51 protein-coding genes and 1 other annotated feature (2 of these 52 cut by a window edge) are annotated in these 57,671 nt (G+C 49.2%); of the genes, 14 read left to right on the top strand and 37 right to left on the bottom strand.

What is annotated here, in order from left to right:
* From carA to murJ, 8 genes are all read right to left on the bottom strand, one after another.
* Positions 1–922, bottom strand: the 5' portion of a protein-coding gene (gene carA / locus QL223_RS19255) for a glutamine-hydrolyzing carbamoyl-phosphate synthase small subunit (RefSeq protein WP_281545658.1). It extends 218 nt beyond the left edge of the window; only the first 922 of its 1,140 coding nucleotides appear in the window; its start codon is at positions 920–922; its stop codon lies beyond the left edge, outside the window.
* A 515-nt stretch (positions 923–1,437) separates the two neighbouring features.
* Positions 1,438–2,244, bottom strand: a complete 807-nt coding sequence (gene dapB, locus QL223_RS19250) for a 4-hydroxy-tetrahydrodipicolinate reductase (RefSeq protein WP_165017017.1) — start codon at positions 2,242–2,244, stop codon at positions 1,438–1,440.
* Between the two features lie 170 nt (positions 2,245–2,414).
* A complete protein-coding gene (ispH, locus tag QL223_RS19245) occupies positions 2,415–3,359 on the bottom strand; it encodes a 4-hydroxy-3-methylbut-2-enyl diphosphate reductase (protein ID WP_002540347.1) in 945 nt (314 codons plus the stop codon).
* 12 nt (positions 3,360–3,371) lie between these two features.
* Positions 3,372–3,803 (bottom strand): FKBP-type peptidyl-prolyl cis-trans isomerase, encoded by a 432-nt coding sequence (fkpB, locus tag QL223_RS19240; protein ID WP_046304412.1) that lies wholly within the window; start codon positions 3,801–3,803, stop codon positions 3,372–3,374.
* Between the two features lie 154 nt (positions 3,804–3,957).
* On the bottom strand, positions 3,958–4,470 hold the full coding sequence (gene lspA, locus QL223_RS19235) for a signal peptidase II (protein WP_002540350.1): 513 nt from the start codon (positions 4,468–4,470) through the stop codon (positions 3,958–3,960).
* A gap of 22 nt (positions 4,471–4,492) precedes the next feature.
* Positions 4,493–7,321 carry an isoleucine--tRNA ligase gene (gene ileS, locus QL223_RS19230; RefSeq protein WP_281545657.1) on the bottom strand — a complete coding sequence of 943 codons (2,829 nt, stop codon included), beginning with the start codon at positions 7,319–7,321 and terminating at the stop codon, positions 4,493–4,495.
* A 33-nt stretch (positions 7,322–7,354) separates the two neighbouring features.
* Complete coding sequence (gene ribF / locus QL223_RS19225; RefSeq protein ID WP_002540353.1) at positions 7,355–8,296, bottom strand: bifunctional riboflavin kinase/FAD synthetase; 942 nt, start codon at positions 8,294–8,296, stop codon at positions 7,355–7,357.
* A 61-nt stretch (positions 8,297–8,357) separates the two neighbouring features.
* Positions 8,358–9,917: a murein biosynthesis integral membrane protein MurJ gene (gene murJ, locus QL223_RS19220; protein WP_281545656.1), complete on the bottom strand. Its 1,560-nt coding sequence runs from the start codon at positions 9,915–9,917 to the stop codon at positions 8,358–8,360.
* 296 nt (positions 9,918–10,213) lie between these two features.
* Between murJ and rpsT the strand changes: the two genes are divergently transcribed.
* Positions 10,214–10,474: a 30S ribosomal protein S20 gene (rpsT, locus tag QL223_RS19215; protein ID WP_002540356.1), complete on the top strand. Its 261-nt coding sequence runs from the start codon at positions 10,214–10,216 to the stop codon at positions 10,472–10,474.
* 62 nt (positions 10,475–10,536) lie between these two features.
* Here rpsT and QL223_RS19210 read toward each other — a convergent pair whose 3' ends face one another.
* The 4 genes from QL223_RS19210 to nhaA form a co-directional block, all read right to left on the bottom strand.
* The gene (locus QL223_RS19210) at positions 10,537–10,833 is read right to left on the bottom strand and encodes a metalloregulator ArsR/SmtB family transcription factor (protein ID WP_039850263.1); all 297 of its coding nucleotides are present in this window, start codon (positions 10,831–10,833) and stop codon (positions 10,537–10,539) included.
* A 115-nt stretch (positions 10,834–10,948) separates the two neighbouring features.
* Positions 10,949–11,836, bottom strand: coding sequence for a transcriptional activator NhaR (gene nhaR / locus QL223_RS19205; protein ID WP_002540359.1), 888 nt, complete (start codon positions 11,834–11,836; stop codon positions 10,949–10,951).
* 60 nt (positions 11,837–11,896) lie between these two features.
* Entirely contained in the window at positions 11,897–12,166 is a 270-nt protein-coding gene (locus QL223_RS19200) for a hypothetical protein (protein ID WP_039850264.1), read from the bottom strand.
* On the bottom strand, positions 12,138–13,328 hold the full coding sequence (nhaA, locus tag QL223_RS19195; RefSeq protein ID WP_002540362.1) for a Na+/H+ antiporter NhaA: 1,191 nt from the start codon (positions 13,326–13,328) through the stop codon (positions 12,138–12,140). Before nhaA ends, QL223_RS19200 begins: the two co-directional genes overlap by 29 nt.
* 424 nt (positions 13,329–13,752) lie before the next feature.
* On the opposite strand from nhaA, the gene QL223_RS19190 reads away from it, so the two are divergent.
* Positions 13,753–14,898 carry a Na/Pi symporter gene (locus QL223_RS19190; protein WP_002540363.1) on the top strand — a complete coding sequence of 382 codons (1,146 nt, stop codon included), beginning with the start codon at positions 13,753–13,755 and terminating at the stop codon, positions 14,896–14,898.
* A 197-nt stretch (positions 14,899–15,095) separates the two neighbouring features.
* Here the strand turns inward: QL223_RS19190 and QL223_RS19185 are convergent, their stop codons facing one another.
* From QL223_RS19185 to rppH, 5 genes are all read right to left on the bottom strand, one after another.
* A complete protein-coding gene (locus tag QL223_RS19185; RefSeq protein WP_002540364.1) occupies positions 15,096–15,935 on the bottom strand; it encodes a thymidylate synthase in 840 nt (279 codons plus the stop codon).
* 92 nt (positions 15,936–16,027) lie between these two features.
* The gene (gene lgt / locus QL223_RS19180) at positions 16,028–16,828 is read right to left on the bottom strand and encodes a prolipoprotein diacylglyceryl transferase (RefSeq protein ID WP_002540365.1); all 801 of its coding nucleotides are present in this window, start codon (positions 16,826–16,828) and stop codon (positions 16,028–16,030) included.
* A 13-nt stretch (positions 16,829–16,841) separates the two neighbouring features.
* On the bottom strand, positions 16,842–17,648 hold the full coding sequence (locus tag QL223_RS19175) for a sulfite exporter TauE/SafE family protein (RefSeq protein ID WP_281545655.1): 807 nt from the start codon (positions 17,646–17,648) through the stop codon (positions 16,842–16,844).
* Positions 17,649–17,735: 87 nt separating this feature from the next.
* Entirely contained in the window at positions 17,736–19,994 is a 2,259-nt protein-coding gene (ptsP, locus tag QL223_RS19170; RefSeq protein WP_039850265.1) for a phosphoenolpyruvate--protein phosphotransferase, read from the bottom strand.
* A gap of 21 nt (positions 19,995–20,015) precedes the next feature.
* Positions 20,016–20,540 carry an RNA pyrophosphohydrolase gene (gene rppH, locus QL223_RS19165; RefSeq protein ID WP_002540369.1) on the bottom strand — a complete coding sequence of 175 codons (525 nt, stop codon included), beginning with the start codon at positions 20,538–20,540 and terminating at the stop codon, positions 20,016–20,018.
* Positions 20,541–21,141: 601 nt separating this feature from the next.
* On the opposite strand from rppH, the gene mutH reads away from it, so the two are divergent.
* Positions 21,142–21,825, top strand: a complete 684-nt coding sequence (gene mutH, locus QL223_RS19160) for a DNA mismatch repair endonuclease MutH (RefSeq protein ID WP_062706046.1) — start codon at positions 21,142–21,144, stop codon at positions 21,823–21,825.
* 18 nt (positions 21,826–21,843) lie between these two features.
* On the opposite strand, the gene QL223_RS19155 is transcribed toward mutH, so the two are convergent.
* Positions 21,844–22,143, bottom strand: coding sequence for a DUF6482 family protein (locus QL223_RS19155; RefSeq protein ID WP_002540372.1), 300 nt, complete (start codon positions 22,141–22,143; stop codon positions 21,844–21,846).
* A gap of 256 nt (positions 22,144–22,399) precedes the next feature.
* Here QL223_RS19155 and QL223_RS19150 point away from each other — a divergent pair, with 256 nt between their 5' ends.
* On the top strand, positions 22,400–23,434 hold the full coding sequence (locus QL223_RS19150) for an NADP(H)-dependent aldo-keto reductase (protein WP_281545654.1): 1,035 nt from the start codon (positions 22,400–22,402) through the stop codon (positions 23,432–23,434).
* A gap of 107 nt (positions 23,435–23,541) precedes the next feature.
* Here QL223_RS19150 and QL223_RS19145 read toward each other — a convergent pair whose 3' ends face one another.
* Positions 23,542–23,793, bottom strand: a complete 252-nt coding sequence (locus QL223_RS19145; RefSeq protein ID WP_002540375.1) for a hypothetical protein — start codon at positions 23,791–23,793, stop codon at positions 23,542–23,544.
* A 574-nt stretch (positions 23,794–24,367) separates the two neighbouring features.
* Here QL223_RS19145 and QL223_RS19140 point away from each other — a divergent pair.
* Positions 24,368–24,796, top strand: a complete 429-nt coding sequence (locus tag QL223_RS19140) for a PACE efflux transporter (RefSeq protein WP_002540377.1) — start codon at positions 24,368–24,370, stop codon at positions 24,794–24,796.
* A gap of 56 nt (positions 24,797–24,852) precedes the next feature.
* Here QL223_RS19140 and QL223_RS19135 read toward each other — a convergent pair whose 3' ends face one another.
* From QL223_RS19135 to xerD, 7 genes are all read right to left on the bottom strand, one after another.
* Positions 24,853–26,187 carry a sigma-54 dependent transcriptional regulator gene (locus QL223_RS19135; protein ID WP_002540379.1) on the bottom strand — a complete coding sequence of 445 codons (1,335 nt, stop codon included), beginning with the start codon at positions 26,185–26,187 and terminating at the stop codon, positions 24,853–24,855.
* 414 nt (positions 26,188–26,601) lie between these two features.
* Positions 26,602–28,008, bottom strand: a complete 1,407-nt coding sequence (locus tag QL223_RS19130) for an amidohydrolase (protein WP_002540381.1) — start codon at positions 28,006–28,008, stop codon at positions 26,602–26,604.
* A 199-nt stretch (positions 28,009–28,207) separates the two neighbouring features.
* Entirely contained in the window at positions 28,208–29,722 is a 1,515-nt protein-coding gene (gene lysS / locus QL223_RS19125) for a lysine--tRNA ligase (RefSeq protein ID WP_002540382.1), read from the bottom strand.
* Positions 29,723–29,749: 27 nt separating this feature from the next.
* A protein-coding gene (gene prfB, locus QL223_RS19120; protein WP_152442392.1) for a peptide chain release factor 2 occupies positions 29,750–30,848 on the bottom strand; the annotation gives its coding sequence in 2 pieces (ribosomal slippage) (positions 29,750–30,772 and positions 30,774–30,848; 1,098 coding nt in all).
* Positions 30,849–31,075: 227 nt separating this feature from the next.
* The gene (recJ, locus tag QL223_RS19115; RefSeq protein WP_281545653.1) at positions 31,076–32,803 is read right to left on the bottom strand and encodes a single-stranded-DNA-specific exonuclease RecJ; all 1,728 of its coding nucleotides are present in this window, start codon (positions 32,801–32,803) and stop codon (positions 31,076–31,078) included.
* 161 nt (positions 32,804–32,964) lie between these two features.
* Positions 32,965–33,705 carry a bifunctional protein-disulfide isomerase/oxidoreductase DsbC gene (dsbC, locus tag QL223_RS19110; RefSeq protein ID WP_281545652.1) on the bottom strand — a complete coding sequence of 247 codons (741 nt, stop codon included), beginning with the start codon at positions 33,703–33,705 and terminating at the stop codon, positions 32,965–32,967.
* A 107-nt stretch (positions 33,706–33,812) separates the two neighbouring features.
* The gene (gene xerD, locus QL223_RS19105; RefSeq protein WP_348651399.1) at positions 33,813–34,709 is read right to left on the bottom strand and encodes a site-specific tyrosine recombinase XerD; all 897 of its coding nucleotides are present in this window, start codon (positions 34,707–34,709) and stop codon (positions 33,813–33,815) included.
* 183 nt (positions 34,710–34,892) lie between these two features.
* Here xerD and fldB point away from each other — a divergent pair, with 183 nt between their 5' ends.
* A complete protein-coding gene (gene fldB, locus QL223_RS19100; RefSeq protein WP_062706061.1) occupies positions 34,893–35,411 on the top strand; it encodes a flavodoxin FldB in 519 nt (172 codons plus the stop codon).
* A gap of 79 nt (positions 35,412–35,490) precedes the next feature.
* Here fldB and brnQ read toward each other — a convergent pair whose 3' ends face one another.
* Positions 35,491–36,795 (bottom strand): branched-chain amino acid transport system II carrier protein, encoded by a 1,305-nt coding sequence (brnQ, locus tag QL223_RS19095; protein WP_281545651.1) that lies wholly within the window; start codon positions 36,793–36,795, stop codon positions 35,491–35,493.
* Between the two features lie 309 nt (positions 36,796–37,104).
* Here brnQ and QL223_RS19090 point away from each other — a divergent pair, with 309 nt between their 5' ends.
* The 3 genes from QL223_RS19090 (at position 37,105) to QL223_RS19080 (ending at position 40,900) form a co-directional block, all read left to right on the top strand.
* Positions 37,105–37,809 carry a methyltransferase gene (locus QL223_RS19090; RefSeq protein WP_281545650.1) on the top strand — a complete coding sequence of 235 codons (705 nt, stop codon included), beginning with the start codon at positions 37,105–37,107 and terminating at the stop codon, positions 37,807–37,809.
* 60 nt (positions 37,810–37,869) lie between these two features.
* On the top strand, positions 37,870–39,111 hold the full coding sequence (srmB, locus tag QL223_RS19085) for an ATP-dependent RNA helicase SrmB (RefSeq protein WP_281545649.1): 1,242 nt from the start codon (positions 37,870–37,872) through the stop codon (positions 39,109–39,111).
* A gap of 247 nt (positions 39,112–39,358) precedes the next feature.
* Positions 39,359–40,900, top strand: a complete 1,542-nt coding sequence (locus tag QL223_RS19080; protein ID WP_281545648.1) for an alanine/glycine:cation symporter family protein — start codon at positions 39,359–39,361, stop codon at positions 40,898–40,900.
* 70 nt (positions 40,901–40,970) lie between these two features.
* Here the strand turns inward: QL223_RS19080 and yaaA are convergent, their stop codons facing one another.
* Both yaaA and QL223_RS19070 read right to left on the bottom strand, forming a co-directional pair.
* Positions 40,971–41,744, bottom strand: coding sequence for a peroxide stress protein YaaA (yaaA, locus tag QL223_RS19075; protein ID WP_281545647.1), 774 nt, complete (start codon positions 41,742–41,744; stop codon positions 40,971–40,973).
* 113 nt (positions 41,745–41,857) lie between these two features.
* Positions 41,858–43,315 (bottom strand): sodium:alanine symporter family protein, encoded by a 1,458-nt coding sequence (locus tag QL223_RS19070; protein ID WP_039850268.1) that lies wholly within the window; start codon positions 43,313–43,315, stop codon positions 41,858–41,860.
* A gap of 613 nt (positions 43,316–43,928) precedes the next feature.
* On the opposite strand from QL223_RS19070, the gene QL223_RS19065 reads away from it, so the two are divergent.
* A complete protein-coding gene (locus QL223_RS19065; RefSeq protein ID WP_002540400.1) occupies positions 43,929–44,111 on the top strand; it encodes a DUF3545 family protein in 183 nt (60 codons plus the stop codon).
* 100 nt (positions 44,112–44,211) lie between these two features.
* Here QL223_RS19065 and QL223_RS19060 read toward each other — a convergent pair whose 3' ends face one another.
* The 3 genes from QL223_RS19060 to nfo form a co-directional block, all read right to left on the bottom strand.
* Positions 44,212–44,748, bottom strand: coding sequence for a hemerythrin domain-containing protein (locus QL223_RS19060; protein WP_281545646.1), 537 nt, complete (start codon positions 44,746–44,748; stop codon positions 44,212–44,214).
* A 161-nt stretch (positions 44,749–44,909) separates the two neighbouring features.
* Complete coding sequence (gene ung, locus QL223_RS19055; RefSeq protein ID WP_165017091.1) at positions 44,910–45,590, bottom strand: uracil-DNA glycosylase; 681 nt, start codon at positions 45,588–45,590, stop codon at positions 44,910–44,912.
* Positions 45,591–45,629: 39 nt separating this feature from the next.
* Entirely contained in the window at positions 45,630–46,496 is an 867-nt protein-coding gene (nfo, locus tag QL223_RS19050) for a deoxyribonuclease IV (protein ID WP_281545645.1), read from the bottom strand.
* Positions 46,497–46,900: 404 nt separating this feature from the next.
* On the opposite strand from nfo, the gene grcA reads away from it, so the two are divergent.
* Positions 46,901–47,278 carry an autonomous glycyl radical cofactor GrcA gene (gene grcA, locus QL223_RS19045; protein WP_002540405.1) on the top strand — a complete coding sequence of 126 codons (378 nt, stop codon included), beginning with the start codon at positions 46,901–46,903 and terminating at the stop codon, positions 47,276–47,278.
* Between the two features lie 71 nt (positions 47,279–47,349).
* Here grcA and thrC read toward each other — a convergent pair whose 3' ends face one another.
* From thrC to thrA, 3 genes are read right to left on the bottom strand one after another with little or no spacing between them, the layout of a single operon-like run.
* Positions 47,350–48,633 carry a threonine synthase gene (thrC, locus tag QL223_RS19040; RefSeq protein ID WP_002540406.1) on the bottom strand — a complete coding sequence of 428 codons (1,284 nt, stop codon included), beginning with the start codon at positions 48,631–48,633 and terminating at the stop codon, positions 47,350–47,352.
* Positions 48,630–49,589 (bottom strand): homoserine kinase, encoded by a 960-nt coding sequence (gene thrB, locus QL223_RS19035; RefSeq protein ID WP_002540407.1) that lies wholly within the window; start codon positions 49,587–49,589, stop codon positions 48,630–48,632. The genes thrC and thrB overlap by 4 nt, the downstream gene beginning before the upstream one ends.
* Position 49,590: 1 nt before the next feature.
* Complete coding sequence (gene thrA, locus QL223_RS19030) at positions 49,591–52,050, bottom strand: bifunctional aspartate kinase/homoserine dehydrogenase I (protein ID WP_046303910.1); 2,460 nt, start codon at positions 52,048–52,050, stop codon at positions 49,591–49,593.
* Positions 52,051–52,099: 49 nt separating this feature from the next.
* Positions 52,100–52,217, bottom strand: a sequence feature (Thr leader region).
* Between the two features lie 242 nt (positions 52,218–52,459).
* On the opposite strand from thrA, the gene aceK reads away from it, so the two are divergent.
* Together aceK and QL223_RS19020 are read left to right on the top strand one after the other, a co-directional pair.
* Entirely contained in the window at positions 52,460–54,175 is a 1,716-nt protein-coding gene (gene aceK, locus QL223_RS19025; RefSeq protein WP_002540409.1) for a bifunctional isocitrate dehydrogenase kinase/phosphatase, read from the top strand.
* Positions 54,176–54,423: 248 nt separating this feature from the next.
* Positions 54,424–54,897 carry a hypothetical protein gene (locus tag QL223_RS19020; protein ID WP_281545644.1) on the top strand — a complete coding sequence of 158 codons (474 nt, stop codon included), beginning with the start codon at positions 54,424–54,426 and terminating at the stop codon, positions 54,895–54,897.
* A gap of 66 nt (positions 54,898–54,963) precedes the next feature.
* Here QL223_RS19020 and QL223_RS19015 read toward each other — a convergent pair whose 3' ends face one another.
* Positions 54,964–55,458: a putative 4-hydroxy-4-methyl-2-oxoglutarate aldolase gene (locus tag QL223_RS19015; protein ID WP_281545643.1), complete on the bottom strand. Its 495-nt coding sequence runs from the start codon at positions 55,456–55,458 to the stop codon at positions 54,964–54,966.
* Positions 55,459–56,203: 745 nt separating this feature from the next.
* Here QL223_RS19015 and arcA point away from each other — a divergent pair.
* Entirely contained in the window at positions 56,204–56,923 is a 720-nt protein-coding gene (arcA, locus tag QL223_RS19010) for a two-component system response regulator ArcA (protein WP_281545642.1), read from the top strand.
* 118 nt (positions 56,924–57,041) lie between these two features.
* Here arcA and arcB read toward each other — a convergent pair whose 3' ends face one another.
* Positions 57,042–57,671: the 3' end of an aerobic respiration two-component sensor histidine kinase ArcB gene (gene arcB / locus QL223_RS19005; RefSeq protein ID WP_281545641.1), read on the bottom strand. It continues 1,722 nt past the right edge of the window; the window shows 630 of its 2,352 coding nt (coding positions 1,723–2,352); the start codon falls outside the window, past its right edge — the gene reads right to left on this strand; its stop codon occupies positions 57,042–57,044.

Genomic DNA, 57,671 nt, shown 5'->3' with positions numbered 1-57,671 from the left:
TGATCATCACCACATTGCGGTCCAAGTCTTTAACCGGGTGGTTTGCGCCGTGGTGACCAAACTTCATCTTCACGGTTTGTGCGCCTGATGCCAACGCCAGGATTTGGTGACCCAAACAGATGCCGAAAATTGGCAAGCCTTTCTCCAGGAACACTTTGGTCGCTTCAATCGCGTACTCACATGGTGCCGGGTCGCCAGGGCCGTTTGACAGAAACACACCGTCTGGGTTCATTGCTAGCACGTCTTCTGCTGAAGTCTGAGCTGGAACCACAGTCAAGCGGCAGCCACGGTCAACCAACATACGCAGAATGTTACGTTTCGCACCGAAATCGTAAGCCACTACGTGATAAGGCAGTTCGCTGTCATCTTTCGCTTCTGGCAGGCCGCCTTCCAGCGTCCATGAGCCTTGTTTCCACTCGTACGCTTCAGCTGTCGTCACTTCTTTCGCCAGATCCATGCCTTTCAGGCCAGGGAATTCTTTAGCTTTTGCCAGTGCCAGCGCTTCATCGATGTTGTCGCCCGCAACGATGCAACCATTCTGAGCGCCTTTTTCACGCAGCAAACGGGTCAGCTTACGGGTGTCGATATCAGCGATGCCAACGATGTTTTGGGATTTCAGATAATCAGAAAGGGATTGCTGATTACGGAAGTTAGAATCGATAAGAGGGAGGTCGCGGATTACCAGGCCTTGAGCATGGATTTTTGAGGATTCTTCGTCTTCGGTATTAGTACCGGTATTGCCAATGTGGGGATAAGTGAGAGTAACGATTTGCTGGGAATAGGAAGGGTCGGTGAGAATTTCTTGGTACCCCGTCATCGAGGTATTGAAAACAACTTCACCAACAGCGGTTCCATCAGCACCAATGGATTCACCGTGGAATACAGTCCCGTCTTCCAGGACTAAGAGCGCAGACTTGCTCAAGACAACCTCCAAATCAATAAAGATGCAGAAAAACTATATAATCTTGCATCAAAGCATTCCATACAAGTGCCAAAAATCACTAAAGCTGAATTTTGACAAATTGCGCGCATTCTAGAGATCGATTCACAAGCTGTCAATAAGTGGCAAAAAAAAGAATATTACTTATGGCCTGCAGCTGAGATTTTGCCTCTCAAACGGGCAAAAGTGAGTATTATCTGAGGATTCCATACGAAATTTCATCGTACAGGTTAACACTTTAAGGAAGGAAGGATGAGACGGGAAAGAAATACAGTCAGGTCATCACGCAACCGTTTTTATTGTCAGAGTTTAGTTTGGTTTTTGATGGCTTAACCATGAATCCCAAACCGATGACACTTAAAACACAGTTAAGTTGGAGGATTTTTGCAAATAGTGACTATTTAAATAAAATCGCCATTTATTGAGAAAAACTATGCAGCATACAGAAAGATACTGCATAGTTATATGAAAGCGTGTTAACTGGAAAAACGAGCGACTTACAGGGTGTCCAGTTCAAGCACGTCTTGCATGGTATAGAAGCCCGCATCTTTTGCAGCCAACCACACCGCAGCGCGAACAGCACCATTGGCAAAGGTCATACGGTTAGACGCTTTGTGGGTAATTTCCACGCGTTCACCAATGTCTGCAAACATAGCAGTATGCTCGCCGACGATATCGCCCGCTCGGATGGTCGCAAAACCAATCTCATCCCGGGTACGCTCACCAGTGATACCTTCACGAGCATATACAGCAACATCACTCAACTTGTTACCCATAGCACCGGCAATTGCCTCACCCATGCCAATTGCTGTGCCTGATGGTGCATCCACTTTATGTCTGTGGTGCGCTTCAACGATTTCAATGTCACAGTAGCCGCCCATCACCTTGGCAGCTTTTTCGAGCAGTTTGAAAACGAGGTTCACACCGACGCTGTAGTTTGGCGCCATGACGATACCAACATCGGTCGCCGCATCAATCTGTGCGCGCTGCTCTTCGCTAAAGCCAGTCGTACCGATCACCAGTCGCTTACCATGAGCACGGCAAAGCTCAATGTTTGCCAGTGTCGCTACTGGTGCAGTGAAATCGATGATGACATCAAATTGATCGGCCACTTTCGCCAAATCATCAACGATTGCTACATCGCGCTTACCAATACCTGCCAGTTCACCTGCGTCGGTACCAATCAAGCTCGACTCAGGACGCTCACTTGCTGCAGCCAGAACCGCGCCTTCCATCGCGTCAGTCGCCTGAATAAGCTGTCGGCCCATGCGTCCGGCAGCGCCCGCAATTGCAATGCGAACCATCTATTTCCCCTTTTAACTTCCTGTCATCACGCCACTTTGTGCGCGTTATATTCGTAACTGGATAACCACTCTACCCTTTTCGCCGCGTGATGTGAATCAACCTCTGCGCGTTCAATCGCGGGAATGGCGGCGTAAAAAAGGGAGCCTTCGCTCCCTTTCGGTTTTATCGATCAATGCACTTCTTTTACTTGAAGCTCTCGTGGCACTTCAAAGAACATGTTCTCTTCACGACCTTTCAGCTCTTCCACCGCAGTACCGCCCAACTCTTCAATACGGGCGATAATGAGGTTCACCAACTCTTCCGGCGCAGAAGCACCAGCCGTAATTCCGACTTTGGATTTGCCGTCAAACCATTCAGCTTTCACGTCTTCAGCGCAATCGGTCAGATAACCGGGAGTCCCCAGTTTCTCACTCAGTTCACGCAGACGGTTTGAGTTCGAGCTGTTCTTCGAGCCCACAACTACCAAAACGTCACATTGGGTCGCGAGATCGCGAACGGCATCCTGGCGGTTTTGGGTCGCATAGCAAATGTCGTCTTTGCGTGGGCCCTGAATGTCCGGGAAGACTTTGCGCAGCGTCTCAATCACTTCTGCCGTCTCATCCACAGACAAGGTCGTTTGGCTGACGAAATGAAGGTTTGAAGGATCTTTCACGTCCAGCTTGTAGACATCTTCCGGTTTCTCTACCAGATACATGCCACCGGTTTCGCTGGCATATTGCCCCATGGTGCCTTCCACCTCTGGATGACCGGCATGGCCAATCAACACTACTTCCATATTACGACGGCTAGCACGTGCCACTTCCATATGAACTTTGGTCACCAATGGGCAAGTAGCATCAAACACGGTCAACGCACGGGCTTTCGCTTCATTGCGTACTGCTTGAGAAACACCGTGCGCAGAGAAAATCACAATGCTGTCGTCTGGCACTTCACTGAGTTCTTCAACAAATACCGCGCCGCGTGCTTTCAAGCCTTCCACGACAAAGCGGTTATGTACCACTTCGTGACGCACATAAATCGGTGGCTGGTAGAGTTCCAGAGCACGTTCAACGATGCTGATCGCTCGATCAACACCGGCACAAAAACCACGAGGGTTAGCTAGCATGACTTTCATGGAATAGCCTTTTTAAGCAACACTGACAATTTCAACGTCAAAGATAACACGGTGTCCCGCCAGCGGGTGATTGAAATCCACTGTCACAGACTCGCCCGCCACTTCTGTGATTAAGCCTGGGATCTCCTGACCGCCTGGGCCTGAGAAGGCGATGATGGTGCCTTCTTCTGCTGGAGCATCACCCGCAAACAAGCTTCTGTCCATGTGCTGGACGTTGTCTGGGTTTGGTTGACCAAAGGCATCTTCAGGTTCAAGCGTGAAGCTTGCGGATTCACCTTCAGTTAGGCCCAGCAGACATTTTTCGAAGTTCTCCGTCAGACTACCATCGCCCATCACCAGTTTGGCTGGCTTACCAGAGGTTTTGGTGCTGTCGGCCACAGAGCCATCTTCGAGTTTGATAGTGAAGTGCATGATGACTTCGCTGTTTGCAATAATTTGCGCCATTAACTCACATCCTTTGTTGGCGGGCAATTTACCAAAAGCAACAGAGCCCTTAAATCCCCAATTTAACTTGGGTTATCAAGGTGTTTATACGACTTGGCGCCGACCACAGAGCAGTCAGCGCCAATGATTATCCCTTCGTCGCATAGCGCGAAGGTTATTCAGCTTCAGCTTGAGGCTTTTTTGATGCGATGATGCTATCCAGCACAATCAATACCGCACCAATCACAATCCCCGTATCAGCGAGGTTGAACGCTGGCCAGTGGTAGTTACCGACGTAGAAATCAAGAAAGTCGACCACATAGCCATGTACCAATCGGTCAAACAAGTTACCGATAGCGCCGCCAATGACCAAAGCATACGCAACATTCAGTATACGGTTCGTCGAGGGTGTTTGGCGCATCCAGTAAACCAACATGCCAGAAACACCCAGCGCGATGGCGGCAAAGAACCAACGTTGCCAGCCACCTGCATCGCTCAGAAAGCTGAACGCGGCGCCGTAGTTATGAACATAAAGCAGGTTAAAAAACGGCAGGACCTCAATGCGGTTCGACCAGCCGTAACCCATGGTATTCATCACCAGCAATTTGCTGCCGATATCCAGAACGAACACCAGAAGCGCTAGCCATAGCCAACGCAATCCTGATTGTTTCGCTGTCAGATCTTTCATCCAGCTTTCCTATCGTTGCCTGTTACGCGAACTGGCGCTTTTCGCCTTCGCCATCGATGTTGCTTACGCAACGGCCACAAATCGCTTCATGACCTTCGATGGTGCCAACATCCGCAACATGGTGCCAGCAACGATCGCACTTCTCTGCGTCAGACTTGGCAACAGCAACAGACAGACCTTCAACGTCAGTCGCTACCGCCGCTTCTGGTGCTGCATCAGTAGCAACGACCTCAGCTTTTGAAGTCAGCAGCACGAAGCGCAGTTCATCGCCCATTGCCTGCAGCTTGGCGGCAAACTCAGGTTTGGCATAAAGCGTTACTTCAGCTTCCAGAGAACCACCGATAGTTTTCTCGTTACGAGCAGCTTCCAGAACCTTGTTCACTGCACCGCGCACGCGAAGCAGTTCAGCCCAGAATGCGTTGTTCAGTTGCTCGTCTTCACCCAGACCGAACAGACCGTCATACCATACTTCGGTGAAAACGAACTTGTTACGGTTGCCTGGCATCTCGTTCCAGATTTCATCTGCAGTGAACGACATGATTGGCGCCATCCAGCGAACCAGTGCTTCCACAATGTGGAATAGCGCGGTTTGACAGCTACGGTGTGCGTGACCACCCGCTTTCGCGGTGTACTGACGGTCTTTAATGATGTCCAGATAGAATGAACCCATCTCAACCGAGCAGAACTGCATCAGACGTTGCGTAACAGCGTGGAAGTTACACTCTTCGAACGCTTTCACGATCTCTTCCTGAGCTTCTAGTGCTTTACCCACTGCCCAGCGGTCTGCAACTACCAGATCTTCCGCTGCAACCATATCAGTTTCAGGGTTGAAACCGTTCAGGTTCGCCAGCAGGAAGCGCGCGGTGTTACGAATACGACGGTATGCGTCTGCACTGCGTTTCAGGATTTCGTCAGAAACTGTCATCTCGCCGGTGTAGTCAGTCGATGCCACCCACAGACGCAGGATGTCGCCACCCAGCTTGTTCATCACGTCCTGAGGTGAAACCACGTTACCGATAGACTTCGACATCTTGCGGCCTTGGCCGTCAACAGTGAAGCCGTGCGTCAGAACCTGCTTGTAAGGGGCGTGGTTCTTGATCGCTACAGAGGTCATCAGGGAAGACTGGAACCAACCGCGGTGTTGGTCTGAACCTTCCAGATACATATCTGCTTCATTGCCAGCAAACTCTTCACGCTGGTTAACCACTGCATAGTGCGTTGCACCTGAATCGAACCATACGTCCAGAGTGTCCAGCACTTTCTCGTAGTTCGCCGCTTCTGTACCAAGCAACTCTTCAGCCTCTAGATCCCACCATGCCTGGATGCCAGACTGTTCAACTTTCTGAGCTACTTGCTCAATCAGCTCAACGGTGTTCGGGTGAAGCTCTGCCGTTTCTTTATGAACGAACAGGGCAATTGGCACACCCCAAGTACGCTGACGTGAAATACACCAGTCAGGACGACCTTCTACCATTGACTCAATACGGTTCTGGCCCCACTCAGGGATCCACTGTACGTTTTTGATTTCTTCCAGTGCTTTTGCACGCAGGCCCGCTTTCTCCATAGAGATAAACCACTGAGGCGTTGCACGGAAGATAATTGGCGTTTTGTGGCGCCAGCAATGTGGATAGCTGTGCTCGTAAGCGTGGTGATGCAGCAGCGCACCGTGCTCTTTAAGCACTTCAACCACGTTATCGTTCGCTTTCAATACGTGTTGACCTGCAAACAGCTCTGTGTCTGGCAAGTAAACACCGTTGCTACCTACTGGGTTTGCTACTTCAAGGTTGTACTTTTGACCAACCGCGAAGTCTTCCTGGCCGTGTCCAGGTGCCGTGTGAACAACACCGGTACCTGATTCAGTCGTTACGTGATCGCCCAGGATCACAGGAACATCGAAGCTGTAGAACGGGTGGTTAAAGCGCAGCAGTTCCAGCGCATCACCTTTACAGAAGCCCAGATTATGGAAGTGCTCGATACCGGCACGATCCATCACATCTTTCGCAAGCTCTGCTGCCATGATCAGACGACGTGGCGTTTCACCTTCCACCTGAACCAGCACGTATTCCAGCGCATCAGAAACCGCAACTGCACGGTTCGCTGGCAGAGTCCAAGGTGTGGTGGTCCAGATAACGATAGACACATCACCTTGACCTGCATGACCTTCGTTCAGGTTGAACTTAGACAGCACTGCTGCTTCATCGACAGCACCGAACATGACATCGATTGAAGGAGAAACTTTGTTGTAATACTCGACTTCAGCTTCTGCCAGTGCAGAACCACAGTCAGTACACCAGTGAACAGGTTTGAAACCTTTGTGCAGGTGACCGTTACCGGCGATTTTACCCAGTGCACGGATGATGTTTGCTTCAGTATCAAAATCCATGGTCAGGTATGGTTTGTCCCACTCACCCAACACGCCCAGACGTTTGAAATCAGCCTTCTGGCCTTCAACCTGCTTCGCGGCGTACTCACGACACTTCTGACGGAATTCAGCAGCAGACACTTTCTGGCCTGGCTTGCCGACTTTCTTCTCAACCATCAGTTCAATAGGCAGGCCGTGACAGTCCCAACCTGGTACGTAAGGTGCGTCGAAGTCCGAAAGGGTTTTGGACTTAATAATAATGTCTTTAAGAATTTTGTTTACGGAGTGACCAATGTGAATATTGCCGTTCGCATACGGAGGGCCGTCATGCAAAATGAAAGATTTTTTGCCTTTCTTAGCTTTACGGATTTCACCGTAAAGATCTTCGTCGTACCAGCGCTTGAGCATCTGTGGCTCGCGCTGTGCAAGATTACCTCGCATCGGAAACGCGGTTTCCGGCAGGTTTAAGGTATCTTTAAAGTCACTCATTGATTGTTCATTCCGTATATGGACGTTTAGACATTATTTCTCATCATGCTCAGCCAGCCACGCACGCGCTGTCTGGGCATCAATTCCGATTTGGGCTTTCAACTCATCGAGCGAGCCAAATTTCATCTCGTCACGCAGTTTATGTAAAAGCTGCACTTCGATTTGAAGACCATAGAGATCACGCTCCAGGTCAAAAAGGTGTACTTCCAGTTGTTGGCGCACACCGTTGACAGTAGGCCGTGTACCGACATTCGCTACACCACCCAGCCATTGTTCTTCTTCAATTCCACCAACACGCACCACATAGACACCGGAAACCGGAGATACACGACGCTTGAGCGGAACATTTGCGGTCGGGAAGCCGATGGTTCGACCCAATTTTTTACCGTGGGAAACACGACCGCTGATGCTGTAAGGGCGGCCAAGCATAGATTCTGCTTCACTTTGATGCCCTGCAGCCAATTCGTTACGAATGGCTGTACTGCTGACACGTTGCTCAGAGACAGTAAAGCTGTCAGTACTTACCACTTCAAAGCCAGCCGTTGTCGCTTCGTTTTGCAGATAACAAAAATCGCCCTGACGCTTAGCGCCAAAGCGAAAATCATCACCAACCACGAGAAACTTAACACCCAATTGTTCAGCCAACAAGCGATGAACGAAGTCATGCGGCGTGATAGAGGCGAATTTGGCGTTGAAGTTAACCATGACGAGACGCTCAACACCCAGTTTGGCCAGTTGAACATACTTATCGCGAAGTCGGGTGAGCCTTGCCGGGGCATTTTCTCCTGAAAATAGCTCTCGCGGCTGAGGCTCAAACAGCATTACCGTTGAAGGCAATCCAAGCTCACGCGCTTTTTCCACCACGCGGCGCAGCACTTCCTGATGACCCAAATGGACACCGTCAAAGTTACCGATTGTCAGCACGCAACCACGATGTCTGTCGCGGATGTTATGGATACCCCGAATTAATTCCATAGCGGTAAAACAGCTTTCCCCTTAAAAAACCGACGGATTATATACTAATCAGAAGCCGCAATCAGCCTTCCGCGCGAAGTTGATGCGGTCTCAGGCCCAAAATTACCAGCGAGACTACGTAAGTGATTGCGCCCGCAGCAATTAAGCCGGTCAGTGTATAAACTCTTTGCCACAAATCCATCACCAGCCACTGTTCAAATACTGGCATAAAGTGATAAACCACCGCCCCCATGAGCACCACACCCAAGATAAGGCGCAAGGTGAAAATCACCGTATCTTTGCTGACGCGGTAAACCTGTTGTTTGTGGAGACCACGATACAGCAAGCCTGCATTGACTAAAGCAGATAGCGCCGTCGCGATCGCCAAGCCTACATAACCGTAGAAATAGGCAAAAATCAGATTGAATACCATATTGCTTGCCATGGCGATAATGCCGTATCGCACGGGTGTTTTGGTGTCCTGCCGAGCGTAGTAGCCAGGTGCCAACACCTTTATCAACATAAAGTTAAGCAGGCCTGACGAATAAGCAATCAGTGACATGGCTGCTGCATTCACATCATCAGCGCCGAACTCGCCTCGCATGAAAAGCACCATCAACATAGGCTTGGCAAGCACAATCATACCCACCATCGCTGGAACACCAAGCAACAACACCATGCGCACCCCCCAATCCATGGTGGACGCAAATTGCCCTGAAGATTGCTCCACATGTTTTTTGGAGAGCGCAGGAAGAATCACTGTCGCGATGGCAATCCCGAACAAACCTAATGGAAACTCTAGCAAGCGATCAGAGTAGTAAAGCCAACTGATAGAACCTGTTGCCAGAAAACTCGCAATGAAGGTATCGAGCAAGAGGTTAATCTGACTAACTGAAACCCCAAACAATGCAGGAATCATCAGGGTACGAATTTTTGCCACGCCTGGGTGCGACCAGCCCCACTTAGGGCGAACCAGCATCCCTTCGCGATAAAGGAACGGGATTTGGAAACCGAACTGGATCAGGCCACCAAGAAAAACACCAATACCCAAACCTATCTCTGGCTGGTCTATGTTCGGTGATATCCAAATCGCTGCCGAAATCATGGCGATATTCAGGAATACCGGCGTAAAAGAGGAGACCGCAAACCGACCCAAGGTGTTCAGTATCGAGCCAGCCAGCGCCACAAAAGTGATAAACCAAAGGTATGGGAAGGTGATCTTGAGGATCAGAGAGGCCAATTCAAATTTGTGTGAAGATGGGCCATCGTTTACCCAATCGAGGAACCACCCCATCCCGAACAGTGCCGTGATAACCGGTGAGGCTATCACACCAATCAAGGTGACTATTGTCACCAACAGGCCCAGTGTGCCCGACACATACGCAATCAGTTCTCGGGTTTTGGTTTTATCATCACTGGCTTGATATTCTGCCAGCACTGGGACGAAAGCCTGTGAGAATGCACCTTCAGCGAAAAGACGTCGCAGGAAGTTAGGGATTTTGTTGGCAAAGAAGAAAACATCCGCCGCCGCGCCTGCCCCCATTAAATTCGCTATCACCACATCGCGTACAAGACCCATTACACGCGAAATCATGGTCATTGAACTGACAATCAATCCAGAGCGAAGTAATCGCTTTGACACCTATATCCCCTTAAAAAACAAAAGGAAGTAAACCTGCCTGCCTGTCGCCCGCGCCCCCTGTAGTTATAAAAAGAAAGGAGGCATCTTGAATAGCACGAAAAGCACAGATAAAAGGCTTACTTCAAGTAAAGAATGCTGGTAGAATCTGCCGCCATATTAACCGCGATGTTCGCAGCACGCCAATCTTAAGGTGAGTGCGGCGGATATTTGCACAAATGAATTGACAACTCGGGTAAAACGAGGCATATTCCTCGGCCTTAAATTGTCACCGAATATAAGATTTGGGAGTTAGACCCTTGGCGAATATCAAATCTGCTAAGAAGCGTGCAATCCAATCTGAGAAGCGTCGCCAGCACAATGCAAGCCGTCGCTCAATGATGCGCACTTACATGAAAAAAACTATCGCAGCTATCGCAGCAGGCGATAAAGAAGCGGCTACTAAAGCATTTGCTGAAGCGCAACCTATCCTGGACCGCATGGCTACTAAAGGCCTGATCCACAAGAACAAGGCTGCTCGTCATAAAGCTGCTCTGGCTGCTCAAATCAAAGCTCTGTAATAGCGCTCCGATTTGAAATAAAAAAACCGGCTCATGGCCGGTTTTTTTATTTGTTCAACGTTTTACTTCGCGCAATACAACTGGTGCAGCGTAGTCATGATGGTTTGCACTTCAACACTCTTCAGCGAATAGTAGACGGTCTGCGCTTCTTTCCTTGTTGCTACCAGACCATCGCGTCTCAACCAAGCCAAGTGCTGAGATAATGCAGACTGACTGAGCTGGAGCTTCTCACTCAGCGTACCAACAGACATTTCCCCTTCCAGCAGATAACAAAGTATGAAGAGTCTGCGCTCGTTTGCCATTGCTTTTAGCAACTGCACTGCCTTTGGCCCAGCTTCTTGCATTTTTTCTAGTTCCATACTTACTGCCTGCAAAAATTACATCTAAAGGTTTGTTTGTGTTTGACTTAAGTTTAACACTGTTCAGGTCAGTAACAACGGTTCGCAACTAAGAATGCTATAAAGAAGTTGAGAATTAGTGAAACAACTTGCTGAAATCAGCTTCACATATGCGTTTTACTGCAGGGTGCTGGATCATACGCTCAGCGAAAATCACGTAGTATTCCTCTTTAAGTGCTTCAACTTTCGCTACTTCCATCACATTCGGTAATTCCAGCACATCTGAAGAGTAAAATGTCGGCGCAACAAACATGGCTTTATGATTCGAGCCAAACGCTTTCATCAATGCCGCATCATCAAACTCTCCCAGAATGGTGGGCGTGATACCCTGGCTATCAAACCAATGCATTAACTTTCGCCCCATGGCCGTGCGTGTACTGGGGATTAACAATTTATGCTCTTCAATGACAGCAGGAAAACGCTTCTTGGAGATATCCCCTGAGCAGAAAAAGCTCATCATGCTCTCGCCTATCTTCACACTGAATAACCCAGGGCTTTGTGTTGAATCAACCGGGCAATCAGACAGGATCATATCCAGCTTATGCTGACTAAGCTGCTCCAACAGCAACTCATGGGTCGATTCAAAGCAACGTAGATGAATGCCATCATCTTCCGGCAATGCTTTCAGCAACACACGACTCACTAGGCTTTTCGAAAGTGCGTCTGCCACCCCAACATCAAACAGCTGATGCTCACGTTGACTGTAATTCACGATATCGAGCATTTCATAGCTCAGGCCAAACATCTTATCCGCATACTTAAATACGAGCTGTCCAAGCTCTGTGGGCTCAATGTTTCTTCCTGCACGTTTGGTCAGCTTACCTTTGAGCCGCTCTTCTAGCGCCCTGATTTGCCCTGTAACAGTCTGTGGCGTCAGAAACAAGGCATCAGCCGCCTTGGACACTGAACCTTGCTTACAGACCATCCAGAAGTAATAGAGGTGGTTATAATTTAAATGTGACATGTGTTCTCAACGAAAAAACGCCAGACACGTTATCCGCGGCTGGCGTTTTGAACTGGTAGCTTATCCTTTCTTGGCAATGGTGGAGGTCTTGTAGCGACCTCCGGCGCGCTGTTCCAGCGCTCTGCCTAATAAGGTGTCTTTGTCGACGCTTGGCGTTGTTGTCAGCGATGCTTTTTCTACAACCTCCGGTTGGGTTGTTTCCAGCCCGGCTAAGAACGCTTTACATACTTCTGTCGAATTATCATCGAAACAGTGCGAGTAATTGTTCGCAGCCAATGCCGGTGTAGCAAAAAGCACTCCGCTAATAATCAATGCTAACTTTTTTCTCATCGCTATCTTCCTCCACCTCACTCGATTTCGGCAATACAGCATTCAGCAAGGCGTAACCTGCCACAGCCGAGATAGTTGAACCAATCAAAATGCCCAGTCGTGAGAAGGTAATATAGCTTTCATCCACACCAACAAACGCCAGAGACGAAATGAAGATGGACATGGTAAAGCCGATACCACACAACAATGACACGGCAAAGATTTGCTTAAAGTTTACGTTTTCAGGTAGGCGAGCAATACCCAGTTTTACTGACGCCCAGCTCAGGGTAAAGATACCCAGAGGCTTACCAATCAACAGACCTAGTGCAATCCCCAATGGAAGTGTATTGGTCAGACTTTCTATTGATACGCCTTCCAGTGACACACCAGCATTTGCGAACGCAAAGATAGGCAGAATTAAGAAAGCAGCGTACGGGTGAATCGCATGTTCGAGCTCTTTCAGTGGTGACTTACCGTCCTTTCCACCTTCAAGCGGAATCACAAAGCCCAGCACCACACCCGCCAGTGTCGCGTGAACACCTGACTTCAAAACGCTGACCCAGAGAATCGCCCCCACGAGTAAGTACCACCGGGTCTGAGTGACACCTTTGGCATTCATCAGGAAGAGTGCTGCTGTAGCCAGGAAGGCAACTGTCAGTGCTGTAATGGAGAGATCACTACTATAGAACAAAGCAATAATCACGATAACGCCAAGGTCATCAATAATCGCCAACGCGAGCAGGAAGACTTTCAGTGCCAACGGAACGCGCTTGCCCAGCAGCGCCATCACACCCAGTGCGAATGCAATGTCCGTCGCGGCTGGAATTGCCCAACCCGCTTGGGTGACAGGGTCGCCAGCATTAAATGCCAAATATACCGCGGCAGGTGCTACCATACCGCCGACAGCAGCAATAGCAGGGAAGATGGCTTTTTCTTTGGTATTCAGAGCGCCTTCAATCAGCTCCCTTTTAACCTCAAGTCCAATCAGTAAGAAAAAGATGGCCATGAGGCCGTCATTAATCCAATGTGCAACAGACAAACCTGCTATGTAGCTATGAAGCGCACCGTCATACAGTGGTTGCAAAGGCGAGTTGGCAATAATGATCGCCAGAATCGCAGCAACGATCAGCACTAAACCACCAGCTGATTCCATCTTCATAAACTGACGAATCGCATCAGTCATTAAAAGCACTCCGTTAAATTAGTTAATCTCTACTAGTCTAGGCGCCGATCATCGATAAAGAAAAATCGGTTCTTCGGAGATTAAACATCGAAATATCCGAAGTATCCAATCAAAATTGTTACTTTTTTCGCAAAGAAAATCGGTGTCTTTGTAATAAACGCTCCGACCCAGCCTGCATCAAGCCTTAATACGGTTCAAGTGCCTATTTTTTATACTGCGATTTCACCCCTCACAAAAGTAACTTATCTTTATGTTTTTTATAGAAATACGGACACGTGACACAAAGTCTTTACACCCTTTCTTATCAATGGCTAATACACCACCTTATAACTGTCATATTAGTGAAATATTTCGTACCTAATATCCGCGCCAGATTCTTTCACTGACACAAATCTGACATTTAACTGTCACGGAGATTTCTCTTATGACCTCCCAAGCTTCTACTGCTGCACCGATTAACAGCTCTAAGAATTGGGTACGTTGGGCCAACCTGGCACTTATGCTTTATGTACTGCTTCTGGCAGTTTCCATGGTTGGAAGTGGTTTCAAATGGGCTGCGGGTGACGAGGCGAGAACCTTGTTTGAATTCGCATCTCATCCAGTTGCAGGTCTTATGATTGGTATCGTAGCGACAGCGCTCATCCAGTCTTCCAGTACTGTAACTTCTATTATTGTTGGTCTCGTCGCTGGCGGCCTGCCAGTTGAAACAGCCATTCCTATGGTGATGGGTGCAAACATCGGCACTACCGTGACCAACACACTGGTAAGCCTGGGTCACGCGCGTTGCAAAGATGAATTCCGCCGTGCATTCACCTGTGCAACTGTTCACGACTTCTTTAACCTGATTGCTGTAGCTATCTTCCTGCCGCTGGAAATGATGTTCGGCTTGCTGGACAAGATCTCAAGCTGGTTGGTAGCGCCTTTCATGTTTGAAGGCAGCCTGAGCATGAAAGGTCTGGACTTTATGGGTCCAATCACCAAGCCACTGGTTAATGGCACTAAAGATATGCTGTCTACACTGCCAGGTAGCTGGGGTGGCATCGTACTGGCTCTGCTGGGTATTGCACTGATCTTCGCTTCTATCACCATGATGGGCAAGCTGATGCGCTCTCTGATGGTAGGCCGTGCAAAAGAAATGCTGCACAAAGCGATTGGCCGCGGTCCTATCCACGGCATCATGTCAGGTACTTTGGTTACCATTCTGGTTCAGTCTTCTTCTACGACGACCAGCCTGATGGTTCCACTGGTAGGTACCAACGTACTGAAAGTACGTGACGTGTATCCGTTCACTTTGGGCGCGAACATCGGTACCTGTATCACTGCTCTGCTGGCAGCTACGGCAGTGACCGGTCCTAACGCAGTGTTTGCCCTGCAGATCGCTTTGGTACACCTGGCGTTCAACATCATGGCAACCCTGCTGATCTTCGGTACACCATTCCTGCGCGAAATCCCACTGAAGTGTGCGGAAATGCTGGGTGAAGCGGCAGCGAAGAACAAGATGGCTGTCGTGGCTTACTTAGGTCTGGTATTTATCGCGATTCCTTCGCTGGTGATGCTGGTAACCCAGTAAGCAATACTGACAAACTGATTTGAAAACGCCCGCTGATGCGGGCGTTTTTGTATTTAGGGTCCTGGAGCAATTATTCAAGAACATCGAGACATTAAAAAAGCGGCACTGGTGATCAGTTGCCGCTTTTTCTATTCCTAGGATCTGCTCTTGCTCTTTCTAGGACCTAGGATCTTCTTTTCCTAGAACCCTTAACCCTATTAAACCGCAATCGGCGCTTTAATCGATGGCAGCGCTTCGTAACCTTCAATCTCAAAGTCTTCTAGTTTGTAGTCGAAGATAGAGTCAGGCTTACGTTTGATTGTCAGGGTTGGTCGATTACCCGGCTCACGCTTGAGCTGCTCGTAAACGATATCATCGGTCAGGTGATTGTGATAAAGGTGAACATCACCGAAGGTATGAACGAAATCACCGACTTCCAAATCGCACTGCTGCGCAATCATATGGGTGAACAGCGCGTAACTCGCAATGTTGAACGGCACACCCAGGAAGTAATCGGCGCTACGCTGATAAAGCTGACAAGATAGCTTGCCATCAGCTACGTAGAACTGAAACAAACAGTGGCAAGGAGCCAGTGCCATTTTTCCTTGCTCTGCATTAGTTTGCGGGCTGATAGTCTCGTCAGGCAGGTCAGCAGGGTTCCACGCCGTAATGATATGGCGGCGTGAATTTGGTTTAGTTTTGATCTGCTCAATCAGCTCGGCAATCTGGTCAACAGTAGAACCATCCGGACATGCCCATGAACGCCACTGAGCACCATACACCGGGCCCAGATCGCCCTCGCCTGTTGCCCACTCGTCCCAGATTGTCACGTTATTGTCTTGCAGATACTTAATGTTGGTATCGCCATTGAGGAACCACAGCAGCTCATGAATGATGGCACGAGTGTAAAGCTTCTTGGTTGTCAGCAGCGGAAAGCCTTCACTGAGATCAAAACGCATCTGACGACCAAAAACTGAACGTGTACCTACACCGGTGCGGTCACCGCGGTCTGTGCCGTTATCAATGATATCCTGCATCAAATCAAGATATTGCTTCATGGTTCTTCCTTTCGTTTACTACCCGCTACAGCGGGGTGACAAATCACAAATATAAAGAAAGCCGCAGGGATCTGCGGCTTAAACTGAAAATGTTATGCGGAGCGCGCTGCGCTTGGGTCTCTGCGATAGGCCCAGACTACCATCAACACACCCACAATAATCATTGGCGTCGACAATATTTGTCCCATGCTGATCCAATCGCCAAATAGGCCCAAGTGTGCATCAGGCTCGCGATAAAACTCGACAATAAAGCGGAATGCCCCGTAACCTATCAGGAATAGACCGGAAACGGCACCGGCAGGCCGTGGCTTCTTAATAAACCAGTTCAGGATGAGGAACAACACGATGCCTTCCAGCAAAAACTCATAAAGCTGCGAAGGGTGACGGGCAATCGGTCCTCCCGTTGGGAAAATCATGCCCCATGGCATGTCTGTCGAACGTCCCCAGAGTTCGCCATTGATAAAGTTGCCCAGACGACCTGCGCCCAGACCGAATGGCACCAGTGGCGCGATAAAATCAGATACCGCAAAGAATGTCCGCTTGGTCTTTCGGGCATACCAAGCCATGGCTGCAATCACACCCAGCAATCCACCATGGAAAGACATGCCGCCCGTCCAGACTTTGAACAGGAAGAGCGGATCTGCAAGAAATGCGTCGAATTGGTAAAAAAGCACATAGCCAATGCGGCCGCCCAACACCACACCCAGAAAGCCCGCAAAGAGTAGATCACTGACTTCATCCCGCGTCCATCCGCTGCCCGGCTTATCTGCACGGCGGTTTGCCAGCCAAAGAGCAAAGGCAAAACCGGCGAGGTACATCAAGCCATACCAGCGTACTGCAAGCGGCCCGATTTCAATCAGGACAGGATCTATTTGAGGGAATGTCAGTGACATGAATTCGTCTTCCTTAGCTAAAAAACATGCTTGCGCCCACCAGGAGCAAGAATACCGCGAATACGCGTTTTATAATGGGTGTCGGTAAACGGGTCGCAAGTCTCGCCCCGTAACGCGTTGTCATTACGGAAGTGACTACAATACCAATCAATGCTGGCAAGTAAACATACCCCACACTATAAGGTGGTAGTGTCTCGGGTTGCGTCAGCCCGAAAAAGATAAAACCTATGACACCGGAAAGCGCCAAAAAGACACCGCACAATGATGCACTGCCAATGGCTTTGCGCATTTCGACGCCATGATAGTTAAGATAAGGCACGGTCAATGAGCCGCCACCAATTCCCGCAAGGCTCGCTATCATACCAATCGCAGTCCCACTGGTCATGCTACCAAGCGGAGAAGGTAGTGGTCTGGCTGATTTTATCCGAAGTGACAGCGCCATTTGCAGAGCAAGCAACAGCACAATAATCCCGAAGACTTTCGGCAAATATTCCGTTGGCATTCTGTCGGCAATCGCACTGCCAAGCAGCCCGCCCAGCAAAATACCCGGTAACAAGGTTTTAATGATGGAAGGCTGAACATTGCCGAGGCGATAGTGTGTATAAGCGGAGGAAGATGACGTGATCACAATGCTTGCTAGCGATGTGGCGAGTGCCATGGGCATCACGAGATTGGAAGAAATCCCCGCCCAAGGCAGAAGCACGCTAAGCGCTGGCACGACAATCAGGCCACCGCCGATCCCTAAAAGCCCGGCTAACAGACCAACAACGCCCCCGACGGCAAGACAAACGCCAAACAACCACAATGTGGCTTCTAACATGGAATATTCCTATTGGTGCTGCACTTTTTAAACAGCCAGATCACCTTATTTATTTGCCCTGAGCTTTACGTCCGAGTATCGCTGTGGCTACTTACCTACCCGGATCAAACCGCCGAGATTGTACTGTTCTAAAAAGGCTTCTGAAGCATTTCTTATATCACGCGCTAATGACAGTTGTTGGACAGTCGCCGCGTGCGACTCAAGCTGCTTACTTGGAATATGGCGCAAAACGTATTTGATTTTCGCGACACTCCGCGTATTCATGCTGAGCTGTCTGTACCCCATTCCTACCAACAGTGATGCACCGATAGGATCACCAGCAAACTCACCACAGACACTCACAGGTAATTTAAGCCGCTTGCTGTTGTCGAGAATTTGCCTAAGCACCGCCAACACTGAAGGGTGGAATGTATCATAGACCTCTGCCACGCGGGCGTTGTTTCTGTCCACCGCCAGCAAATACTGTGTGAGGTCATTGGTACCGACAGAGAGAAAGTCGATGTGAGGAGCAATGGCGTCCAATTGGTAGAGCACGGAAGGAACTTCTACCATGATCCCAAGTTTTGGCAGCTTCAAGGTCTCACCTTGCGCATCCGCCATTTCCATGACTTCCGCAAAGGCTCTCTCTACCAGTGCTTTGGCTTCTAACAGCTCAGACAAACCAGAGATCATCGGCAGCAGGATGGAGAGATTATCGCGTCCGATGCTGGCACGCAGCATAGCTCGAACCTGAATCAGGAAGATATCTGGATGGTCCAGAGTAAAACGGATCCCGCGCCAGCCAAGGAAGGGATTGTCCTCTTCGATTTTGAGATAAGGCAATGGTTTGTCACCGCCAATATCCAGTGTGCGCATGACCACTGGCTGCTTGGGATAGCAATCCAGAATCGCACGGTATTGATTCACCTGATCGTCTTCCGATGGGAAACTTCTTTGCATCAGAAACGGCACTTCGGTGCGGTAGAGACCAACGCCATCTACTCCACGGTTGATAGCAATGCTGGTATCAGCACTGAGTCCCGCATTCAAATGGACTTCTACCCGCACACCATCAGACGTTTCTGTCTTCTTCGTGAAAGTACTTTCGACTTCCTGTTGAAGCTCCAATTCTTCGTCACGAAGACGCTCATACTCTTCAAGAACCTGAGGTGCTGGCTCAACCAGCAAACGCCCCTTGAAACCATCCAGCACGATTTGCTTGCGGTGCACCAACTGCGGGCTGAATTCCACGCCCATGACAGCTGGAATACCCAAGGCTCTTGCCAAAATGGCAGCGTGCGCATTCACTGCCCCTTCTTCTGCAACCACACCCGCCAGACGATCGCGTGGGATGGCGGCCAGCATGGCTGCCGTTAATTCACGGGCAAACAGCACAATAGGCTCGTCAAAATTCCACTGCTTTATTTCCTGATTCTCAAGGAAATAAAGCAAGCGTTGACCCAGTTCTTTCACGTCATTAGCACGTTCGCGAAGATAAGGATCTGACATGTTCTGGAAACGCTCAGAAAACGCGTCAATGGTTTGCTTTACCGCCCACTCTGCCAAATCGCCATTCTGAATGCGCTCATTCATCGCCTTTCGCAGCATGGGATCATTCAGAAGGTGGATAAAAAGATCAAAGATCGCCAGCGTGTCCTGATTCAGTTCACTGTCAAAACGCTTTCGCAAACGGCGGAATTCGGTAATGGCTGCGCTGATAGCACCATCCAATCTGTCGCGTTCTTTTTGTGTATCAAGGCAAGATGCCGGAAAGACCAAATCCAACCGTGGCTGGGATACATCACACCAGGCTTTGGCTATAGCAACCCCAGGAGATGCAGCAGCACCTTCTAAAAGTAAGGCGCCTTTTGCGTTGTTGGGCCAAAAGCCTTGCGCCTTGGCGTGAGCAAAAACTACCGCAAGTTGGGCCGCCAACGTGACCAGAAAAGATTCTTCACTTTCATCAAACTGGCGAGAATCGCGCTGCTGGACAACCAAAACTCCCAGCACTTTTCGGCGATAAATAATCGGTGTGCCAAGAAAGGCTTGGAAAATATCTTCGCCGATATCAGGAAAATGTTTGAAGTCGCTATGCGAACTGGCGAGTGCAAGGTTGATGGGTTCGGCACGACGGCCAACTAACCCCACCAAGCCTTCATCAAAGGAGAGAGAAACACGGCGAGCACGGGCATTGAGTCCCTGCGTCGCCATAAGATCATATTGTTCACGGTCATGATCCGCGATATAAACCGAGCAGCACTCCGTCTCCATCGCAGAACAGGTCTCACGTACTAAGACATTAAGCGCCTGTTTGACGTCGGTGGACGACGCTACATTGTTAACGATATCCCTCAGTTTCGTCAGCATCGGCGCCCTCGACGTTCATCCTTAGTTCTTTGCTGTGCCCCGCTTACCTTTTCGTTTGGTCTTTCTTTCGCGAAAAGGCATCGCCATTGGCGCAAACTCTTTCATCGCGCGTCGGTAAACTTCGCGTTTAAACGACACCACTTGCCTCACAGGGTACCAATAACTGACCCAACGCCAGCCATCAAATTCCGGTGTCCCCCCGCGCTGCATATTCACCTTTGACTCGTCACATTCCAGCTTCAGCAAAAACCACTTTTGCTTCTGACCGATACACACTGGCTTGGAATCCCAGCGAACCAGACGTTTAGGTAATTTATAGCGTAACCAATGACGACTGGTAGCCAGAATTCTTACGTCTTTCTTCGTGAGCCCTACTTCCTCGTATAACTCACGGTACATGGCCTGTTCAGGTGTTTCACCGTCATCAATACCACCTTGTGGAAATTGCCAGGAGTGTTGTCCGTATCGACGAGCCCAGAGAACTTGACCGTGGCTGTTACAAATAACTATCCCCACATTGGGACGGTAGCCATCGCCATCTATCACTGGACGACCTCAAATATAAATCTCTATTACCAGTGATTTTTTCACACTATGTGCACAGTGGTAAACAAACATTGTGTATGAGACGCATTTTTTGGGGGCTTCAACCGCCTTTATGGATAAATCCCCGGTCACCACTAAGTTATAAACAATCCGGTGAGACTAAGCGCACATTTATTCACGCTTTCTGTGGATACATTTGTGCAGAACAGACTTTAAACGGGACAAAAGTGTCTCTTTGACCGATATGAAAAGTGTCCACACAAGCGGGGAATTTAAATTATATCTATATATTTCATATACATAATTAGATTTAGGTTCATGTTCCCAAGCAAAATCGGAGGACAAAAACAGAACGATCTTAAAGTGGTCAAAGATCCATCAAAGTAAGACTTACCCACACCACTCGCTCACTTTCCAATCAGAATGATCCAAAAGCCGCCTATTTATGTGACCAAAACCACTGTATAAGCATCCATGATCCATTTTTACACCTCCGACACTTAGATCGTTGTGGATAACTCCGTAAGGGTGCAAAAATTAGTGGATCCATTATGGTGAGGCTGATAGCGTTCACTGCAGACAACTAAGACACCGAGGCATGATGATCCCCGCACCCAATTCAGAAGCTGAACTCCTTGAACGCGCCTTTGCTTTGGCGGGCTTTACGCTCGGTGAACTGGCCGAACAACATGGACTGGAATGCCCCGTAGATCTGCGCCGAGAAAAGGGCTGGGTAGGCATGTTGCTTGAGACCTGTCTGGGTGCGACTGCAGGCAGCAAGCCCGAGCAGGATTTTCAGGAATTAGGGATCGAGCTGAAATCCATCCCTATCAGCCATACAGGAAAACCATTGGAAACCACTTTTGTCTGTGTCGCGCCACTGACTGGTGTTCAGGGGTTGACCTGGGAAAACAGTCATATCCGCAACAAGCTATCAAAAGTGCTTTGGATCCCGGTTGAAGGTGAAAGGGAAATTCCGGTTTGCGAGCGTCATGTAGGTATGCCGTTATTATGGAAGCCTTCAGAAGATGAAGAGTCGCAGCTAAAAGCGGATTGGGAAGAATTGATGGAGTTTATCGTGCTGGGAAAAGTGCATGAAATCAGTGCCAGACACGGTGAGTTCTTACAGCTTCGCCCTAAAGCGGCAAACAGCAAAGTCAAAACTGAAGCCTATGGCGCTAAAGGTCAACCCATCAAAACCTTGCCCCGTGGCTTTTATCTTCGCACTCAGTTCACGGGCAAGATACTCGCCCGCCACTTTATGCTGCCGGAAAGCGAAAGTTAGCTCTAGGGTCTGTCGACCTTAAAGCGTAATTTCCATGTCCTCATTGCAGGAAGTATCCGCGGGCCCAAACTCATCATAAGGATCCAGCAGACGTAACGTTGCTTTTTTCACTCCCACTTTGCGAAGCTTCTCTGACACCTGTTCCATGTTGTCAAAATGCATCACTTCATCCGTATTGTCGTCTTTCAGTGGCTCCAGCTTGTGCCTGACTTCCACTTCCACCACATACTGTGCACCACCTGCATGTGCAATCACATAGCAATGGGGAACGTTGTCCGGGTGAGCCTGTATCCAGCTCTTCAATTGCTTTAATTTCATTTCGTTACCCGCATTGTTAATCGAATGTTAATTCTAGTATAAGGACTCAGGATAGTGTGTGTGGTTTAAAACTGATAATTCTGATCGCTCCCACGGAATCCATTTGCGACATCTCAAAACCTTCATCCGGATCTACACCAAGTCCCCCACTTTTTCGCTTGTACCGACAAGAAAACTTTCTAAGATGGAAGGTAAACCCCGCACATCTCGAAAACGTGTTTCTCGTCGTCCATGAGATGCAGCCCAAGGAGAAAGGATGCAATACCACACTCTTCCCCATACCAATCTGGAAGTCAGTAAGATTTGTCTTGGTACTATGACCTTTGGTCAACAGAACACAGAAGCAGATGCTCATCAGCAGCTGGACTTCGCACTCGACCATGGCGTGAACTTTATTGATACCGCGGAAATGTATGCGGTGCCACCGACCCCAGAAACACAGGGGCTGACAGAGCAATATATTGGCACCTGGCTGCAAAAATCAGGTAAACGCGACAAGGTGATTATCGCCACCAAGGTCGCAGGTCCTCGCGGCGTGCCGTACATTCGTGAAAACATGTCACTGGATAGACGCAATCTCCGTCAGGCTGTCAACGACAGTCTCGCCCGTTTGCAGACCGATTACATCGACCTTTATCAGGTTCACTGGCCTCAGCGCCATGTAAACAGCTTTGGTCAATTGAACTACGACCATCAGGACGAAAACTCAGGCGTCACCCTGCTGGATACTCTGGATGCGCTCGCCGAACTGGTGCGCGAAGGCAAAATCCGTCACATCGGCGTCTCGAACGAAACGCCATGGGGCGTGATGAGCTATCTTCGTTTGGCAGAAAAGCATAGCTTGCCGCGTATTGTGTCAATCCAGAACCCGTATAATCTGCTCAACCGCAGCTTCGAAGTGGGTCTGTCAGAGATCAGTCATCAGGAAGGCGTCGAGCTGCTAGCTTACTCACCGCTCGCGTTTGGTGTGTTGAGCGGAAAATACCTCAATGGCGCTAAACCAGAAGGAGCACGCTGCACCCGCTGGGAGCGTTTCGCCCGATACTTCACCGAGCAAGGGCAGGCAGCAACGCAGGCTTATGTTGATCTTGCTAAAGAATTCGCCATTGACCCAACACAGATGGCACTGGCTTACGTCAATACCCGCTCCTTTGTCGCCAGTAATATCATCGGCGCTACCACGCTTGAGCAACTCAAAACCAACATCGATTCCATAGACGTTGAATTGCCGGAAGAATTGCTGAAGCGCATTGAAGAGATTGGCCAGCAGTACTCCAATCCTTGTCCATAGCGCTTATTGACCTTGGGTTTTCAAATAGAAAAAGCGCCGTAAGGCGCTTTTTTATTATGTGATTATAGGGAATTCGGGAGTCACCTAGGATAGTGACTCCCTTCTGATTACGTTGTCAGGTTCAACCTTAACTTTCTGCGCATTCGTGCCACTTCGCGTTGGGCTTTAAATTTAGGTGCAACGGTGTGACCGATAGATAAGCCATCTTTCTCGAAACCAATATCTCGCATTAGATGCTCTGACAAAGGCTCGCCAACATAGCGAATTCGGCGATGGGCTTTTCTCCAGGCTGACTCTTCACGTTTAATATCCATACGGACGAAAAACACGGCCAGGCGCAGGTACATAGATTGGTTCATGACGGACTCCTTGTTGAGTTTCAGGAGGCCTTGGATAGATTGCGGGAGAGGGATCTTAACTAGGAAGTGTCGCTCAGAGCCGCAGTCATATCCGCGGCCCATTTGCTAAAATGGTGCGGATTAGTGTACAGGTTTTCGCATATCTGCGCACAGATGGGTGGCGCAAGTCATGACGGATGTAAACAGTTGATTTGTCATCTTATTGCCTCCTTTCTGCGTAAACCTGCGGAGTATTCCGCACTTGTAAATTCACTGTTAATACTAATGATTTAGATCAATATATCAATGCGTTATTTGATATAACCATGAATTCAGTGGCATGTGCTTTATTAAACAATTTGAGTAAAGTTTCACCATATTCTGTTCGAGGTTTTGCCTATTTAAAAGGACATATTGCTTTTCACTAGCCAATTTTAAAATCAATCGCTCCGATAATCGTACTCCCGCAAATCATCAAACTGTTACAAACCCGAATAAAGAACATCCAAAATCCATCCCTTTTACGGATAGTAATTAACTATGTTCAATCTTATTAGTGGATATCATGCTGGCATTGATTGAGAGGTAACACACCATGAGAACTGCAGCAGACCGTATTCGACACGCCATCGCCTTCGAGGTGATAGGCCTTATCCTCATTGTAAGCATTCTGTCCCTGTTTGGTTTTGATGCCGCACACACAGGTGTGTTGGGTGTGGCTTTTTCCATTCTGGCGACAGGTTGGAACTACATTTATAACCTGTGGTTTGACAAAGCTATGGTGAAAATGACCGGCAGGACCGAGAAGAAACAAAAGCATCGTATCCTTCATGCGGTACTGTTTGAGTTGGGACTGCTTTGGGTGACGCTGCCTGCTATTGCATGGTGGCTTAACATCAGCCTGTGGCAAGCTTTCCTGATGGACATTGGTCTGGTGGCCTTCTATCTGGTTTACGCATACGTCTACAATCTGGCGTACGATAAAGTGTTTCCTATTAATGAAGGGAAGCTAGTCACCCAGTAATCTAATAGACGAAAAAAACCGCCTAATAAGGCGGTTTTTTTATTTCAGCTAATTACTTAGCGGAAGCTACGCGGTGCAGGAATCAAGCTGTGCTTGTTCAGCAAACGGTACATAGTTGCACGTGACACACCCAGCTCTTTCGCTGCAGCAGACACCTGGCCATTGTTGCTTTCCAGCACAGCGAGCAGTGCATCACGCTCAGACTCTTCACGAATCTTACGCAGGCTTTGTTTGTAATCGCCCTGACGTGGCAGATCCAGATGCTCAGCTTCAATCACCAGATTATCCGCCAGCAGTACTGCACGTTTCACCTGGTTGATCAGCTCACGTACGTTACCTGGCCAGCTATAGTTGGTCAGGATCTTGTTCGCTTCTTCAGAGAAGGTGCGCGCCTGCGTGTTGTACTGACGTGCAAACTTCAACAGGAAGTGCTCAGCCAGCTCAGGAATGTCTGCACTTCGCTCTTTCAGTGAAGGCACAGAAATACGTAGAACATTGAGGCGGTAGAACAGATCTTCACGGAACTGACCTTCAGCAACCGCTTTTTCCAAATCCATGTGCGTCGCCGCAATCACACGAACGTCGATCTCTTTCGAGTATTTGTCGTCGTGCGTTTCTACCGTACCGTCCTGCAAAAGATGCAGAAGGTTTGCCTGAAGATTCAGAGGCAAATCACCAATTTCATCCAGGAACAGAGTGCCTTGGTGCGCTTGCTGCACTTTGCCTTCTGTCGTGCCATCACCAAACAGCTCGTTTTGAATAAGCTTCTCTGGTAGCGCGCTACATTTCACAGAAACGAACGGACCTTTCGCGCGGGTTGAAGCATTATGAATTGCCATACCCACCAGCTCTTTGCCGGTACCGCTTTCACCGTTGATCAGAACTGATACGTCAGTCGGTGCGACACGACGAACCTGATCACGCAGTTTCTTCATCACAGAGGTTTTACCCAGCAGTCCCATGTCACTGTGGTCGCCCAGTTGAGGCCATACGTGACGCTCAAGCTTCAGCATGCCCAGTTGGTGACCGATGGTGCTCATCAGTTGGCTATCTGGAATTGGAGAAGTGAAGTAGTCGATGCAGAAGCTCACAATGAACTGACAAATTGCATCATTGTTGAGTTGATCTTCGCGGATCAGCGCCAGCCAGCGAACCTGCTTGTTGCGGTTTACCAGTGATGCGACACCGTTGAGACTGAAATCATCGTGGCTGATATCCACAATACCAATGCAAGGACCAATGTCCTGAAGGAGAGATTGTGCTGCTCTGAGGTCATAACAGCGGTGACAACGCCAACCTGCTTGTTCCAGTGTTGCCAGCCAAGGTTCGTAAGTTCCGCCTACTACGACGAGTGAACTTGGAACCGCCTCAGATCTGAATTGCATACCCATAACGCCTGCCTTTAGTCATCCATTAACGACACGTGTTCAAAATGTTGTGAGTATCATTATATTTTGTAAGACAAGCAGGTCTGTCTCAATGTAGATACAAGGTAGCTCTCAAATCAGCACAGTTCCCAGATAAGACACTTTTGCTGTTCGATTTGCTGACAACATAGGCATCTAGTAGCTGACATATTTATCAGTATTATTAATAGGATAGACTATTCCATGATGCCCAAAAAAGCCATCAAAATGGCCAACATTTCAAACACTTCTCAATTTTGAGAAATTTAAAATTCTCTTTAAAATTTCTTAGATCATAGACTATGACCCGATTTATTGAGGCTATCTATTGATAGAGAAAGCAAAAAAACCGCGTCCAAGTGAGACGCGGTCTTTCATTTAAGGCAGGGCTTCGAGAAACTATCTCACTTCTTCGCCACTGGCGATGACGGTTTCTCTGACTTTGTCTGCAAACTGCAACGCTTCCTGGCGCACTTTGTCTTCATCCACCGTCAGTATGTCTCTCTCCTGCATCAGGAGCTGGCCATCAACGATGGCATGTTTCACGTTCGATGCATACGCGGAGTAAACCAAGGCTGAATAAGGATTGTACATTGGCACCATATTTGGCGCTTTCGTATCAATTACGATGATGTCTGCCAGCTTACCCGTTTCCAGAGAACCTATTTTGTCTTCCATGTGGAGAGCGCGTGCCGCCCCCATGGTTGCCATTTCGATAACCTTGATCGGAGGCATTGCTGCGCGATCTTTATTCACCAGCTTGTGCACTTTAGCAACTTGGTTGAATTCATCCACTGTACTGAGTGTGTTACCTGACATTGGCCCGTCAGTGCCGAGACCAATTCGAAGACCATCATCAAACATCTTCAATGCCGGTGACACACCTTTGGCAGACTTGATGTTGGCACTCATGTTATGCGCGATGCCCACATCGTGCTTTTTCAGCAGCGCAATATCATGGTCATCGACATTAATCACGTGCGCGCCAACTAAGTTCGGTGTCAGCGCACCAATATCCGCCATGTATTCCACGGGAGACTTACCACCACTGCGCTCAGCAATCACTTCATTTTCACGTTCTGACTCTGCAAGATGGATCATCACCGGCACATCGTGCTCCAGCGAAAGCTTGGTGATTTTCTGCAGCACTTCGGTGGTATTGGTATAAGGTGCGTGTGGCGCGAAAGCTGGGGTAATACGAGGATGGTCTTTATATTCCTGAATAAAGTTCAAGGCGTATTGGATGCCTTCTTCCGCATTTGCGGCATCAGCAACTGGAAACTTAATGACGGTTTCACCCAGAATCGCGCGCATACCAATCTTGTCGACGGTTTTCGCCACTTCATCTTCGAAATAGTACATATCGGCATAAGTGGTCACGCCGCCTTTCAGCATTTCCACATTACCCAGTTGCGCGCCGATACGTACCATATCTCTGCTCACCAACTGACTTTCTAATGGGAAGATATAGCGGTGCAGGCGATCTGGCACATCATCACCCAGTGAACGGAACACTGTCATTGAGGCATGAGTGTGGGTGTTGATCAATCCTGGCATCACAATGTCGCCATCCACATCCAAGACGGTTTTGGCCTGATAGGCTTCCGACAGACTCTCATCACCGACAGCCACAATTTTGTTGCCATCAACAGCCACCACACCATTATCGTAAACCGCTTTATCAGCGTTCATGGTCAATACGGTCGCGTCTTTAATTAACAGGTCGATATGTTCAACAGCAAACGCTGCCGATGAAGCCAACGTTGCCAGGGCAACACTGGCAGAAAGGAAGGATTTTTTTAGCATGGTTATCTTCAATAAAAGCAGCAAGGAATTGCGCGGGCATCATCCCTGCAGATGAATCAAACCGGAACTAAAACGTTAATTACATCGCAATATTTGTGACATTGAGCAAACGTTTGCACACTAACATACGCACATAAAAAAACACTGGCATAAGCCAGTGTTTTTGGTGTCTCAGAGACGTCTCAGAAGTCAGTCAGATTTAGTCTTTCTTCTGGTTCTGTGGACGCATCGCCGGGAACAGAATCACGTCACGGATAGTGTGCGTGTTGGTAAACAGCATTGCCAGACGATCGATACCGATACCCTGACCCGCTGTTGGTGGCAAACCATGTTCCAGTGCAGTGATGTAGTCTGCATCGTAGAACATTGCTTCGTCGTCACCTGCGTCTTTCGCATCAACCTGCGCTTTAAAACGAGCGTCCTGATCTTCTGCGTCGTTCAGCTCCGAGAAGCCGTTCGCCACTTCACGGCCACCGATAAAGAACTCAAAGCGGTCTGTAAAGAACGGATTGTCATCGCTACGGCGCGCCAGCGGAGAGATATCTGCCGGGTAGCCAGTGATGAAGGTTGGCTGGATCAGTTTAGGTTCTGCGGTTTCACCGAAGATTTCTTCCAGAAGCTGACCACAAGTCCAGAATTTCTCAACGTAGATCTCCAGAGACTTCGCGATAGCCACCAGCTTCTCACGATCCTGAACATCTTCCACTGTCAGCGCTTGGATATCAGCATGCTCTGGGTTGTAGTGCTTGATCGCTTCCAGCATGGTCATACGTGCGTATTTACCACCGAATTCCACGGTGTAATCGCCGTAAGGCATAGAGGTTTCACCCAGAACTTCAACGGCCACGGTACGCAGCATGTCTTCAGTCAGGTCGATCAGGTCGTTGTAATCTGCGTACGCCATGTAGAACTCAATCATGGTGAATTCTGGGTTGTGGCGTGGAGACAGACCTTCGTTACGGAAGTTACGGTTGATTTCGAATACGCGCTCGAAACCACCCACAACCAGACGCTTCAGGTACAGCTCAGGCGCGATGCGCAGGAACATTTCCTGATCCAGTGCGTTGTGGTGAGTGATAAACGGACGTGCAGAAGCACCACCCGGGATCACTTGCATCATTGGCGTTTCCACTTCCATGAAGTCTTTTGACTCCATGTAACGGCGGATCGCAGAAATCAGCTTAGAGCGTACCTTGAATGCGTTGCGCGAATCTTCGTTCACGATCAGGTCAACGTAACGCTGACGGTAACGCATTTCCTGATCAGTCAGACCGTGGAATTTTTCTGGCAGAGGGCGCAGTGCTTTAGTCAGCAGTTGGTACTCTTCCATGTTCACGTACAGGTCGCCTTTGCCAGACTTATGCAGTGCGCCTTTCACACCGATGATGTCACCGATATCCAGACCTTGATATTGCTCTTTCAGCACGTTCTGAACGTCTTTCGCTGCGTACGCCTGAATGCGACCGCTCACGTCCTGAAGTGCCAGGAAAGGACCACGCTTTGCCATCACACGGCCAGCAACGCTGACTTTGTGATCCAATGCTTCCAGCTCTTCCTTGCTCTTTTCGCCAAACTCAGCCTGAAGATCAGCCGCTTTGTGCTCACGGCGGAATTCATTTGGGTGGCCGTTTGCATTGCAGCTTTGACGAATGTGGTTCAGTTTTGCACGACGCTCCGCGATCAGCTTGTTTTCGTCTTGTAACTGGTCAGTCATAGTGAACCTTTGAATTAACTTAAAAAATTACAAACCAGATTTCAGGCTGGCTTCAATAAACTTGTCGAGATCACCGTCAAGCACCGCTTGGGTGTTACGGTTTTCGATACCGGTACGCAGGTCTTTAATGCGTGAGTCATCCAGAACGTAAGAACGGATCTGGCTACCCCAACCGATGTCAGACTTCGCTGCTTCATTCGCCTGTTTCTCTGCGTTCTGCTTTTGCAGTTCCAATTCAAACAGTTTTGCGCGAAGCTGCTTCATCGCCTGATCTTTGTTCTTGTGCTGGCTTCGGTCATTCTGGCACTGCACCACGGTGTTGGTTGGTACGTGTGTAATACGTACCGCTGATTCGGTGGTGTTAACGTGCTGACCGCCCGCGCCTGACGCACGGTAAACGTCGATACGCAGATCAGACGGGTTGATATCGATGTCGATATTTTCGTCCACTTCCGGGTAAATAAACGCAGAAGAGAACGAGGTGTGACGACGACCGCCTGAATCGAACGGAGACTTACGAACCAGACGGTGAACACCAGTTTCGGTGCGCAGCCAGCCGTAGGCGTATTCGCCGCTGATACGAACGGTTGCTGATTTCAATCCAGCCACATCACCTTCAGACACTTCAATCACTTCGGTCTTGAAGCCTTTTGCGTCAGCCCAGCGCAGGTACATGCGCAGCATCATGGATGTCCAGTCTTGGGCTTCAGTACCGCCTGAACCTGCTTGCAGGTCGATGTAACAATCAGAACCGTCGTGATCGCCAGAGAACATGCGGCGGAATTCCAGCTTCGACAGCTTCTCTTCCAGATCGCTCAGTTCCGGCTCGATTTCATCGAACGTATCCTGATCGTTTTCTTCTACTGCCAGTTCCAGCAGTTCGGTGATGTACTCGCCACCCTGATCAAGCTGGTCGATAGTTTCTACTACCGCTTCCAGCGACGCGCGTTCACGACCCAGCGCTTGGGCACGCTCAGGTTCGTTCCACACATCAGGTTGTTCGAGTTCGGCATTAACTTCTTCTAGACGCTCTTTCTTGGCGTCATAGTCAAAGATACCCCCTAAGGACATTTGCTCGCTCGGCAATGTCCGCTAGGCGGTTTTTGATTGGATTGATTTCAAACATGGTCACTTTTCTATGTTCGGAATGAGTTTTAACCGCCGAATTCTACAGAATTGCGGACGGAATATACAGAGTGTGATGGGGATCAAAGGAGAAATTTTCGGAGAAAAATGAGAGAAAAGGCTAAAGGTCCTGGGTCCTACAGTATTTGAACTGTTTAGCAGAGCCTCTGGCTCTTGCTCCTCCTAGGACCTTCTTTTCCTGGGACCCTAGGACCTGCTCTTCCTTACCTAAACCGCCGCCATATGCTCAACCATCAACTGCACCGTACGGTTGCCACGGAACTCGTTCACATCGAGGCGATATGCGACCTCGACCATTTGCACAGAGGGATCCGGCCAGCGTCGCAAGTCAATGTTGAAGGCGATGGCGTCCACCATTTGTCCGCCCATGACTGGTTCCAACATCATTTTCAGGTGTTTTCCGCCCACCAGCTTTTGATGCAGCAGCTTGAACTTGCCATCAAACAAAGGTTCAGGGAAGCCTTGCCCCCACGGACCACCAGAGCGCAGTGTTTCAGCCACATCCAGATTGATCTCATTGGAAAGGAGTTCACCGTCTGAAAGCAGTACACCTTTCAGCTCTTCTTCGCTGATGGTGTTTTTTACGGCTTCGTCGAACAGTTTCGAGAAACGTTCAAAGTCCGCTTCGGCGATCGTCAGACCCGCCGCCATGGCGTGACCGCCGAATTTCTTAATCAGACCTGGGTTTTGCGTATCAATCACATCCAGGGTGTCACGCATATGCAGCCCCTGAATCGAACGTGCTGAGCCTTTGATAGTGCCTTCACCGCCATCCGCGAAGGCAATCACAGGGCGGTGGAATTTGTCTTTAATGCGTGATGCGAGGATACCAATCACACCCTGATGCCATTCGCGCTGGAACAGTGCAAGGCCGCAAGGCAGACTGCTGCCTTCACCAAATTGAAGACGCTCACAAATCGCCATCGCTTCTTCTTTCATGCCCTGCTCGATTTCCTTACGGCTTTGGTTCAGGGCATCCAGCTCACTTGCCATCTGGCGCGCGGCTTGAAGGTTTTGACACAGTAAAAGCTCAATACCAAATGACATATCATCCAAGCGGCCTGCAGCATTAATGCGTGGCCCCAAGGCAAAGCCGAAATCACTCGCCACCAGCGTCGTCATATTGCGGTTCGCTACTTCAATCAAAGCCTGAATACCCGGACGACATTTCCCCGCGCGGATTCGCATCAAACCCTGATGCACCAAAATGCGGTTGTTGGTGTCCAGCGATACCACATCGGCCACTGTACCCAATGCGACCAAGTCCAACAGTTCCGCCAAGTTCGGTTCAGCGATACCACGCTGGGCAAACCAGCCGCTATCACGAAGATGAGCACGCAGTGCCAACATCAGATAAAACGCCACACCAACACCTGCGAGCGATTTGGACGGAAAGCCACACTCGTTGAGGTTCGGGTTCACCATGGCATCAGCATCCGGCAGCACTTCGCCCGGTAAGTGGTGGTCGGTCACGACGACTTGAATATCGCGGGCTTTGGCTGCTGCAACCCCTTCAATCGAAGACACACCGTTATCCACGGTCATGATAAGCTCTGCGCCTTTGGCCGCTGCTTGCTCGACCACGTCTGGGCTTAGGCCATAGCCATCATCAAAACGGTTCGGCACTAGGTAATCAACGTTGGTGCAGCCCATCATGCGAAATGCCGTCACTGAGAGCGCTGAGCTGGTTGCGCCATCAGCATCAAAGTCGCCCACCACGATGATGCGTCGCCCTTCTGCCATTGCAGCTGCCAACAGTTCTACGGCGCGTTCAATGCCATGTAGTTCGTTGTAATTCAGCAGCCCGCGAGCGCTTCGCTCCAGTTCACCCTCAGAGGTGATACCACGGTTGGCGTAAATACGCTGAAGTAATGGCGGAATTGAAGCAGGAAAAGCAGCATCCTGTGCCGCGTGACGACGTTTAATTTCAATCATGGAGAGAACCTGTGAGTCATCGCTTATACCGATGAGCATTAAGAATGCGGATTGAGCCTCCATTTTAGCGGGTGGTTTTCAAAGCGGAAGACTTTGGAACTGAATGCTGTGAAGACAGAAAGAAAAAAGCGCCGTCAATCCAGCGCTTTTGAGAAGAATAATTAACCTTTGGATTTTTGTTCAAGGGTCTGCAATAACCCCTGAGCGGGCAGGTAGCCCCCTAAAAGCGTGCCATCTTCGAGCATGATGGCAGGTGTACCCGTCACACCCATTGCGTTGCCCAATGCCATATGGCGACGGACAAGATCCGTGCACTGTTTGCTTTCTTCATTGAAGTTGCTCGCTTTTGCTAGGTTCATTGCGTCCACTTTGTCATCTGCACACCAAATGGCACTCATTTGGCCGATGTTTGGGGAGCGTTCACCCGAGCGAGGGAATGCCAGATAGCGGACGGTAATTCCCAGATCATTGTATTCCTTCATTTCACTGTGGAGCTTCATGCAGTAACCACAAGTGGTATCTGTAAATACGTTAACCACGTATTTCTCGTCTTTCGCCGGATAGACGATCAGTTCTTTCTCAACATCCGCTTCTTCAAACAGCTTTTTATTACGCTTCGCCTGAGTGATTTCAGTCAGGTTGATAGATTCCGTTGGCGTTGTATGGAAAAGCTGGCCATAGATAAAGTAAGAACCGTCTTTGTTGGCATAAACCACGCCGCCATTGGTCACCACTTCATAGAGACCCTCAACCGGTGCTTTTTCAATAGTTTCAACATTCAGACGGTATTTCGCCAATACATCAGCAATTGCCGCTTTGTCTGCGCCTTCCGCAGCCTGTGTGCCGAATGACAACATGGCAGAGGCAATCAAAGCACGCGCCATCAGTTGTTTTAAATTCATAGTGTTCAGATCCTGAAAATGGGTTTGCGGGCAAACTGTCACTCACTCAGACCGGACAGAAACGAAAAAAATCCCAAGTGAGGTAAAAAAACACCCGTTCGGCTGCATTATGCCCGAGGATGGTGCTCCTGATGCAACTGTTTTAGTCGCTCAGTCGCGACGTGAGTATAAATTTGCGTGGTCGACAGGTCACTGTGTCCCAACAACATTTGCACCACACGTAAATCTGCACCGTGGTTCAGCAAGTGCGTTGCAAAAGCATGGCGCAAAACGTGTGGCGAAAGCATGTCACCATCAATGCCTGCAAGCGCCGCATAAAACTTGATACGGTGCCAGAAAGTCTGACGGGTCATCATGCGGGCGCGGCGGCTAGGGAAAAACACATCCGAACTTTGCTCACCAAGCAATGCCGGGCGGCTGTGCGCCATATATCGCTCCAGCCAGTCGATTGCAGCTTCTCCCATCGGCACCAGACGCTCTTTTCCACCTTTACCAATTACACGCACTACGCCCTGACGCAGGCTGACGTTTTCAGTGGTCAGGCTGATAAGTTCAGTCACACGAAGGCCCGTAGCATACAGTAGCTCCATCATGGCTTTATCGCGAAGCTCGATAGTGTCTTCCACATCCGGCGCATCCAGCAGCGCTTCTACCTGCTCTTCCGACAAATCTTTTGGCAGGCGCTTAGGCAATTTGGGGCTGATCAATGTGGCCGTGGGGTCATCTTCACGCTGCTTTTCGCGGTAAAGGTATTGGAAAAGACGACGCATTGCAGAGAGCATACGGGCGCGGCTGCTTTGCTTGTAATCCTGATCGAATAACCAATGCTGATAATCCTGCAGTTTGGACGATGTCACCTTCACCAGAGCCACACTGTCATTATCCAGCCACTGGCAAAGTTTGGTCAGATCGTTTCGATAAGAGGCCAGGGTGTTCTCAGATAACCCCCGCTCCATCCACATAGCATCCAAAAACTGCTCTACCAACGCCGCGTTTTGTTCCACGATTCACTCACTTAAGTTCGATTGTTGCTTCTCTCAAACTACCTCACCCCCGCATGAATGCAAGGTTTACCCTGATTAAGCAAAACGATTGCAGCAAAATGCGCCAAATCCTCGTGGTTTACGGGGTGGAGATACAACGCCACGAGGAGTAGAATCCCCACGACGCAACAGCAGGAAAAGCACATGAAAATAGGTTTGTTTTACGGCTCCACTACCTGTTACACCGAAATGGCGGCAGAGAAAATCCGCGATATCCTGGGTGACGACTTGGTGGATATTCACAACATCAAAGAAACGCCGGTTGACCAAATGAATCAGTACGATTTGCTGTTGCTGGGCATTTCCACTTGGGACTTCGGCGAGTTGCAGGAAGACTGGGAAGCGGTGTGGTCACAACTTAATGGCCTGAACCTGCAAGGTAAAGTCGCCGCCCTTTTCGGTCTTGGCGATCAGGAAGGGTATGCCGAATGGTACCTTGATGCCATGGGCATGCTACATGATGAGCTGTTGCCAACTGGCCTGAAATTTATCGGCTACTGGCCAAATGAAGGTTATACCTTTGAAGCATCAAAAGCGCTGACCGAAGACGGTAAACAGTTTGTCGGTCTGGCACTGGACGAAGACAGCCAATACGAACTGAGTGATGAGCGCATCGCCACCTGGTGCGAGCAGGTGTTGGTTGAGTTTCAGGAAACGCTCTAGCCTAAGTTCCTCAGCCGGCTTTCAGACATAAAAAAACCACCGCATCCGGTGGTTTTTTTTGTATTCCAATAACCTTGCTTTACGCGTGTGATGTTTCGTCTTTACGCTTACCCGCAAAGCTTACTGCAACCAGCGCAATTGCCGTTGGCAGCAGCCATGCCATGCCATAGTTAAACAGTGGCAGCACTTTCAGCGCAGACACATCAACGCCCGCAACTTTCGCTGCATCCAACAGTGCGAACACTAAAGACACACCCAGTACCACGCGGTATGCCAGTTGTGGGTTAGGCATAAAGCGGCGCAGGAACGTCAGAGCAATCAGCGCAATCGCAACTGGGTAGAGTGCAAACAGGACAGGAACAGAAATCGCGATCAACTGGTTCAGGCCTACGTTCGCTACCACTGCACAAGCAATAGACAGGATAACAACCCATTGACGGTAAGTGATTTTGGTCAGAGTGCTGAAATAGTCAGAACACGCTGAAACCAGACCGATAACCGTCGTCAGACACGCCAGTACAATGATGGTCGACAGGATGATTTGACCAGCAGGGCCAAACAGCGCCAGCACGTAAGCTGACAGAATCGCACCACCGTTTGCTGCGCCCGGAGCCACACCCGTCGCTGTCGCGCCCAGATAGAACAGAGAAACGTAAACAAATGCCAGACCCGCAGCCGCAATCACACCTGCATAAATCAGGTACTGACAGGTTTTCACCTGATCGGTGACGCCTTTCTTACGGATAACATCAACAATCAGCATACCGAACATCAGAGCGGCGAAGGTATCCATGGTGTTGTAACCTTCAAGGAAACCTGTCGTGAACGCCTGATCCACATACGCACCCTGCGCTGCCACGATATCGCCTTGTGGGTTCACCACAACTGCAATCGCCAGCACTGCCAGTGCCGCAAACAAGGCAGGCGTCAGCAGCTTACCAATAGTGTCGATAAGCTTGCCTTGAGACAGGGAGAAGAACATTGCGATGGCAAAGAACACCACCGAGAAAAGCGACAACTCGAACTGACCCGGTGCATTCAGGAAAGGCTTAAAGCCCATCTCATAGGCCACCAAACCAGCACGTGGCGCTGCAAAAGCAGGACCAATAATGATGAAAATCAGCACTGCCATCAGTGTTGCGACTGACGCTGGCAGATCGCGGGTCAGGCCTTTCCAGCCGCCACCCGCCACGGCAACCGCGACGATACCAATAAGAGGAAGGCCTACAGCAGTGGTCAAAAAGCCCAGCATTGCAGAAAAGGTGTGTTCACCTGCCAGAAAGCCCGCCAGAGGAGGAAAGATGATATTTCCGGCCCCGAGGAAAAATGCAAAGGTCATAAACCCTAGCGCGAGTATATCGCTAACCTTTAAACTCTCTTTCACTTCGTAATACCTATGTGTGTTTGCTTAATAATTGTGTAATCAACCGGTTAGCCTTTTGGTTATTTTTACTGCGCAATACCGATTACGCAGAATAATGACGAAGTTTCAGTGCGCAGACAATAGAACATTAAAAAATAGATTATAAATCCATTTTTTAATTGCTTATTGGCACTTATAACCAAACATTAACCGTTAGTCGATATAAGACAAAGATACTGAGCGCAAAAACTCATAACATGGAAGCAACATAATTATCTATTTTTTAAGCAATTGTCGACAATGGCAACGAGTAGAGATCAAGAGGTTACCGTGAGTAAAGGCTTCAGATTCAAGCAATTTACTGTTGAAGATAAAGGCTGTGGCATGCCCGTCAGTACGGATGGCGTGCTGCTTGGCGCCTGGGCTGAGGCGGGAGAGTCTGATGAAGTGCTCGACATTGGCACTGGCACTGGCTTGCTGGCACTGATGATGGCGCAGCGATTTCCCGCAGTAAAAATCACCGCGCTGGATATCGATGAACGCGCCGCCAACACCGCGCAATTCAATTCAGAACAATCTGCTTGGGCAGATCGAATAAATGTACTGCATCAGGATATTGCCGAGTGGGAAAACCCGTTGCAGTTCAATACTATTATCTGCAATCCCCCTTACTTTAACTCCGGCGAGCAAGCAGGCGATTCTCGGCGAGCCACTGCGCGCCACACCGACACCCTCTCTCACGACACCTTATTAAAAGTGATAAAGACTCGACTTTTACCCAACGGACAGGCGCATTTGATCTTACCTTCAGTGGAGGCTGATACCTTGCTGGCAAAAGCTGAAGAGTATGGACTTTATTGCCAACGGCTGTTGAACGTACAACCAACCGCCAACAAACCGGTGAGTCGAAAGTTGATGTCGCTATCGAATCAGGAAGAACATGGTTTAGATGCCAAAACCTTGGTGATCCAGGCGGCGGGAAGCTATACAAACGACTTTATTTCGCTCACAAGAGATTTTTACCTCAAGATGTGATGATCGTACTTGAATTAGTCTCTATAATTCGCCCCCTAACTTTGAGTGGAGAAACAACGCGTGCGAACTTTTGCTGAACTAGAACTGGATCCTCAACTGCTACAAGCGCTGGATGACATGAGCTTCGAGCGACCAACAGCGATCCAGGCTGGCGTGATCCCTCATGGTATGGATGGCCGTGATATTCTGGCGTCTGCGCCAACGGGAACAGGAAAAACGGCGGCTTTTGTATTGCCATTGCTGCAACACCTTATCGACTTCCCTCGTCAGAAGCCGGGTCCTGCACGCGCCCTGATCCTGACTCCAACCCGTGAACTTGCCATTCAGGTAGCTGATCAAGCCCGCGCGTTGGCGAAATATACCGATTTAAAGATCATTACCATCACCGGTGGTATCTCGTACCAAGAACACGCTGAGATTCTGGGTAAAACCCAAGACATCGTGGTTGCGACTCCTGGCCGTCTGATGGAATACATCGAAGCTGAACGCTTTGACTGCCGTGCGATTGAAAGCCTGGTACTGGACGAAGCTGACCGCATGCTCGACATGGGCTTTGGTCCTGCCGTTGATAAACTCTCTACCGAATGTCGCTGGCGTAAACAAAGTATGCTGTTCTCCGCGACGCTGGAAGGTAAAGGCATTGAAGGCTTCAAAAACACCCTGCTGACCGATCCGGTAGAAGTAGAAGCTGAACCGCCACGTCGCGAGCGCAAAAAGATCACCCAGTGGTACTACCGCTGTGACGACATGGCGCATAAAAATGCCCTGTTGAAAGCCATTCTGACTGAACAGGCTGAGCGCGCGATCATCTTTGTGAAAACCCGTGAGCGTCTGGCTGCACTGCGTGAATTCCTGACCAAAGAGAAAGTGAATTGTGCATGGCTGCAAGGTGAAATGGCTCAGGCAAAGCGTACTTACGCTATCGAGCGCTTCACTACAGGTGAGATTAATGTTCTGTTGGCGACTGATGTTGCAGCACGTGGTATCGACGTGCCGGATATCGATCACGTCATCAACTTCGACCTGCCACGCAAAGCCGACGTGTACCTGCACCGTATCGGCCGTACCGCCCGTGCGGGTAAGAAAGGTAACGCCATTTCTCTGGTGGAAGCACACGACCAACCAATGATGGATCGTATCTGCCGCTACATGAAAGAAGACGTGAAAGAACGCTATGTTGATGGCATGAAGCCAAAACATAAGAAGCCGGAATTTAAGAAGAAAAAGAAAAAGCTTTCTAACAAAGAAGTAAAAGGAAAAGCCAAGAAAGCGGCGAAAAAAGCAGCGAAAAAAACCGCATAATCAAGCTTTTACTAGATTTTCAATTTAATTAGCGTTAAAAGAGGAGGCGAAAAGCCTCCTTTTTTATTAGTTTGCGATCGGTCGCAGATAAATATTCTGGTTTGCTAATGGAATGCAGACTAAAGATCGGGCTCACAATCCGTCACATTGACAACACAAAATGTTAACAATTCGTGTCATTTTCGGATTACCCTGCCGTTGGATAAAAAATCATCTATCCAATATTTTTTATTAGAGGGATCTTGTAATGCAATCTGTTGTTGATTTTTTAAACAGCATTATCTGGAGTCCAGTGCTTATTTACACCTGTTTGGGTGCTGGCCTGTTCTACTCCATCGTAACGCGCTTTGTTCAGGTTCGTCAGTTCAAAGAAATGACTCGCCTGCTGTTCTCTGGCAAAAGTTCTGAGAAAGGTATTTCATCTTTCCAAGCACTGGCCGTTTCACTTTCTGGCCGTGTTGGTACCGGTAATATCGCAGGTGTCGCCGCCGCGATCGGTTTCGGTGGTCCCGGTGCCGTTTTCTGGATGTGGGTTGTTGCCTTCCTTGGCGCTGCAACGGCTTACACTGAATCTACCCTTGCACAAATCTACAAAGAAGAAGACAAAGGTGAATTCCGTGGTGGTCCAGCTTACTACATCGAAAAAGCGATGGGTCAGAAGTGGTACGCATGGATTTTTGCTATCGCGACTATTTTTGCCTGTGGTGTTCTGCTGCCGGGTGTACAGTCAAACAGTATCGGTAACGCCGTTGAAGCCGCATTCGGCTCTGGTGAAACGATTGAAACCGCGATTGGCACCTACAGCCTGGCGAAAATCATCACCGGCACCCTCATCTCCATTTTGCTTGGTTTCATCATTTTTGGTGGCGTGAAGCGAATCGCGAGCTTTACTCAGGTCGTCGTGCCTTTCATGGCTTTGGCTTACATCATCATCGCATTCGTTATCATTGCGCTGAACATTACTGAAATCCCAGGTATCGTTGCGATGATCATTGGCGACGCATTCACACCTATGGCAGGTGTTGGTGCGGCTATCGGCTGGGGTGTTAAGCGTGGTGTTTACTCAAACGAAGCGGGTCAGGGTACAGGCCCACACGCTGCGGCAGCCGCGAACGTTCAGCACCCTGCGCAACAAGGTCTGGTTCAATCCTTCTCTATCTACATTGATACCCTGCTGGTATGTTCTGCCACCGCGTTTATGATCCTTATCACTGGCGCATACAACGTTCACGGTGCGGGCGAAGCCTTCATTATCCAGAACGTAGCTGCAGACATTGCCGCGAATGGTCCAGTCTTCACCCAGATGGCAATTGAAAGCACCATGCCGGGCTGGGGCAGACCGTTCATTGCGATTGCACTGTTCTTCTTCGCGTTCACCACGATTCTGGCTTACTACTACATCGCAGAAACCAATGTGGCCTACCTGCGCCGTACCATCAAACTACCAGGCATGATGTTTGTGCTGAAAGTGATTCTGATGGCAGCGGTATTCTACGGTACCGTGAAAACCGCCAACCTCGCGTGGGCGATGGGTGACGTGGGTGTGGGTCTGATGGCTTGGCTGAATATTGTAGGCCTTGTGATCATCTTCTTCCTGAGCAAGCCTGCCCTTAAAGCGCTGCACGATTACGAGCGTCAGCAGAAAGAAGGGGTGGAAGAATATACCTTCGATCCTGTGAAGCTTGGTATCAAGAACGCTGACTACTGGGAGCGTCGCCTGGCACGTCGTACCCAAGACAGCGAAGCTTCGGATGAAGTCTCCGGTAAGCCGGTCAATCCGACTGCTTAATCGAGATTATTGAGATACAGAAAAGGTTAGCCTCGGCTAACCTTTTCTTTTTTCTGATTTTAAATGGCGATTACTGCTCTTCGCGCTTAAACACCAGTTCCTTGTCGCTCGACTCTTCAGCACAGAACCAGTATCCCGCCGTATCAAACTGCTTCAACGCGTCAACCGAATCAATGCGGTTGTCGATGATGTAACGCGCCATCATGCCGCGCGCTTTCTTGGCGAAGAAGCTGATGACTTTATACTGGCCGTTTTTCTGGTCTTTGAACACTGGCGTGATGATCTGCCCGTCCAATTGCTTCGGTTTGACTGATTTGAAGTACTCGTTCGAGGCGAGGTTCACTAGTACCTTGTCGCCCTGTGCGGCCAGTGCCTGATTTAGCTCATCCGTGATGATGTCACCCCAGAACTGATAAAGGTTAGTGCCGCGTGGGTTCGCCAGTTTAGTGCCCATTTCCAAGCGGTAAGGCTGCATCAAATCCAGAGGACGCAACAGACCGTATAGACCTGACAACATACGCAAGTGATTCTGCGCCCAGTCAAAGTCCTCTTCACTGAAAGTTTCTGCTTCAAGGCCGGTGTACACGTCGCCTTTGAATGCCAAAACCGCAGGGCGGGCATTGTCGGTCGTGAACTCCGGCGACCACTCAGCAAAGCGTGCCGCGTTCAAACCTGCAATCTTGTCACTCACCTTCATCAGGCTCGAGATATCCGCCGGTGTCAGTTTACGGCACACATCAATCAGCGCTTCAGAGTGCTCGGTCAGCATCGGTTGCGTATAACGCTCCGTCGCGAGCGGCGATTGGTAATCCAAGGTTTTTGCCGGAGAAACCACAATCAACATAGTGTCATTCCTTTCAATCTCTTATTAGCGCAAAGAGTAACACTGACCATCAAAAAAGCCACGCGATCAAGCGTGGCTTTTTCCGATAACTGCCATAGATGAAACCGAATGACTCACCGCGTAGACGAGCGATTTTCCGATTCTGTGACTTGCGGTTTACCCCAAACGCCTGGCTCAATCTGGTTGAGCATGTCAGGGTGATTGCGGCTATTGAACGAAGGCACTTTGCCCTGTTTCACCTGCTGGTTGTAGTCCTTCGCCAGTGTCACCACAGTGCCGGACAGCAGCAGGATTGCAATCATATTGACGATCGCCATCAAGCCCATTGAGGTATCCGCCATGATCCAAACCACAGGCAGTTCCGCCATCGCACCAAACATCACCATGCCAAGCACCACGCAACGGAACAGGTTCAAACCGGCCTTGTGGTTGTGCTCAAGGAATATCAGGTTAGTTTCCGCGTACGAGTAGTTGGCAATGATCGAGGTAAACGCGAAGAAGAAAATCGCGACCGCCACAAAAATGCCGCCCCAGTCACCCACTTCGTTAGAAAGCGCACGCTGGGTCAGTTCAATGCCGGTGATTTCACTGCCCGGCATGTATTCGCCGGACATCAGGATAATTGCCACGGTGGCTGAACAGATAACGATGGTGTCCACAAACACGCCCAGCATCTGCACATATCCCTGAGAAGCTGGGTGTGGCGGGTACGGCGTTGCACTGGCTGCCGCATTCGGCGCCGATCCCATGCCCGCCTCGTTGGAAAACAGGCCACGCTTAATGCCTTGCACCATGCCCTGTGCCACTGTGTAACCCAACGCGCCCGAAGCGGCCTCTTCCAGACCGAAAGCACTGCGGAAAATCAGCGACAGCACATCAGGCACTTTTTCCAAATTGGTCAGCATGATGTACATGGCAAGCGCCAGATAAAGCAACGCCATCACCGGCACAATCAACTCAGCGGTGCGGGCAATTTTTCGAATGCCACCAAAAATAACAAAGGCGGCAAGTACCACCAGCACAGCTCCAACATGGAGAGGATCAAAGCCAAAAGCGACGTAAGCTGCCTGAGTAATGGAATTAGCCTGTACCGAGTTGAACACTAAGCCAAAGGCGATAATAAGCAGCACGGAGAAGACCACGCCCATCCAGCGCATGCCGAGGCCTTTTTCCATGTAATACGCTGGGCCACCACGGAAGTTGCCATCGTCATCACGGGTTTTGTAAAGCTGCGCCAGCGTGCTCTCGGCAAAAGCCGTAGCCATTCCCAGTACGGCTATCAACCACATCCAGAAAATCGCACCTGGACCACCAAGAGTTAACGCAACAGCAATGCCCGCCATATTGCCCGTGCCCACGCGCGCCGCCAAGCTGGTACACAATGCCTGAAACGAGGAGATACCCTCTTTGTCTGATTTACGGCTGTTTTTCATCACCTTGAACATGTGTCCAAAGTGACGAATTTGAATAAACCCAAGACGCAGCGTAAAGAAAATGCCGCCACCGATCAGAAGATAGATGAGCACCGATCCCCAGATCAGGTCGTTTAAAAAGTTGATGAGACTTACCACGCCTACCTCTCTGTACGCATAAACTGATTCGCAGTGTCGTTGTTCTCCGATGCGGAGAAAATGCGATTTGATGCGACTGACGCAAGCCTAGCGTCTGCCGATAATGATGCGGGTCTCGTCGGCAAGAAAGCGTCACAAGAACCCCAAAATGTGTCGGTTTTGCGGCAGATCCCGCAAATTGCCGCGAGATGATGCTATCAGCCACGATAAAAATCAATATGAATTCAATTTCATATTTTGTGAGCAAAAAATACCCACACATCAAGACCAAGCGTTTGCGTTACTGCTTTTCCATAACAGGAATAGAACATCGTGTTCACCTTGTCTGGCACCCTTTATGCATTTTATTCAATGTGTGACCAAATTCGATATTTCCCCGGTCTTTTGCTGTGACAGGGGCTTGGGGGACACCTCCCCAGATAAATTTGATGTTGTAGCTGTGAGACAACTTAAGGCACTGCAACTGCACACATTTTGCCCAGCGACGGAATAAAGGTGATTGCGTTCTCATAAAAACTTCACTGAGGTGCAACAAATGAGAAACACTTCAATTTTATTTTGTCGGAGGTTTGATACTTAATTAGCGACCGCAACGGTAAAACGAGGTGAATTTATGGATAGCTTTGCCTTTGATGATGTATTCGATCAAGAGCGACCACAACGCGGTGGACGAACCAAACAAGCAAAACGTAAGTGGAGAGAAATTGAGGCGTTAAAAGACAGACAGCGCCTGCGCAAAGAGCTGCAAGATATCGATATGCTCGGTGACTTCAACGACAGCGATTTCGATTTTTAAGTAGCGTACTCACTGGTTTAAATCGTCAATTTACTGACAACATAACATTGAAATTTTAAAGAAAAGGCACCCGACAAGGGGTGCCTTTTTTTGTCTGTAACTATGGGCCTTTGAGAGCAGCAGAAAGCTCTTTGAACCTGTCTGCCACCTGCTCACCAAACAGCGGATCAATATCCTCTTCCTCCCATTGTGTCTGCAGGTACTCCCAATCTTCAGTCGTCAGGGTTTGCTCCAACACAGGCAGGATGGTTTTCTCTTCCAAGTCCAGATGTTCTTTCTGACAGCCTACAAACCGGTTGAGTTTATTGGCAAAGAGATCGAGCGGAATGACAGCGTCCATCAATATCATGTCGACGGTATCCGCAAACTCAGCGGTTAAACCTGCCAGTGCTTCGTGCTCATCATCCAATCTGGCCACCCCCTCTGAATCAGGGTAATGCTGCAAGTAATAGTGGTAGATAAGGTCTTCTTTTGGATGGTGATACTTTTCAGCGTACTCTTGCAGGTAGCTAACCGTGTCCTTAATCAGGCTGTAGTTAACGGGCCTTTCCTGCTGAATGGCCGTCAGCTTTTTCGACAACAGTTTAAGCAGTCGGCTGATGTTCCGGTGATCTCTATGAATGCTGGCTACTAACATAGCTCCTCCCTTTCTTCATTCACACCACGAGATCAGTCTATCGAACCGGACTGTTCACAAATTGCGCAAGGTCATTTTTTGTTCAGTTTCACCTTTGCAGTACATACAAACAAAAAGCCCGCGATGAAAATCACGGGCTTTCTAAAGTCAATGACACGAATCTATCCGTCGAGTTCTGGCTGCCAGTTAATCGGCGCTTTACCAGACTGGGTAAGCAGTGTGTTTGTGGTAGAAAAATGTTTGCAGCCCAAAAATCCACGATGCGCGGAAAGTGGAGAAGGGTGCGGCGCTTCCAACACATGGTGACGGTTACGATCAATCACACGACCTTTCTTGCGGGCGTGGGAGCCCCAAAGCAGGAACACGACACCTTCACAATGTTGGTTTACGGCTTCTATCACGCGATCAGTAAAGGTTTCCCATCCTAAGTGGGCATGAGAATGTGCGTTACCCTGCTCGACCGTCAGAACGGTATTAAGGAGCAACACGCCCTGATCCGCCCAGCTTTTCAGGTATCCATGCTGTGGAATGGTGAAACCTGGAATATCCTGAGCCAGCTCTTTATACATGTTCACCAGCGAGGGTGGCGTTTTGATACCGGGCAGGACTGAAAAACAAAGACCATGCGCCTGATTAGGACCGTGGTAAGGGTCCTGCCCCAGAATCACCACTTTCACATCTTCCAGCTCTGTAAAGCGGAAAGCATTAAATACGTCTTCCTTAGGCGGGTAAATCACTGTGCCTTTCTCACGGGCTTCCGCCACATAAGCCATAGTGTGTTTGAAATAGTCCTGTTCCTTTTCCTGGCCAATCACATCGTGCCAAGTCATCGCCTGTGTCATGCTTTCCCCAATCCTCTCTATTCTTCAGCGTCCGCTATTCTACGCAGAAACACGCTCAGATGCTGTGACTTCAAACTGACGCAGCAAACGGATTTCATCCGCCCACGCTTCCGGTTTAATGGTCTCCAGAATCAATGGAATGCCATTGAAACGATTGTCTTGCATGATGACCTCAAAACACGGTAAACCAATCTCGCCCTCCCCCAGTGCCTGATGACGATCAACCCGGCTACCAAAAGGCGTTTTAGAATCGTTGAGGTGCATACCACGCAGATACTGAAAACCTACTGTGTTATCAAACTCCGTAAAAGTCGCTTCTGCCGCACTGTGCGTGCGAAGATCATACCCTGCCGCAAAGGCGTGGCAGGTATCAATACAGACACCCACACGGGATTTATCTTCCACTTGCGAGATAATCGCCGCCAGTTGCTCAAACGACCATCCAAGATTGGTCCCCTGACCCGCCGTGTTTTCAATCACAGCAACGACCTCTGGCACGGCTTGATGTGCCTGATTGATAGATTCAGCAATCAGGGAAAGGCAGGCTTCCTCACTGATTTTCTTCAAATGGCTACCGGGGTGGAAATTCAGCAAGGGTAATCCAAGGATTCGACAGCGCTCCATCTCATCAATAAATGCCGCGCGGGACTTTTCCAGCTTTTCTTCTTCAGGTGCCCCTAAATTGATGAGGTAGGAATCGTGCGGCAAAACAGCTTCTGGTACAAAGCCGAGCTTTTGGCAGTTTGCTTTGAATGCCGAGACATTTTTCGCTTCCAGTGGCTTTGCCTGCCACTGTCTTTGGTTCTTGGTAAACAGTGCAAACGCATTGGCACCAATTGCCGCTGCGTTAACTGGCGCATTTTCTACGCCGCCGGATGCCGACACATGCGCTCCGATAAACTTCATCTTCTCTCTCCAGGCCGAAACCGTAACCGACAACATTTTAAGTTACTCATACCGTAAAAGTCCGTTTTGATTTGCATATCGCTCTAGCACCACCAGACTGTGCCATCACATGGACTTGGGGCGATATCCGTATGTGTTTCAATGCAATCCGTACGCCATAAATGTAGTAATTAAATTACATTTGTAATTTTTGACAGAATGTTGTTTTGTTAAAAATTTGTTTTAAACCATATATTTGATCTTTTATTGATTCAAAACAAAAAATCTCAGGCGTAAATTTCGCATATTTTGATTGTATTTTGACTAAAATCAAAATAACCTTACAAAAAGTAAGGTATACAGGTACCCAGCTCATCAATTGATGGAAAATTAAAACCACCAAGCCTATCAAAAGGGGAAGGATTATGATCACTGGTATTCAAATCACTAAAGCGGCAAACGACGACCTGCTGAACTCTATCTGGCTGCTGGACAGCGAAACCAACGAAGCACGTTGCGTTGCAGCAAAAGCAGGTTTCGAAGCGGATCAGGTTATCCCTGCAGCAGATCTGGGCGAGTACGAAAGCCGTGAAATCGCTATCGAAGTACCTGCAAAAATTGAAGGTGGTCAGCACCTGAATGTTAACGTTCTGAAGCGTGAAACACTGGAAGACGCAGCTAAGCACCCAGAAAAATACCCACAGCTGACTATCCGCGTATCTGGCTACGCTGTGCGTTTCAACTCTCTGACTGTAGAACAGCAGCGCGACGTTATCGCACGTACTTTCACTAACACTCTGTAATATTCACAGCGTTAGCAGAAGTATAAAAAAACCGGCCAATTGGCCGGTTTTTTGTTTTCTGTCGCGTGAAATTAGCCAGCGACCTTCATCAGGTATTCACGCAGCTGAGCGAAATCCGCATCCTGCTCAACAGACAGCAGTTCCATCGCCGCGTGTTTTGCCAGAGGGCCTGGCAGCGGAATGTCCTGACCCAGGATCTCGTCTACAGACTCTTTGAATTTCGCCGGGTGTGCGGTACACAGGAACAAGCCGTATTCGCCATCCTGCAGTTGCTCGTCCAGCACACGGTAAGCAATGGCACCGTGTGGCTCACACAGGTAACCGCCATCAAACATCGCTTTCAGCGTTTCTGCCGTTTGCTCGTCAGTGACTGCACCTGCGCCCAGCTCGTTCAAACCCCAGCCTTGACGCTGACAAAGCTCTTCAATGCGCGGCCAGTTGTTTGGCTGGCTCACATCCATCGCATTTGAGAGCGTTGGAATGGTTGGCTCTGGCGTCCACTCACCGGTTTGCAGGTAACGTGGCACGGTATCATTCACGTTGGTTGCTGCGATGAAACGTTTGATTGGCAGGCCAATCGCTTTCGCCAACAGACCCGCAGTCAGGTTACCGAAGTTACCACTTGGCACTGCAACCACCAGGTTTTCGCGTTGTGCTTTGGTCAGCTGCGACGCAGCTTCAAAGTAGTAACAGATTTGCGCCATCAGTCGGCTGATGTTGATCGAGTTTGCTGAATTCAGGCCAATCGCTGCGCGAAGCTCTGCATCATCAAAGGCATTTTTCACCATCGCCTGACAGTCATCGAAAGTACCGTTGATGGCCACAGTGTGGATGTTGCCACCCAGAGTACAGAAGAGTTTTTCCTGCAGTGGGCTGATCTTGCCTTTCGGATACAGGATAACCACGTTGATGTTTTCCATGCCGTAGAACGCATGGGCAACAGCGGCACCGGTATCACCAGAAGTAGCAGTCAGAATGGTTACTTTGCCGCTATCAGACACTGCTGCCAGCGATTGCGCCATAAAACGGCCACCAAAGTCTTTAAACGCCAGTGTCGGGCCGTGGAACAGCTCAAGTGCGCTGATTTGGTCAGTCACTTTCTCGACAGGCGCCGGGAATTGGAAGGCATTTTCCACCATGCTGCGCACGGTTTCTGGCGACAGTTCGTCACCGATGAATGCAGAGAGAATGTCGCTGCTGCGGCTGACAAAATCTTTGTCCAGCAGCGCATCAACGTCTTCAAATTTTGGCAGTTCGCTTGGGAAGAACAGACCCTGATTACGGCCAAGACCCTGTTTTACCGCTTGACCGAACGAAACCTGCTCGTCGTTTTCTTTGATGTTGTAAAGCTTCATAGTTCACTTCCTGTCACTGTCGATCCTTTCACATCCAATCGACAGATGTGGACAAATCCTTCTTCGTTCTGAACGTAATTTTCCTCTAGCCACTTCGCTACGCGCTCTGCCACGGCTTTGTCATCCGTGATGCTAAACAGCGTCGGGCCTGAACCTGATATACCGGTCGCCAGTGCACCTGCATCCTCTGCGTAATGTCTTGCTTCGGCGAAGCCCGGCAACAATTTCTCGCGGTAAGGTTCAGCGACCACGTCTTTGATCATGCTCGCAGCAAGCTGTGGCTGGCCAGAATAACAGCCATGGATGAAGCCTGCCAGATGGCGACCGTGATTAATCACATCCTGACGACGATATTGTGCAGGCAAAATCGCGCGAGCCTCAGCCGTCGGTACTTTGATACCCGGGTACGCCATCACCCAGTACCACTCGTCAAAACAAGGCACTTCCTGGCTGATGATTCCCATTTGTTCAACCATCAACTGCAGGCCACCAAGATAACATGGCGCCACATTGTCATAGTGGAGGCTGCCGGAAATCGCCGCTTCCATCTCGCCCATCAACGCCAGCAAAGTGGTTTCATCCAACGCTTCATCATGGTACTTGTTCAGGGCATCCAGTGCGGCAACGATAGAACAGGCACTGGAGCCCAAGCCTGAACCGATAGGCATGTTCTTTTCGAGCGTCATGGTGACGTGACGAACAGGCTGTCCCAGCTTTTCCATTTCACGGGAGAAGACCACGAAGCTCTGATAAACGATGTTTTCTTCCTGATCTTTCGGCAGCTTATCAACAAAGCTACCAACGCAGTTCAGGGTAAAGGGTACATCGCCGCCATCTTCCACTTTCACGCGATCGCCAAGCAAAGTGCCATCGATGGGCGACACAGCGGCGCCCAATACATCAAAGCCTACACTGACGTTACCGATTGAAGCCGGTGCGTAAACAACAACGCTCATCTTATACCCCCAGTTTCCAGCCAAGTGTACGCATCAAGTCTGCAAACACACCTGCCGCTGTCACGGCAGTACCTGCACCGTAGCCTCGCAGTACCAATGGGATTGGCTGGTAGTAACGGCTGTAGAAAGCCAGCGCGTTCTCACCTTCCTTGATTTTGAACATAGGGTCGTCAGCATCCACCGCCTGGATTTTCACTGAGCACTTACCGTTCTCGATGCTACCCACATAACGCAGCACTTTACCTTCGGCGCGCGCATCGCTCGCCAACTTCTCGAAGTAAGCGTCAGCTTCCGGCAGTTTTGCCATAAAGGCTTCTACATCGCCTGAGGCGTCAAAGCCTGGTGGCAGTGCTGGCTCAACTTCAACATCTTCCAGCTCAAGGTGCATACCTGCTTCACGGGCAAGGATAAGAAGCTTACGCGCCACATCCATGCCAGACAGGTCGTCACGTGGATCCGGTTCAGTGAACCCGCTCTCACGCGCTGCTGTCGTTGCTTCACAGAAGCTCTGACCTTCGTCGAGCTTACCGAAGATGTGAGAAAGAGAGCCCGACAGGATGCCGGTGAACTTCTCGAGCTCGTCACCTGCAGCAATCAGGTTTTGGAGGTTTTCGATGACTGGCAGACCAGCGCCCACCGTGGTGTCGTACATGAACTTACGACGGGTCGCACGTGCAGACTTACGTAGCTGCTGGTAGTACGCCATGCCCGCCGTGTTAGCTTTCTTGTTCGGAGTAATAACGTGGAAGCCCGCAGACAGGAAATCTGCGTATTGATCGGCAATCGCCTGATCTGAAGTACAATCGATAAACACAGGGTTGATGATGTGGTTTTGCTGAACCAGACGTACCATGCGAGGCAGGCTGAAAGGCTCATCGGCTTTCGCCAGCTCATCACGCCAGCTGTTCAAATCAATCCCTTTGCTGTTCAGCACCATGCCACGGCTGTTTGCCATACCACACACGCGGATAACAATGCCCTGATCAGCCAATTTCGCCTGCTGGCGTTTCACCTGCTCAATCAGTTCACCGCCTACACCACCCACACCCACAATGAAGACATCCAGGTAGTGGTTGGAGTTAAAGAGGTTCTCGTGACACGCTTTTACCGCTTCAGACACGCTGTCATCCGGGATTACCGCAGAGATTGAGCGCTCAGATGAGCCTTGGGCAATTGCTACAATATTCACGTTCACTTCTGCCAGTGACGTAAAGAACTGGGATGCTACGCCTTTCGAGGTGCGCATCGCATCACCCACCAGAGACACAATCGCCACGTTATCTACAAATTCAACCGGCTCAAGCAAGCCGTCTTTCAGTTCCAGTTCAAAAGTTTCCTGCAGCACACGCTGTGCCATTGGCTTGTCTTCCGCTTCGATACAGAAGCTGATGCTGTATTCAGAAGAAGATTGGGTGATCAGGACAACGGAAACACCTGCTGCAGACATGGCACCAAAAACGCGGGCAGCCATGCCGACCATGCCTTTCATGCCAGGACCTGACACATTCACCATGCTCAGTTTGCTCAGGGTAGTGATCCCTTTCACTGCCAGGTTGTCTTCACCGCTGTCATTACCGATCAAAGTACCTGCACCCTGTGGGTTGGCGGTATTTTTGATCAGACAAGGAATATGGAAACGTGCGATTGGAAGAATGGTTTTCGGGTGAAGAACTTTTGCACCGAAGTAAGAAAGCTCCATGGCTTCCTGATAGCTCAGAGATTTAAGCAGTGTCGCGTCTGGTACCAAGCGTGGGTCACAGCTGTAAACGCCGTCCACATCCGTCCAGATCTCACAGCATTCAGCGCGAACACAAGCCGCCAACACTGCTGCAGAGTAATCAGAACCATTACGGCCAAGGGTAACCAGCTCACCTTTTTCGTTAGATGCGGTAAAGCCAGGCATTAAACCAATATGTCCGGCCGGAATTGGCTCTTTTTTGAAGCGCTCAGAAGACACTTCAATATCAACAATACCTTCTACATAGTCGCCTTTAGACAGCAGGTATTTAACTGGATCGATAACGAAAGTGTTGTAGCCACGGGCTTCAAGCAACGCAGACATGGTTGCAATAGAAAGGCGTTCACCTTTACTGATGATGCGAGAGTATATGTTGTCAGGACAAAGCCCCAACAGTGCAATACCATGGATGTATTGCTTTAACTGGTTCACAGAGCGCTCTAGCTTGTCATAGAGAGAAGCTTTATCGATGCTTGGCTCCATTTCTTCCAGTCCGTCAAACAAAGCAGAAAAGATCTTCCTGATCTCAGCCACCTGGATCTCGGCTTCGCCATGTTTGACTGTGTTATCAATCACATCAACCAACAGGTTAGTGATCTTAGCAGGGGCGGACAGTACCGCCGATACCTCACTTTGGCAGGTATTGCTGGTGATGATCTCTGCTGCGCGGCTGAATCTCTCAGCATTTGCCAGCGAAGTACCACCAAACTTTAATACTCGCATCCTTTCCTCCAATTCCTTCCAGAACTCGCAAATTCAATAATAAAGGGGTTAAAAAAAAGCCCGTACCTTGTTGGGTACGGGCTTCTTTTTAAAATTCTGTGCATGTCAGCCCGCACCCGCACCAATGGTGTTGGTAATAATGGTGATAATGGTTGTAGTGCCGACTGTTTTAAGCATGGCTTTTTAACCTTCCGTGCTGCGTTTTTATAACCTTTACCGAACAAGGGTATCAAGGTCAACAAAAATTTAAGTTATCTCTCAAAAAAACGCTTCATTTCGCAAGTATTTCTAACGAATTTAAAAGATGAGAAACCGCACCATTTACCAGCAACTTCCTTGCTAAGAATGATTAAGGCAGACATAGTTAGTTGAATTGGACAGAAAATCAGCAACCGCGAAGGAGGGAACCATGGCAGTTGCGATGGAGGAATTGGTCGCCCAGACCATATTGCAAGGCTCTGATGCCATGTATGGCCGATTTTTAGATGTCACGGCTGGGGCACAGGAAAGGTTTGAGGCCCGCGACTGGAAAAGCGTGCAAAAAGCCCTGAAAACCCGCATTAACTTTTATGACCACCATGTGGGTCTTGTCAGCCAGCAACTCAAGACCATGCTGGGAAGACAACACGCCACCCGCTCCTTCCTGATGGCGGTAAAAGCGGAATACAGCCGTTTGCTGGATGATTACCCGCGTTATGACATCGCAGAAAGTTTCTTTAACTCTGTCTATTGTCGGATGTTCGATCACCGCAACATCCGCCGTGAGAAGTTGTTTGTAAACAGCTCTCAAGGTGGCCGCATTCCAAAGTACCCAACGCCATTACTCAAGCGTTACTCTTCCGACAGAAAACTGATCCAAACCATTGAGCGTGTTCTGGATGACACCCCTTTCACTCTGCCGTGGGTCAACAAGGCAAGGGACATTCACCGTATAGTCGAAGCCATGCAACGCAGGCTAGGCCCGCAATTAACTGAAGAAGTCACCATCGACATGGTGCGCGAACCTTTTTACCGGAATAAAGCCGCCTACCTAATTGGCCGCATAGATATGGCGAATCAGGTTCGCCCCTTGGTATTGCCCATTCTGGTGAACTCAAAAGGCGAGTTGTATGTGGATGCCTGTATTACTGACTCTGACGAGCTCAGTGTGATCTTTGGCTTCGCCCGCTCTTACTTTATGGTGTTCGCCCCTGCACCCGCTGCGTTGGTTGATTTTCTTAACCTTCTGATGCCCCATAAAACGCCAGCCCAGCTCTATACGGCGATTGGATGTCAGAAACACGGCAAGACTGAGCTCTACAGGGAGTTCCTTCACCATATCGAATCTTCTGATGATCAGTTCGTTATTGCACCGGGGATCAAAGGGATGGTCATGTCGGTGTTCACGCTGCCTTCTTATGGCTTCGTCTTTAAGATCATCAAAGACAGGTTTGCACCGCAAAAAGACATTACCCACGCTGTCGTCAAAGAAAAGTATCGCTTGGTTAAAGAGCATGACCGGGTTGGCCGCATGGCCGATACCCTGGATTATCGCAATTTCATTTTCCCGAGAGAACGTTTTAGCGAAGAGTTGATTGAAGAGTTACTTGAGGTTGCACCATCACTGATCAAACTGACCAAAAATGAAGTCCATATTCGCCACCTCTATATGGAACGCAGGATGATCCCGCTTAATATCTACCTTGAGCAGGCAGATGACGATGAGTTGAGAAATGCTGTTCAGGAATATGGCGACGCAATCAAACAGCTGGCTGCGGCCAATATTTTTGCCGGTGACATGCTGTTCAAGAACTTTGGTGTGTCGCGTCACAGCCGGGTGATCTTCTACGATTACGATGAGATTTCTTATCTGACCGAAGTGAATTTCCGCAAAATTCCGCCACCTCGCTTTCCTGAAGACGAAATGGCTGCGGAGCCTTGGTATAGCGTGGGAGAGTTTGACGTTTTCCCGGAAGAATTCCGTACTTTCCTGCTCATTAATCCAAAGATCCGAGCTCTGTTCGATGAGCTTCATTCTGATCTCTTTGATGCAAGCTACTGGAAAGACCTGCAAGAGAACATCAAACAAGGTCAATTTAACGACGTATTCCCTTATAGCGATGAGTGTCGTTTCACGAATCAGTAAAAATGAGACGCTGAGCAATCGGCGTCAATTTTCGAACACAATTTAGGCATGCCGCTTGCTTAATAATTAACCGCCCAACGTATTCGACGAAAAATTGCCGCATGCACAACGCGGTGTTTTAACCGACTGAATATACAGGCAGGGTGAGAGGGGAACCGAAATTTACCGAACTCTCTTTATCAAAAACAAAACAAGTGAACTAGACTGAAAACTCAGTCTAATAAGAACGAATCAGGGAAGGTGGCATAATGAAAAAAATCCTGCTCGCCGTTACCCTGCAATCAGTGGCGTTTTTTGCATTCGCGCAGGGTTCGTTACCGCTGTATGAATACGATGACGGAAACCAGAAAGCCTGGTTTTCGAGCTCTATTACAACTGGCAATCAAAGCTATGACAGTTGGACCATCAGTTCCGGTTATCACTATCCGGTGCTGAAAAACGTGAACGTGTATCTGGGAACTGAAGTCACGACTGAAACTGATCACAGTGCCAGCAGCAAAGGGTTGCTCAGTGGTATCCAGTACAACTTTAACGAAAAGCTAAGTATCGGCAGTTCCGTTCAGGCTGAACGCATCAATGAAGAAACCATCGGTGTAGTGGGAATGAGCAGCCAGTTACGTCTGACAGACAAGCTCAATCTGGAAGCCAAGTTCGATTACAACCTCAACCAGACACCTGCAGCCTCTGCCAATTATCAACTTGGCGTGGGTTATCGTTTCTAGCCCAATCTGCTGCAAAGAGAAAAACCGCCTGTTGGCGGTTTTTTCGTTTCAGGCTTCAGACAGCTTTTAAGATGGCTTGCCAAACTCTAGCGGGTGCTGACTGATCATCACACCATTAAGATCAGCAAACAGATAATCCCCTGGAGAGATGGGAACCCCTTCAATACGGAGCTGAACATCTTCATCGCCCAGACCACGCTTTTCGGTTTTGATCGGGCAAACGCCCAAGGCTTTTACGCCAAGCGCCATCTCACTTAATGCACCAGCATCACGGACAGCACCATAGATCACTATGCCTTCCCAACCATTTTCTACCGCTCGCTCGGCCAGCAAGTCGCCCAGTAAAGCTTTATTGAGATTGCCATGTCCATCCACGACCAAAACGCGACCCGCACCGGGCTTACCCAGAATATCACGCACCTTGGAGTTGTCTTCATAGCAACGAAGCGTTTCCACCCGGCCAAAGAAAACGTGCTTTCCACCAAAATCTCGCCACTGAACAGGTACCCATTGCACTTCATCGCCATGTGCATCACTGATATCAGGCAGTAAGTCTTCCATGCTTCCTCCTATCAAGTATCTGTATCAAGCTAGCAAGATCCGCCCGCTTCGCCTTTCCCAACTTCCATAAAGCTGGCATAGCTCACTCAAACTTTGGTGTTAGTGACAAAGTGGGAGTGAGTTGTGGTCAATTTCGGAAACTTACACATAATTCCAAGTAACTCTTGGATATAAAGGGAAAAAGCGTGTGTGTAACGGTACGCAATTTTCTCCTTTTTAGGCGTGACTGGCAGAGTGCTCTCAACAGGAGATAGTTGACCGGTATGCAACAAAATGGTCTGATAAAAGCGTTTTTACACAATATTCACACCTGTGGTAATAGTACGAAAAAGTTAATTCGAGTTTGTAAAATTCCGCGGAGTTTTTAAACCAGAATTCCACCAAATGCGACCACAGAGGGCGAGATTGACGTATATCAATAAAGATTGAAAAAAGTTGCGTTGATTTATTACTAAATATTGTTAGCACGCTGTTAAATGAATACAATCAGCGCTATCCAAAGGATTAGCTGGTCAAAATGAGTTGACCAGTAGTATGCAGGGCGAAAAATCGCAACTGCAACCAGCTTCTCTAGGGATGGCGTTTGTATCAGGAAAGTATGCTCGTAAAGCGCATCAATCGGTTTGATATACTTTTCCTGTTTGTAAATTTTCTTCACAGGGTCGATAAGACACTGTGGTTGATTGGGGAGACGCCTTTTCGCTGTCCCCAGTACCAGATTCCTTAAAGAAATTAGGTAACGCCAATGCAAACCCCTCACATTCTGATTGTTGAAGACGAACACGTAACTCGTAATACGCTGAAAAGCATCTTCGAAGCAGAAGGTTATACCGTTCTGGAAGCCAACGATGGCGAAGAAATGCATCAAGTGCTTTCTAACAATCAGGTTCACCTGGTTATCATGGACATCAACCTGCCTGGTAAAAACGGTCTTCTGCTCGCTCGTGAACTGCGTGAGCAAGGTGATATGGCGCTGATGTTCCTGACCGGTCGTGACAACGAAGTTGACAAGATCCTGGGTCTGGAAATCGGTGCGGATGACTACATCACCAAACCATTTAACCCACGCGAACTAACTATCCGTGCACGTAACCTGCTGACCCGTGCGATGAGCCAAGGCGCACTGCCAGAAGACAAGCGTTCTGTTGACCGTTATGTGTTCAATGGCTGGACGCTGGACATCAACAGCCGTTCACTGATCAGCCCAGAAAGCGAGCAGTTCAAACTGCCACGCTCTGAGTTCCGTGCCCTGCTGCACTTCTGTGAAAACCCGGGCAAGATTCAAACCCGTGCAGATCTTCTGAAGAAGATGACCGGACGTGAGTTGAAACCACACGACCGTACTGTTGACGTGACTATCCGTCGTATACGTAAGCACTTTGAGTCTTTCGGTGACACACCGGAAATCATCGCGACGATTCACGGTGAAGGTTACCGCTTCTGTGGTGAGCTGGAAGAAGTCTAATTTCTTCCGGAAAGCTTATAAGAAAGGCCTGCAATGCAGGCCTTTTTGTTATCTGAAAGTCTTTTATTGAAGAAAAGGAACCTCGAAATTTAGGCTCCTTCTCCTAACTTGTGAGCGGCTAAACCTCTTTAGAATAATCCTCAAGCCACTGTTTGAGCACTTCCAGATCCTGAACATAGCCTTCTTTGATTTCATCGACCCAGTCAGCAATGTTCTCCCACCAAGCGGGCAGCTCTGGCGATTGTGCTTTCTGCGCCACTTTCTGGATATGTTTCAGACCGATTGACCCTGCTGCACCTTTGATTTTGTGTGCTTCACTGGCAATACCATCCTGATCTTTCGCCGTCATGTTGCTTTCGAGGATCTGGATGTATTCCGGCATCAAGTCTTCAAACATCTTGATGCTCTGGAACACAGGCTCAGGACCTACGATATCAACGTAGGAGGTCAGCATTTCCAGATCAAGAAGCTTATCCAACATGTCATTACCCGGCTTCTTACGCTTTTTCACTTCCGCGGCTTCTGTCGCGACAGGACATTGCAGCGCGAGCCGCTCTATCACCTCTGCTACTGCAGAGACACTGATCGGCTTGCTAATCGCATCGTCCATGCCATTTCGGATGTATTCGGTTTTGTCTTTAATGACATTCGCGGTCAACGCCACCAAAGGGGGTAATGCATCACCACTGTTTCTCAGCGTCTGGGCAATATCAAAGCCTGTCATGTCAGGCAGCTGGATATCAAGAAG

Source organism: Grimontia sp. SpTr1 (assembly GCF_947387585.1).
In the GTDB taxonomy this organism is placed as follows: Bacteria; Pseudomonadota; Gammaproteobacteria; order Enterobacterales; family Vibrionaceae; genus Enterovibrio; species Enterovibrio indicus.
Note: the sequence above shows the minus strand (reverse complement) of the source record. Positions and strands in the feature narration are given on the sequence as shown.

Bases quoted from the DNA above. Each gene is read 5' to 3' on its own strand.
- dapB (WP_165017017.1), bottom strand. From the start codon at position 2,244: ATGGTTCGCATTGCAATTGCGGGCGCTGCCGGACGCATGGGCCGACAG.
- ispH (WP_002540347.1), bottom strand. From the start codon at position 3,359: ATGAAAGTCATGCTAGCTAACCCTCGTGGTTTTTGTGCCGGTGTTGAT.
- fkpB (WP_046304412.1), bottom strand. From the start codon at position 3,803: ATGGCGCAAATTATTGCAAACAGCGAAGTCATCATGCACTTCACTATC.
- lspA (WP_002540350.1), bottom strand. From the start codon at position 4,470: ATGAAAGATCTGACAGCGAAACAATCAGGATTGCGTTGGCTATGGCTA.
- ileS (WP_281545657.1), bottom strand. From the start codon at position 7,321: ATGAGTGACTTTAAAGATACCTTAAACCTGCCGGAAACCGCGTTTCCG.
- ribF (WP_002540353.1), bottom strand. From the start codon at position 8,296: ATGGAATTAATTCGGGGTATCCATAACATCCGCGACAGACATCGTGGT.
- QL223_RS19210 (WP_039850263.1), bottom strand. From the start codon at position 10,833: ATGGAACTAGAAAAAATGCAAGAAGCTGGGCCAAAGGCAGTGCAGTTG.
- nhaR (WP_002540359.1), bottom strand. From the start codon at position 11,836: ATGTCACATTTAAATTATAACCACCTCTATTACTTCTGGATGGTCTGT.
- QL223_RS19200 (WP_039850264.1), bottom strand. From the start codon at position 12,166: ATGAGAAAAAAGTTAGCATTGATTATTAGCGGAGTGCTTTTTGCTACA.
- nhaA (WP_002540362.1), bottom strand. From the start codon at position 13,328: ATGACTGATGCGATTCGTCAGTTTATGAAGATGGAATCAGCTGGTGGT.
- QL223_RS19190 (WP_002540363.1), top strand. From the start codon at position 13,753: ATGACCTCCCAAGCTTCTACTGCTGCACCGATTAACAGCTCTAAGAAT.
- QL223_RS19185 (WP_002540364.1), bottom strand. From the start codon at position 15,935: ATGAAGCAATATCTTGATTTGATGCAGGATATCATTGATAACGGCACA.
- lgt (WP_002540365.1), bottom strand. From the start codon at position 16,828: ATGTCACTGACATTCCCTCAAATAGATCCTGTCCTGATTGAAATCGGG.
- QL223_RS19175 (WP_281545655.1), bottom strand. From the start codon at position 17,648: ATGTTAGAAGCCACATTGTGGTTGTTTGGCGTTTGTCTTGCCGTCGGG.
- ptsP (WP_039850265.1), bottom strand. From the start codon at position 19,994: ATGCTGACGAAACTGAGGGATATCGTTAACAATGTAGCGTCGTCCACC.
- mutH (WP_062706046.1), top strand. From the start codon at position 21,142: ATGATCCCCGCACCCAATTCAGAAGCTGAACTCCTTGAACGCGCCTTT.
- QL223_RS19155 (WP_002540372.1), bottom strand. From the start codon at position 22,143: ATGAAATTAAAGCAATTGAAGAGCTGGATACAGGCTCACCCGGACAAC.
- QL223_RS19150 (WP_281545654.1), top strand. From the start codon at position 22,400: ATGCAATACCACACTCTTCCCCATACCAATCTGGAAGTCAGTAAGATT.
- QL223_RS19145 (WP_002540375.1), bottom strand. From the start codon at position 23,793: ATGAACCAATCTATGTACCTGCGCCTGGCCGTGTTTTTCGTCCGTATG.
- QL223_RS19140 (WP_002540377.1), top strand. From the start codon at position 24,368: ATGAGAACTGCAGCAGACCGTATTCGACACGCCATCGCCTTCGAGGTG.
- QL223_RS19135 (WP_002540379.1), bottom strand. From the start codon at position 26,187: ATGGGTATGCAATTCAGATCTGAGGCGGTTCCAAGTTCACTCGTCGTA.
- QL223_RS19130 (WP_002540381.1), bottom strand. From the start codon at position 28,008: ATGCTAAAAAAATCCTTCCTTTCTGCCAGTGTTGCCCTGGCAACGTTG.
- lysS (WP_002540382.1), bottom strand. From the start codon at position 29,722: ATGACTGACCAGTTACAAGACGAAAACAAGCTGATCGCGGAGCGTCGT.
- recJ (WP_281545653.1), bottom strand. From the start codon at position 32,803: ATGATTGAAATTAAACGTCGTCACGCGGCACAGGATGCTGCTTTTCCT.
- dsbC (WP_281545652.1), bottom strand. From the start codon at position 33,705: ATGAATTTAAAACAACTGATGGCGCGTGCTTTGATTGCCTCTGCCATG.
- fldB (WP_062706061.1), top strand. From the start codon at position 34,893: ATGAAAATAGGTTTGTTTTACGGCTCCACTACCTGTTACACCGAAATG.
- QL223_RS19080 (WP_281545648.1), top strand. From the start codon at position 39,359: ATGCAATCTGTTGTTGATTTTTTAAACAGCATTATCTGGAGTCCAGTG.
- yaaA (WP_281545647.1), bottom strand. From the start codon at position 41,744: ATGTTGATTGTGGTTTCTCCGGCAAAAACCTTGGATTACCAATCGCCG.
- QL223_RS19065 (WP_002540400.1), top strand. From the start codon at position 43,929: ATGGATAGCTTTGCCTTTGATGATGTATTCGATCAAGAGCGACCACAA.
- QL223_RS19060 (WP_281545646.1), bottom strand. From the start codon at position 44,748: ATGTTAGTAGCCAGCATTCATAGAGATCACCGGAACATCAGCCGACTG.
- ung (WP_165017091.1), bottom strand. From the start codon at position 45,590: ATGACACAGGCGATGACTTGGCACGATGTGATTGGCCAGGAAAAGGAA.
- nfo (WP_281545645.1), bottom strand. From the start codon at position 46,496: ATGAAGTTTATCGGAGCGCATGTGTCGGCATCCGGCGGCGTAGAAAAT.
- grcA (WP_002540405.1), top strand. From the start codon at position 46,901: ATGATCACTGGTATTCAAATCACTAAAGCGGCAAACGACGACCTGCTG.
- thrC (WP_002540406.1), bottom strand. From the start codon at position 48,633: ATGAAGCTTTACAACATCAAAGAAAACGACGAGCAGGTTTCGTTCGGT.
- thrB (WP_002540407.1), bottom strand. From the start codon at position 49,589: ATGAGCGTTGTTGTTTACGCACCGGCTTCAATCGGTAACGTCAGTGTA.
- thrA (WP_046303910.1), bottom strand. From the start codon at position 52,050: ATGCGAGTATTAAAGTTTGGTGGTACTTCGCTGGCAAATGCTGAGAGA.
- aceK (WP_002540409.1), top strand. From the start codon at position 52,460: ATGGCAGTTGCGATGGAGGAATTGGTCGCCCAGACCATATTGCAAGGC.
- QL223_RS19020 (WP_281545644.1), top strand. From the start codon at position 54,424: ATGAAAAAAATCCTGCTCGCCGTTACCCTGCAATCAGTGGCGTTTTTT.
- QL223_RS19015 (WP_281545643.1), bottom strand. From the start codon at position 55,458: ATGGAAGACTTACTGCCTGATATCAGTGATGCACATGGCGATGAAGTG.
- arcA (WP_281545642.1), top strand. From the start codon at position 56,204: ATGCAAACCCCTCACATTCTGATTGTTGAAGACGAACACGTAACTCGT.